Origin of the sequence: Halobacteriovorax sp. RT-2-6, from assembly GCF_047085025.1 — a bacterium.
GTDB lineage: Bacteria > Bdellovibrionota > Bacteriovoracia > Bacteriovoracales > Bacteriovoracaceae > Halobacteriovorax_A.
Genome location: NZ_JBKIYH010000002.1, coordinates 1,033,923 through 1,091,593, shown reverse-complemented (window position 1 = coordinate 1,091,593; position 57,671 = coordinate 1,033,923). Strand labels below are relative to the sequence as shown.

The 57,671-nt window shown below is 35.2% G+C and carries 50 protein-coding genes (2 of these 50 cut by a window edge); 27 read left to right on the top strand and 23 right to left on the bottom strand.

All coding sequences use genetic code 11. The features are described from left to right. The 10 genes from uppS to ACMAYS_RS13710 form a co-directional block, all read left to right on the top strand. Positions 1-562: the 3' portion of a polyprenyl diphosphate synthase gene (gene uppS, locus ACMAYS_RS13755; protein WP_103217989.1), read on the top strand. Its footprint begins 191 nt before the window's first position; only the last 562 of its 753 coding nucleotides appear in the window; its start codon lies off the left edge, out of view; it ends in the stop codon at positions 560-562. A gap of 11 nt (positions 563-573) precedes the next feature. Further along, positions 574-1,392: a phosphatidate cytidylyltransferase gene (locus tag ACMAYS_RS13750; protein ID WP_103217582.1), complete on the top strand. Its 819-nt coding sequence runs from the start codon at positions 574-576 to the stop codon at positions 1,390-1,392. 8 nt (positions 1,393-1,400) lie between these two features. Next, positions 1,401-2,951 carry an RIP metalloprotease RseP gene (rseP, locus tag ACMAYS_RS13745; RefSeq protein WP_103217583.1) on the top strand — a complete coding sequence of 517 codons (1,551 nt, stop codon included), beginning with the start codon at positions 1,401-1,403 and terminating at the stop codon, positions 2,949-2,951. Next, the gene (locus ACMAYS_RS13740; protein ID WP_412463467.1) at positions 2,951-3,547 is read left to right on the top strand and encodes a hypothetical protein; all 597 of its coding nucleotides are present in this window, start codon (positions 2,951-2,953) and stop codon (positions 3,545-3,547) included. The genes rseP and ACMAYS_RS13740 overlap by 1 nt, the downstream gene beginning before the upstream one ends. Positions 3,548-3,724: 177 nt before the next feature. Further along, positions 3,725-4,171, top strand: coding sequence for a hypothetical protein (locus ACMAYS_RS13735; RefSeq protein ID WP_412463466.1), 447 nt, complete (start codon positions 3,725-3,727; stop codon positions 4,169-4,171). 11 nt (positions 4,172-4,182) lie between these two features. Beyond that, positions 4,183-4,944, top strand: coding sequence for a CDP-diacylglycerol--serine O-phosphatidyltransferase (pssA, locus tag ACMAYS_RS13730; protein ID WP_103217586.1), 762 nt, complete (start codon positions 4,183-4,185; stop codon positions 4,942-4,944). After that, positions 4,925-5,899, top strand: a complete 975-nt coding sequence (locus ACMAYS_RS13725; protein ID WP_412463465.1) for a hypothetical protein — start codon at positions 4,925-4,927, stop codon at positions 5,897-5,899. Before pssA ends, ACMAYS_RS13725 begins: the two co-directional genes overlap by 20 nt. After that, complete coding sequence (gene truA / locus ACMAYS_RS13720; protein WP_412463464.1) at positions 5,886-6,650, top strand: tRNA pseudouridine(38-40) synthase TruA; 765 nt, start codon at positions 5,886-5,888, stop codon at positions 6,648-6,650. Before ACMAYS_RS13725 ends, truA begins: the two co-directional genes overlap by 14 nt. A gap of 103 nt (positions 6,651-6,753) precedes the next feature. Next, positions 6,754-8,034, top strand: a complete 1,281-nt coding sequence (gene tig, locus ACMAYS_RS13715; protein WP_103217589.1) for a trigger factor — start codon at positions 6,754-6,756, stop codon at positions 8,032-8,034. 94 nt (positions 8,035-8,128) lie between these two features. After that, on the top strand, positions 8,129-8,875 hold the full coding sequence (locus ACMAYS_RS13710) for a hypothetical protein (protein ID WP_392993632.1): 747 nt from the start codon (positions 8,129-8,131) through the stop codon (positions 8,873-8,875). 31 nt (positions 8,876-8,906) lie between these two features. Here the strand turns inward: ACMAYS_RS13710 and ACMAYS_RS13705 are convergent, their stop codons facing one another. The 5 genes from ACMAYS_RS13705 to hisC all read right to left on the bottom strand — a co-directional run bounded on the left by ACMAYS_RS13705 (position 8,907) and on the right by hisC (position 13,572). Continuing rightward, positions 8,907-9,566, bottom strand: a complete 660-nt coding sequence (locus ACMAYS_RS13705; protein WP_103217591.1) for a hypothetical protein — start codon at positions 9,564-9,566, stop codon at positions 8,907-8,909. A 133-nt stretch (positions 9,567-9,699) separates the two neighbouring features. Continuing rightward, positions 9,700-10,329, bottom strand: a complete 630-nt coding sequence (locus tag ACMAYS_RS13700; RefSeq protein ID WP_392993628.1) for a flavin reductase family protein — start codon at positions 10,327-10,329, stop codon at positions 9,700-9,702. A 2-nt stretch (positions 10,330-10,331) separates the two neighbouring features. After that, entirely contained in the window at positions 10,332-11,438 is a 1,107-nt protein-coding gene (locus ACMAYS_RS13695) for a homogentisate 1,2-dioxygenase (protein ID WP_392993625.1), read from the bottom strand. Beyond that, on the bottom strand, positions 11,438-12,442 hold the full coding sequence (locus ACMAYS_RS13690; RefSeq protein ID WP_103217593.1) for a fumarylacetoacetate hydrolase family protein: 1,005 nt from the start codon (positions 12,440-12,442) through the stop codon (positions 11,438-11,440). Before ACMAYS_RS13690 ends, ACMAYS_RS13695 begins: the two co-directional genes overlap by 1 nt. Beyond that, a complete protein-coding gene (hisC, locus tag ACMAYS_RS13685) occupies positions 12,439-13,572 on the bottom strand; it encodes a histidinol-phosphate transaminase (RefSeq protein WP_103217594.1) in 1,134 nt (377 codons plus the stop codon). Before hisC ends, ACMAYS_RS13690 begins: the two co-directional genes overlap by 4 nt. A gap of 126 nt (positions 13,573-13,698) precedes the next feature. Here hisC and ACMAYS_RS13680 point away from each other — a divergent pair, with 126 nt between their 5' ends. The 4 genes from ACMAYS_RS13680 to ACMAYS_RS13665 are packed head-to-tail and all read left to right on the top strand — an operon-like array spanning position 13,699 to position 16,351. Then, positions 13,699-14,103 (top strand): DUF309 domain-containing protein, encoded by a 405-nt coding sequence (locus ACMAYS_RS13680; RefSeq protein ID WP_103217595.1) that lies wholly within the window; start codon positions 13,699-13,701, stop codon positions 14,101-14,103. Between the two features lie 11 nt (positions 14,104-14,114). Beyond that, complete coding sequence (locus tag ACMAYS_RS13675) at positions 14,115-14,855, top strand: EI24 domain-containing protein (RefSeq protein ID WP_103217596.1); 741 nt, start codon at positions 14,115-14,117, stop codon at positions 14,853-14,855. Further along, positions 14,830-15,762 carry a hypothetical protein gene (locus ACMAYS_RS13670; protein ID WP_412463463.1) on the top strand — a complete coding sequence of 311 codons (933 nt, stop codon included), beginning with the start codon at positions 14,830-14,832 and terminating at the stop codon, positions 15,760-15,762. The genes ACMAYS_RS13675 and ACMAYS_RS13670 overlap by 26 nt, the downstream gene beginning before the upstream one ends. Positions 15,763-15,814: 52 nt before the next feature. Next, positions 15,815-16,351, top strand: coding sequence for a GNAT family N-acetyltransferase (locus ACMAYS_RS13665; protein ID WP_103217598.1), 537 nt, complete (start codon positions 15,815-15,817; stop codon positions 16,349-16,351). Positions 16,352-16,379: 28 nt separating this feature from the next. Here ACMAYS_RS13665 and ACMAYS_RS13660 read toward each other — a convergent pair whose 3' ends face one another. The 5 genes from ACMAYS_RS13660 to ACMAYS_RS13640 form a co-directional block, all read right to left on the bottom strand. Beyond that, the gene (locus ACMAYS_RS13660) at positions 16,380-19,046 is read right to left on the bottom strand and encodes a valine--tRNA ligase (protein WP_412463462.1); all 2,667 of its coding nucleotides are present in this window, start codon (positions 19,044-19,046) and stop codon (positions 16,380-16,382) included. A 121-nt stretch (positions 19,047-19,167) separates the two neighbouring features. Further along, positions 19,168-19,923, bottom strand: a complete 756-nt coding sequence (locus tag ACMAYS_RS13655) for a hypothetical protein (protein ID WP_412463461.1) — start codon at positions 19,921-19,923, stop codon at positions 19,168-19,170. Beyond that, positions 19,920-20,972 carry a hypothetical protein gene (locus ACMAYS_RS13650; RefSeq protein ID WP_103217601.1) on the bottom strand — a complete coding sequence of 351 codons (1,053 nt, stop codon included), beginning with the start codon at positions 20,970-20,972 and terminating at the stop codon, positions 19,920-19,922. The genes ACMAYS_RS13655 and ACMAYS_RS13650 overlap by 4 nt, the downstream gene beginning before the upstream one ends. Continuing rightward, positions 20,959-22,920, bottom strand: coding sequence for a hypothetical protein (locus ACMAYS_RS13645; protein ID WP_412463460.1), 1,962 nt, complete (start codon positions 22,918-22,920; stop codon positions 20,959-20,961). The genes ACMAYS_RS13650 and ACMAYS_RS13645 overlap by 14 nt, the downstream gene beginning before the upstream one ends. Next, positions 22,880-24,910 carry a heterodisulfide reductase-related iron-sulfur binding cluster gene (locus ACMAYS_RS13640; RefSeq protein ID WP_412463459.1) on the bottom strand — a complete coding sequence of 677 codons (2,031 nt, stop codon included), beginning with the start codon at positions 24,908-24,910 and terminating at the stop codon, positions 22,880-22,882. Before ACMAYS_RS13640 ends, ACMAYS_RS13645 begins: the two co-directional genes overlap by 41 nt. Positions 24,911-25,171: 261 nt before the next feature. On the opposite strand from ACMAYS_RS13640, the gene ACMAYS_RS13635 reads away from it, so the two are divergent. Then, positions 25,172-26,008, top strand: coding sequence for a hypothetical protein (locus ACMAYS_RS13635; RefSeq protein ID WP_146037826.1), 837 nt, complete (start codon positions 25,172-25,174; stop codon positions 26,006-26,008). On the opposite strand, the gene ACMAYS_RS13630 is transcribed toward ACMAYS_RS13635, so the two are convergent. Continuing rightward, positions 26,005-26,853: an Hsp33 family molecular chaperone HslO gene (locus ACMAYS_RS13630; RefSeq protein WP_392993608.1), complete on the bottom strand. Its 849-nt coding sequence runs from the start codon at positions 26,851-26,853 to the stop codon at positions 26,005-26,007. The two genes, ACMAYS_RS13635 and ACMAYS_RS13630, sit on opposite strands and share 4 nt — an antisense overlap. 73 nt (positions 26,854-26,926) lie before the next feature. Between ACMAYS_RS13630 and ACMAYS_RS13625 the strand changes: the two genes are divergently transcribed. The 10 genes from ACMAYS_RS13625 to ACMAYS_RS13580 all read left to right on the top strand — a co-directional run bounded on the left by ACMAYS_RS13625 (position 26,927) and on the right by ACMAYS_RS13580 (position 42,700). Next, on the top strand, positions 26,927-29,233 hold the full coding sequence (locus ACMAYS_RS13625; RefSeq protein WP_412463458.1) for a PD-(D/E)XK nuclease family protein: 2,307 nt from the start codon (positions 26,927-26,929) through the stop codon (positions 29,231-29,233). Continuing rightward, entirely contained in the window at positions 29,233-32,430 is a 3,198-nt protein-coding gene (locus ACMAYS_RS13620) for a UvrD-helicase domain-containing protein (protein WP_103217607.1), read from the top strand. The genes ACMAYS_RS13625 and ACMAYS_RS13620 overlap by 1 nt, the downstream gene beginning before the upstream one ends. A 77-nt stretch (positions 32,431-32,507) precedes the next feature. Next, positions 32,508-33,221: an outer membrane beta-barrel domain-containing protein gene (locus ACMAYS_RS13615; protein WP_392993602.1), complete on the top strand. Its 714-nt coding sequence runs from the start codon at positions 32,508-32,510 to the stop codon at positions 33,219-33,221. Positions 33,222-33,232: 11 nt separating this feature from the next. Beyond that, positions 33,233-34,627 (top strand): hypothetical protein, encoded by a 1,395-nt coding sequence (locus tag ACMAYS_RS13610; RefSeq protein WP_103217609.1) that lies wholly within the window; start codon positions 33,233-33,235, stop codon positions 34,625-34,627. Beyond that, positions 34,624-37,452 carry a tetratricopeptide repeat protein gene (locus ACMAYS_RS13605; RefSeq protein WP_412463457.1) on the top strand — a complete coding sequence of 943 codons (2,829 nt, stop codon included), beginning with the start codon at positions 34,624-34,626 and terminating at the stop codon, positions 37,450-37,452. The genes ACMAYS_RS13610 and ACMAYS_RS13605 overlap by 4 nt, the downstream gene beginning before the upstream one ends. After that, the gene (locus ACMAYS_RS13600; protein ID WP_392993596.1) at positions 37,452-38,339 is read left to right on the top strand and encodes a hypothetical protein; all 888 of its coding nucleotides are present in this window, start codon (positions 37,452-37,454) and stop codon (positions 38,337-38,339) included. Before ACMAYS_RS13605 ends, ACMAYS_RS13600 begins: the two co-directional genes overlap by 1 nt. Beyond that, on the top strand, positions 38,339-38,599 hold the full coding sequence (locus ACMAYS_RS13595; protein WP_103217612.1) for a hypothetical protein: 261 nt from the start codon (positions 38,339-38,341) through the stop codon (positions 38,597-38,599). Before ACMAYS_RS13600 ends, ACMAYS_RS13595 begins: the two co-directional genes overlap by 1 nt. 8 nt (positions 38,600-38,607) lie before the next feature. Then, positions 38,608-40,494, top strand: a complete 1,887-nt coding sequence (locus ACMAYS_RS13590) for an AgmX/PglI C-terminal domain-containing protein (RefSeq protein ID WP_103217613.1) — start codon at positions 38,608-38,610, stop codon at positions 40,492-40,494. Positions 40,495-40,653: 159 nt separating this feature from the next. Further along, positions 40,654-41,415: an outer membrane lipoprotein-sorting protein gene (locus tag ACMAYS_RS13585; protein ID WP_158246844.1), complete on the top strand. Its 762-nt coding sequence runs from the start codon at positions 40,654-40,656 to the stop codon at positions 41,413-41,415. Between the two features lies 1 nt (position 41,416). Further along, positions 41,417-42,700 carry a hypothetical protein gene (locus ACMAYS_RS13580; RefSeq protein ID WP_392993591.1) on the top strand — a complete coding sequence of 428 codons (1,284 nt, stop codon included), beginning with the start codon at positions 41,417-41,419 and terminating at the stop codon, positions 42,698-42,700. A gap of 39 nt (positions 42,701-42,739) precedes the next feature. Here ACMAYS_RS13580 and ACMAYS_RS13575 read toward each other — a convergent pair whose 3' ends face one another. The 5 genes from ACMAYS_RS13575 to trxA form a co-directional block, all read right to left on the bottom strand. Then, complete coding sequence (locus ACMAYS_RS13575; protein WP_103217616.1) at positions 42,740-43,249, bottom strand: biopolymer transporter ExbD; 510 nt, start codon at positions 43,247-43,249, stop codon at positions 42,740-42,742. A 21-nt stretch (positions 43,250-43,270) separates the two neighbouring features. Continuing rightward, the gene (locus ACMAYS_RS13570; protein ID WP_103217617.1) at positions 43,271-43,798 is read right to left on the bottom strand and encodes an ExbD/TolR family protein; all 528 of its coding nucleotides are present in this window, start codon (positions 43,796-43,798) and stop codon (positions 43,271-43,273) included. A gap of 2 nt (positions 43,799-43,800) precedes the next feature. After that, a complete protein-coding gene (locus ACMAYS_RS13565; RefSeq protein WP_103217618.1) occupies positions 43,801-44,451 on the bottom strand; it encodes a MotA/TolQ/ExbB proton channel family protein in 651 nt (216 codons plus the stop codon). 111 nt (positions 44,452-44,562) lie between these two features. Beyond that, positions 44,563-45,144 carry a D-sedoheptulose 7-phosphate isomerase gene (gene gmhA / locus ACMAYS_RS13560; RefSeq protein ID WP_103217619.1) on the bottom strand — a complete coding sequence of 194 codons (582 nt, stop codon included), beginning with the start codon at positions 45,142-45,144 and terminating at the stop codon, positions 44,563-44,565. A gap of 45 nt (positions 45,145-45,189) precedes the next feature. Further along, on the bottom strand, positions 45,190-45,513 hold the full coding sequence (gene trxA / locus ACMAYS_RS13555) for a thioredoxin (RefSeq protein ID WP_103217620.1): 324 nt from the start codon (positions 45,511-45,513) through the stop codon (positions 45,190-45,192). Between the two features lie 196 nt (positions 45,514-45,709). Between trxA and ACMAYS_RS13550 the strand changes: the two genes are divergently transcribed. Next, entirely contained in the window at positions 45,710-46,207 is a 498-nt protein-coding gene (locus ACMAYS_RS13550; protein ID WP_103217621.1) for an RDD family protein, read from the top strand. Here ACMAYS_RS13550 and ACMAYS_RS13545 read toward each other — a convergent pair. Continuing rightward, positions 46,204-46,671, bottom strand: a complete 468-nt coding sequence (locus ACMAYS_RS13545) for a GAF domain-containing protein (protein ID WP_392993586.1) — start codon at positions 46,669-46,671, stop codon at positions 46,204-46,206. The genes ACMAYS_RS13550 and ACMAYS_RS13545 overlap by 4 nt on opposite strands. Before the next feature lie 73 nt (positions 46,672-46,744). Between ACMAYS_RS13545 and polA the strand changes: the two genes are divergently transcribed. After that, positions 46,745-49,399, top strand: coding sequence for a DNA polymerase I (polA, locus tag ACMAYS_RS13540; protein WP_412463456.1), 2,655 nt, complete (start codon positions 46,745-46,747; stop codon positions 49,397-49,399). A 1-nt stretch (position 49,400) separates the two neighbouring features. Here polA and ACMAYS_RS13535 read toward each other — a convergent pair whose 3' ends face one another. The 6 genes from ACMAYS_RS13535 to ACMAYS_RS13510 all read right to left on the bottom strand — a co-directional run. Beyond that, complete coding sequence (locus ACMAYS_RS13535; RefSeq protein ID WP_412463455.1) at positions 49,401-49,697, bottom strand: hypothetical protein; 297 nt, start codon at positions 49,695-49,697, stop codon at positions 49,401-49,403. 179 nt (positions 49,698-49,876) lie between these two features. After that, positions 49,877-52,507, bottom strand: coding sequence for a hypothetical protein (locus ACMAYS_RS13530; RefSeq protein WP_412463454.1), 2,631 nt, complete (start codon positions 52,505-52,507; stop codon positions 49,877-49,879). A 56-nt stretch (positions 52,508-52,563) separates the two neighbouring features. Further along, entirely contained in the window at positions 52,564-53,091 is a 528-nt protein-coding gene (locus ACMAYS_RS13525; RefSeq protein ID WP_103217626.1) for a hypothetical protein, read from the bottom strand. 26 nt (positions 53,092-53,117) lie between these two features. Beyond that, positions 53,118-54,608, bottom strand: coding sequence for a hypothetical protein (locus tag ACMAYS_RS13520; protein ID WP_392993577.1), 1,491 nt, complete (start codon positions 54,606-54,608; stop codon positions 53,118-53,120). 222 nt (positions 54,609-54,830) lie between these two features. Then, the gene (locus ACMAYS_RS13515) at positions 54,831-55,964 is read right to left on the bottom strand and encodes a hypothetical protein (RefSeq protein ID WP_103217628.1); all 1,134 of its coding nucleotides are present in this window, start codon (positions 55,962-55,964) and stop codon (positions 54,831-54,833) included. Between the two features lie 147 nt (positions 55,965-56,111). Continuing rightward, positions 56,112-57,671 carry the 3' portion of a chloride channel protein gene (locus tag ACMAYS_RS13510; protein WP_103217629.1) on the bottom strand. The gene runs 177 nt beyond the window's last position, so 1,560 of the gene's 1,737 nt are visible here — the last part of the coding sequence; its start codon lies off the right edge, out of view; its stop codon occupies positions 56,112-56,114.

Below are 57,671 nucleotides of genomic sequence, written 5' to 3'. Positions count from 1 at the left end.
TTGGGGCCGCCCACCTTCTGAAATTAGAACTCTTTTTCTTCTTTTAAAGAAGTTCCTTATTAAAGAAAGAACGAGAGTTTTAAAAAATAATATTAAATTTAATATTATTGGTGATATTTCAAAACTTCCTAAAGATACAATTGAAATTATTAATCGACTAAAAGAAGAGTCGAAAGATAATACAGGATTAAAATTAACTTTTGCTTTTGGCTATGGTGGACGTGCAGAAATTATAAGTGCGGTAAATAAGCTAATTGCTGAAGATATTGAAGTGACTGAGGAGAATATCTCTCAAGCTCTTCATGCCCCTGAGTTAGGTGATGTCGACCTAATGATTAGAACTGGGGGAGATCAAAGAATCTCAAACTTTCTATTATGGCAGATTGCATATGGTGAGCTGTATTTTACAGAAACAATGTGGCCAAATTTCACAAGTAAAGAATTTGAAAATATTATTTATGAAGTTGAAAAACGTGAAAGACGTTTTGGACAAGTTTCTGAGACTGAATCGCTTGCTGCTTCTAAAAATAAGATTAGAAAGAATATTAGATTAATAAATTAAACGGATTTAAAATGACAAATACTCAAAAAAGAGTCCTATCTGCCATTGTAATGATAGGTATCGTCGCATTAGCATATTCTATTGGAGTCATTGGTATTGAAGCATTACTTATCGTTGTAAGTGCTGCTTGCTTTTATGAATTTGCTAAAAACTTTCTGTCCCTTAAAGTTACAGGGATTTTCACACTGATTAATTTTGTTTTCTTACTTGGAATCCAATTCTGGGCGATGAACAATCCTCATGTTTTTGAAGGTTTTTTAATTCCTTCTATTGGCTGTCTTTTAAATCTTGTTCTAATTGGTTACTTGTTCGTTTCTCCTATGGAGTCGATGAATTTTGTTAATTTACTTAAACGAGTTACTATCTTGAGTATGGTGATGTTTTTGATCCCATTTCTTAATCTTCATTCACTTCTTAATCGAAGCAACTGGCAAGCTCTTGTAATTATTCTATTAGTTTTTAACTTTGGGATGGATACGGGCGCATGGTTCTTTGGTAAGAACTTCGGAAAAACGAAATTGTGGGCGGCCGTAAGCCCTAATAAAACAGTTGAGGGCCTAATTGGAGGTGCTGCAACATCAGGATTATTAGGAACTTTAGTTTGGTATTATTTAATAGGCGATTTTGCGGTAAAATATATACTGATCTTTTTTATTTTAGGTATTTTGAGTCAGGTCGGGGATTTGATTCAGTCTAAATTGAAAAGACAAATAGGTGTAAAGGATAGCTCGAATTTAATTCCTGGACACGGAGGAGTTTACGATCGAATCGATAGTCTTCTTTTTGTCATTCCGTTTTACACACTATTGTTGAGTTATAAAATTTTATAAGGGTTAGTATGTTAGAGAAAATAGTTATATTTATTTTATTTTTAGGGCCACTAGTATTTTTTCATGAATTAGGACACTTCTTATTTGCCAGACTTTTTGGAGTAAGAGTTGAAGTTTTTTCAATTGGCTTTGGTCCAAAATTATTTAGATGGAAAAAAGGTGATACAGAGTACGCAATCTCACTAATTCCACTTGGTGGTTACGTTAAGATGTTTGGGGATGACCCATTCAATAAAGATGGTATCTCTGAAGAAGAAAAGAAGTTCTCTTTTATTCATAAGAAGAAATGGCAAAGATTTTGGATCGTATTCGGTGGTCCACTTGCTAACTTCATCCTTGCTTTCTTTATTTTCTTTGCCCTTTTCCTGACAGGAGAAAAAGTTCCAGAAATTAAAATTGGAAATGTAGCGAAAGAAACTCGCTTTTATAAATTAGGTTTTAGAAGTGGTGATATTGTAAATAAAGTAAACGAGCATCTAGTTACTTCTCCTAGCGATATCGTTCTGGAGAGTGATGGGCATATTAGCTCACTAACAGTTGTTCGCCTTGGGAAGAAAGAAGTTGTGAAGGTTGATATGAAACCTGAGCAATTTTTTGAAGAGATGGTTAATTATCCACCTTTCTTACTACTTCCTATCGTCAAATCAGCAGATGGAAATCTGTTTATTGTTTCAAAAGGGAAGGGGCCAAATATTGATTACAGCCTAGAGGAATTAGCAGTTGAGGGTGGTCACTTAGATATTTATCCGATTAAGTCTATTGATAATGAAACTAGTCAGCCAATTTTCGATAAAGATGCTAAACCTGTTACTCACTTAGATGTAACAAATGGTCTTAAGCATGCCCTATTTACTAATAACTATTTCCCAATGGACTTAGTTGTTAAAAGTGTTCAAATGAAGTCTCCTGCAGATAAGGCAGGTCTTTTGGCCGGTGATATTATCACTACGGTCAATGGAAAAGAGGTTAATTCATTTGATGAACTTAGAGGTGAGATTCAGGAAAACGAAGGTCAAGCTTCACTAAAAGTTATCAGAAAAGGTGAGATTAAAGAATTTAATATCACACCTGATGTTAGAACTGAAAATGGAGTGACTGTTAAGCTAATCGGTGTTTACAGCAACGGTATTTATGCTGCCGGGAAGTATGTTACAACTGAACCGATGAATTTCTTTAAGGCAATTCCAAGAAGCTTTTATCGTACTTGGGATGGAGTTGTTAAAACATTTGAAGGCTTTAAAAAGCTAATCACGGCAGAGGTTTCTCTAAAGAATATTGGTGGGCCACTTACAATTGGAAAAGTTGCTTCTGATTCTTTTAATACTTCAATCTCTTATTTTTTCCAGTTGATGGCGCTGATCTCTATCAACCTTGGTGTTATTAATCTTTTCCCAATTCCAGTATTAGATGGTGGGCATATTGTTTTTCTTATTTTAGAAGCGATTAACGGTGGACCACTTTCAAGAAGAAAGTTAGAAATTGCTCAGCAATTTGGACTCTCGATCTTATTACTATTAATGATTGGTGCATTATTTAACGATTTTACGCGATTCTTCTAATGATTTACTTATTTATAGATACATCACATCTTCTGCACTTTGGAATTCTTGATGAGAACTTCTCTTGGATAGAAGATGTTGTTGTTGAAACTAAGAAGACCTCTGAGGTTCTTCATGAAAATATTCACGCTCTACTTTCAAAGAACGGTTTTGATATAAGTCATATTAAAGGTCTTATCTCAATTGCTGGCCCAGGATCTTATACTGGAATGAGGGTCGGGGAAGGCCTTGCTCAAATTTTTGAGTTAGATGATATTGAAGTTTACTCTTTTTACAGTTCAGATATTCCAAGTATTCTTGGAGAGAATTCAACTCATTGGATGTTCCCTGCTTTTAAAAAAGAGTATTATATTCGTACAAATGATAATGAAAAGCTTCTGACACAAGAAGAATTTGAAGCGTTTTGCTCGGGTATTGTGGATAAGTCGCTTTTATATACTCATGGAGAAAATGAGCTTTCTGATCGCTGCGAAGGGGATACAAGAGAAGTTCTTCGTAAGAATCCTGCCTCAATCTTTGCTAAAGTTGTAAGTGAGAAAATGAGACAGAGGCCATACTATTTTCGACCTCTTCACGTCGAATTTAAAAAGTCTTAGTATGACATGTCAGTTGAATATTGATAAATTATTAAAGTGAAAATATTTTATCTATCAAAGTCCACAATCAACTTTATTATAGTAGTAGCATTTCTATTATTACTATTATTCGGCTTTTATTTATTCTTATTTTTCTTTGTTATTGTAGGATTATTTCTTTTCTTATTTAGAAGAAAATTGAGCTCATTCAAAGAAGACCAAGTTACAACTCGTGGCTCTATCTATGCGCCTGTAACAGGAAAGGTTATTGGTATTGATAAAATTTCTAATGACGTTTCAGAGTTATCAATAAGAATGGGACTATTGAGTGGATATGGGATATATTTACCAATTTCAGCGAGAGTAAATAACGTGATCTTCAAAGATAAAGACTTTGGAACAAAAGTTACGTTAGAAGACTCTAATGAGAGAAAGATTAGATTGTATTTTATAAATTCATTTTTTAAACGTGACCCAGAGTTAATTGTACTACCGGGAGACCTAGGAAGAAGGCAAGTTGATATTGGCTTTTATCCATTTGGTGCTACCGTCAAGATGCAAGTTGAAAACTCTGAACTCCTCGTGGCCGTTAATGAAAAGGTTAGGGGTGGAGAAACGATAGTAGGTCGCTACTTAGAAGAATAAAAGGAATTCAAATGACTAGATATGACGGACAACCACATAAACTAACTTTTTTCTTACCTAATATATTTACTGCTTTAAATATGGGCTGCGGTTTCGCATCAATTATCATGGCCATGAAGGGAATGTTTTATCCTGCATGTATGATTCTACTATTAGGTGCAATTTTTGATAGTGTTGATGGGAGAGTTGCACGTTTGACTGGTACTCAGTCTCAATTTGGTGAACAATTTGATTCAATTAGTGATGTCATCTCTTTTGGGATGGCGCCGGCTTTAATTATCTATTTTAAGTTCTTTCAAAACTTAGGTCGTCCGGGAATGGTGATTTCATTCTTATATCTACTTTGTGGTGCTCTAAGACTTGCAAGATTTAATGCTAATATTAATAAGGTTCCATCTAATTATTTCCAAGGTCTTCCAATTCCAGGAGGAGCGCTTGCGATTATTGGATTTATAATGGTAACGCTGGAGTTTAACTTTGGTGAGTATCAAAGTTATTACGCTGCTGCATATGTAATTTTCTATTCCCTACTAATGATCTCAAATATTCCGTTTAATTCGTTTAAAAACTCGGATTACGTAAGAAAAAATCGCCGCAAGGTCCTTGCATTAATTCTTCTCATTCTAGTATTAATCCTTATTTACGAGCAACTAATGATTTTTGTGCTGATTACTGCCTATGTTGTTGGATGTTTAGTGTATAATATTTTTAATAAGGATACTAAAGTTGAACTATTCGACTGGGAAGAAAAAGATGAAGAAAGCGAGTCTTAAAAAACTCTTAATTTGTACATTATTAGTTGTTAGTGGGAAGAGTTTCTCTGTTGATTTTAATCAACCTCTACCTGGTGAGTTAGACTCATCAACTTCTCCTTATGAAAATGATAACGGTACAAGTGAAGAAGAGGATAAGAACTCATTTCCAAATGTATTTGGTTCAACACCTCAGCAGTATACTGAAGAAGAGCTAAAAAATGCAGTAATGAACTCGCAAGATAAAGAGTGGCTAAAAACAGCTACTGATGAAGGTTCAATTCTGATAGACCCAAGTCCGAATTCATATGTTGAGTATAAAACAGAAGACTTATTAAGAGATATGTATCAGAAAGCTGATACTCAAATTGGCTTTACGTATATCTACGATACTTTTGACTACGCTGATAGCACGGGAACTTTTGAGTCGACTTTCCAAAGTGATGACTCCGCGGCTGACTCTGTTCAAGCTGGTTACTTAACATTTAACTATAGAAAATATTTTCAACGAAATATTGTCTCTACTTTCTTTCAAGGAAATCTTGGAGTTTCATTCAACTCTGGAAAAGGAAAGTTTGGAGACGGCTCTCTTTCTCGTACAACGTTTAACCTATGGCTATTTCCAATTGATTTAAACCTTGGGGCAAAATTAAATTTTGGAAAGAAAGTATCAATAACAGCACAAGGTGGAGCTGTGGTTGCTCCAATATGGCAAAACAGAGATGACCGTGAGCAAGGCGATGATGATAAAGATATTCGCCAAGTAGGTTATGGTTATAATGCTTCTGCTTCAATTGATTTTTCAATTTATAATATCTTCCCAAACTTTGGAATGGATCTTAAAAAGTTCAGTGATGTTAGTGATATGAGCATTAGCCTCATGGCCAAAACCATGGATATTTCAGGATTTAAAAGAGAAGACTTTAGCGTAAGTGGAATGTCTTTTGGGATAGGTTTCAACTTTGAGTATCTATAAAGTTACTTTTTCATACGATGGAACTAATTACTTTGGTTGGCAAAAACAAATTGGCCAACAAAGTATTCAAGGTGAGATCGAAAGAGTTTTAAAGCAAATTTCAAAATCGGATGAGTTACAAGTTGTAGGTTGCGGAAGAACAGATACAGGTGTTCACGCTGTCTATCAAGTTACTCGTATAACTCTTGCTATTGATATTGATCCAAAAGCTTTAATGCGTGCATTAAATAGTCAGTTACCAGAGGAAATTAGAGTTATTGACTCCGAGTTTGCCCCTGAAGATTTTCAACCAGTATTCAATTCAAAGAGTAAGACATATCGCTATGTATTTTCTCTTAAAAGAGAATCAAATCCGTTTTTGAAAAACTATGTGACCTATCTAGGAAAGCAACTGAGCCTCGATAAGTTAAATGAAGCTTGCCAGCTTTTTATTGGTGAGCATAACTTCGAAGGCTTTTCCACAAAAGGTACTCCCGTAAAGTCGACAATTAGAAGAGTGACTAGTTGCGCAATACAAGAGAGTCAAATGAGCTATGGTCCAGGCTTACAAGAAGATGTCCTGATCTTAGAAATCACAGGTAATGGGTTTCTAAAGCAGATGGTTCGTCTGATCGTTTCAAGTATTTGGTCGTACGCTCAAGGCAAGATTTCAAAAGAAGTTATTGTGAAACAATTGACTGAGCCAAGTACTGAAAAGGTCGCTCCGACCGCACCTCCACAGGGCCTATTTTTGGTTAAGGTTGAGTATTAGGCCAATTGAAACCCCTTATATTCATTGACTTTTTGCCATATTCTAGCTAATTTCGGCTATTCATAATGTTAATATTGTCGCATAGCGAAGTGAGGATTTATTCATGACTTATAAAGTAGAACAAGTTAATGACTGCACAAAAAAATTATCTTTTTCATTCGAAAACTTAGATCTAACTGAACAAATTACTGTTGCTCTTAAAGAGAAACAAAAATCAGTTTCAATCAAAGGTTTCAGAAAAGGTAAAGCGCCAATCGCTATGGTTGAGAAACTATACCGTCCACAGGTTGAAGGAGATGCTCTAAATCGTTTCGTTCAAAAGGAATTATTTGAAGCAATTAATAAAGAAGATCTTAAAGTAGTTGGATACCCTAACTTTGAAAATATGGATTACAAAGATGGAAAGTCTGTATCATTTGATGCAGTAGTTGAAATCTTCCCAACTGTTGAGCTTAAAGATTACTCAAAGCTTTCTTTCACAAAAGATGCTGTTGAAGTAACTGAAGAAGATGTTGAAAAAGTACGTAAGAACTACCTAGCTCCAAGAGCAGAAATGGTAGAAGCTGCTGAAGGTACAGCACTAGCTAATGGACTATTCGCAGTTATGAACTTCGAAGGTGAAAAAGCTGATGGTGAAAAACCAGAAAATATGAAAGGTGAAGAGTACCTTCTAGAGATCGGTTCTGGACAATTTATTCCAGGTTTCGAAGATCAAATGGTTGGTATGAAAGCAGGTGAAAAGAAAACTTTAGAAGTTACTTTTCCATCTGAGTACCACGTAGAAGAGCTTAAAGAAGCAAATGTTAAGTTCCACGTTGAACTTCTAGAAATTAAAGAAAGAAAACTTCCAGATTTTACTGACGAAGTAGCTAAAGAATTAGGATTTGAATCAGTTGAAGATTTCAAAGTAAAAACAAAAGAAAACCTAACTAAGCAAAATGAAAGACAAGCAGCTGAAAAGTTAAACCAAGAAATTCTTGAAAAACTAATCTCTGAAAATAGCTTTGATGTTCCAACTACTATGGTTGCTCAACAAAAAGAACACCTAAAGAACGACCTTGCTAACAACCTTAAGCAACAAGGTTTCACTGAAGATATGCTAGGTGAGTACTTTGAGAAGTGGGCAGGTGACTTAGATGAAAAAGCTCTTTTCCAAGTTAAGTCTGGTCTAATCCTTGATCACCTTGCAAGCAAGTTTGAAGTTGAATCAACAGATGCTGACTTTGATGCAAAAATCGAAGAAAGTGCAAGCCTTTCAGGTCTAACTGCTGACCAAGTAAAAGAATTCTACACAAGAGATGAGCGTATGAAAGCAAACCTTATGTATGCTATCCGTGAAGAAAAAACTTTTGCAAAACTTCACTCAGAATTAAAAATTAAATAATACCTTTGGGCCCGCTTTTAGCGGGCCTTTTAGTTCCGTCTTCAAATTTTTATAAATTCTAATATAATTAATCATATTTATTATAGGAGAGTTTATGAAATATCTTAGTTTCTTATTTGTTTTATCTACCTTAGTAAGTTGTGCTCAACTTGATTACAATATTCCAACTTCTCGTATGGATGGACCTGAGACAACAGGAGGACTAGGACAATTTGATGTCGCAATAGGGGTCGCTAGTGGTTATGATGTTGATCTAGCAGAAGGCTATGATTTTATAATTAGCGGAACAACAACTGATGAGTCTGTAAGTGGACCTGAGCCATTACTTACCTTCAAAGGGAATGTTGGACTCTTGCCAAGACTAGATATTGGCCTACAAACTTATCCTGATACTTCTGACCTATTAAAAGTAAAATATCAATTTATTGGTGGAGATAGAAAGACAGTTGGTTTAAAGATGTCTGTGCAAGGAGAGTTTGGTTTTGGTTATCATGAAGATGGATCTTTAAATACTGATTCAACGGTATATACAACAGATCTAAAGGCCAAGTCTCTAGGAGCTTCGTTAAATATTGGTTACCGTGTGAATCCATCGATGCTATTTTACTTAAATACAGTATTTATGGAATATAAAGTTGATGGAGTTCTTAAAGATGGTGCGACGGTTTCTTATGATGGACAACAGTCTCCAGAAGTTATCTTAGTTCTCCCTGGAGTACGATTTGATTTCGATAGTGCGTATGTTCAAGTGGAGACAGGCTATTCATTTTTAAACTCTTCTTATGAAGATAGAAATTCTGATGATTTCACATATGGTCTAAGTTTAGGTTATACGTTTTAAATAAAGAAAAAGCCGCTGAGAGCGGCTTTTTTTATTCTTGAATTTCATTCATTTCATATATTACGTCGTATTTCTTACCAGTAAAATCTGTCTTCACAATATTTTCACCTTCACAGAAAAAATTTGATGCAGATGCCTTGTATCTTTTCTTTGTATTTGCATCCATTGCATTTAAAGCTAGGTCTACTTTACGACATTCCTTATTTCCTACAATTACTTTTGATACACTTTCAATGTCCATATAGCTTGAACAATAGTAATCAAGGTGAGGAGCGTCTTTTTCAGAAGTTGTGCTGTTAAATCTAATACTATCTAAGTTAGATACACCTCTCATAAGAGTGCGACCAAACTTACTAATATCTTCATTTTTATCGTGGAACTGTTTATAGTCACCTTCAATAACATTAGAATAGAATTTTCCAGTAGCATAACCAGCTTTAATAAACTTTTTACCACTTTTGATTTGCTCTTGTTTTGCAACTCTTAGCATTTCAAAACATTTGTTAAAACTATATCTTTCAGCTTCTTTTACAGAGCCACTCCCTCCACCGCTTAAGATAGACGCCAGTCCATTTCTTAAGTTATTTGACTGAGATGGTGATAGGTTTAAATTCGCAGTTAGGTTATCAAATAGATCTGCTTGGGCCGTAGCGCTTGTCAGTAAAATAGCTGTAAGTAGTAGTCGTTTCATAGGTATTCCTCTTCTCATTTAAAGTGTGATCACAGGAATATTAACGAAAAATGCTGCTCAAATGGTCAAATTTGGAAAATTTACTAGGGGTGTATAGATAATACTCAAGCCCATAAGGGCTTGAAATTATTAGTTATTTTTGGATTTGTGCCTTCATTAGGCGCTCGATTTGTACTCTGTGATCACAGACGATCCAGTCATTTCCAGCACCTCTACCCATTGGAGCATACTTGTCTTGGTCTATACGGCCTTGATCTAGAAGTTCGTCTTCAACATGAACTCTAACGACTTCACCTGTTACAAATGTTCCAGTTCCTGGCACATCACCGTAGCTTAAAGTATCTCTGAGTTTACATTCAAAATGGATTGGAGATTCTTTCATTCTCTTTGGTGTAACAACTTCAGAATCTAACTCTGTCAGCTTTGCGAAATCAAATTCAGATTCACCATGAGGTAGTTCAGTTGAACATAGATTTACTTTTTCATAATTATGTTGAGTTACAAAATTTACGACAAATTCTTTTTGACGAAGAATATTTTTAAGAGTGTCTTTTTGTTCCCCATCGCTTGAACGAATCATTGGAGTGAAGCCTATGATCATTGGATTTGCACTTACCACAGTAAAGAATGAGAAAGGTGCAATATTACTTGATCCATCTTCATTTACAGTTGAAACAACTGCAATCGGTCTTGGAACGACTGATCCTATTAGTAGTTTGTAGTTATCTTTAAAGTCTTGGTTTGTTGTATCAAAAATTGCCATAATTACATCCAGCTTTTCCAGTAGTCTTTGTTTTCATTTTCTTCAAACCATTTAGTTGGTTTTAAAGGATAGCGAGTATCAACCATAACAGCATACTCATCAGTATATAGTTTATCTTCACCAGCTTGAAAGGCCTTTGGGTGTGGCCCATGGTGAACACCTTGAGGGTGGAATGTTAAAGCACCTGCATCGATATTATCGCGAGAGAAGAAGTTTCCTTGGTGATAGAAAAGTACTTCGTCAAAATCAATATTTGAATGATAGAAAGGAACTTTTAAAACTTTATGTTTCTTATCCTCAAGAGGTCTTTCAACAAATGAGCAAACAACAAAGTTCTTTGCTACGAACGTTGTGTGTCCCGATGGAGGAACATGGTAGCGATGACTCATAATAGGGCAGATATCATAAATAGAAATCTTCCATGGGTAGACAGATCCCTTCCATCCTTTTGCAGTAAGTGGGTTAAATGGATAGGTGATTGTTGTAATCTCTCCAAGCCTTTTTACTCTAACTTTATACTCCGGCCAATCTTGATCAGAGCCCAGAGCTGCTTCTGGAGTGAACTTTGCTGTTTGGTCATAGAGAGCGTTAGGGCCTAGAAGTCCACGAGATGGTTCTTCAAATTCAGATCGAGATTCAACTTGAAAGAACTTGGCAGCTTGAGAGATTTTAATTGTATATGTTGTTCCACGAGGGATGACAATATAGTCACCTTTAACAAATGGAACATAACCATAGATTGTTTCAAAAGTACCGCTACCTTCGTGAACAAAGTAGAGCTCATCAAAGTCGGCATTTCTTAAGAAATAATCAAGTGACTTTGTTAAATGGCCAAGACTTAGTTCACAATCATTATTTGTTAGGATTGCACGAAAATCATCTTGTAGGTCTTTATGACTAAAAAGTGAAGGAAGATTTTTTGGTTTTAAATCACCCGAAATATCAGTCCAGTTAACTGGAGGTTGAGTATGATAGAGTTGACTTACACGACCAAAGAAACCATTACGTCCGTGTTCTTCTTCGTATAAACCTTCTGGAATATCAACATGAGCTTGCTTTGTGTATACACCACTTGCTTTAAAGCTTTCCATTTTATTATCCGTTGCCATTACTTAGTACCTCTTTTTGGTCCTATTTTATTAGTTAGCTTTCCAATACCTTCAACTTCAAGAGTGATTTCATCACCTGGTTTTAGCCAGCGATCGATCTCTAGACCACAACCAGTACCAACTGTTCCTGAACCGAAAAGATCCCCTGATAATACCCATTCATCTTGAGAGACGTGAGCTATCATTTGTGCCCAAGTATAGTGAGAATCACCAGAAAAACCTTCTGACCATTTTTCACCATTTACAGTTGCAGTCATTTTAAGATTTGGTTCTTTAAAATCAAACTCATCAAATGTTGTAATAACTGGTCCAATTACTGAACAGAAGTCTTTTCCTTTTGCAGGGCCTAGACGTACGGCCATTTCTTTCTTTTGAATATCACGAGCTGAAATATCATTTAGAATTGTGAATCCAAAAATGTGATCTTTTGCATCTTCTTCGCGAATATTGATACCATCTTTAGCAATGACCATTCCTAGCTCTAATTCGTAATCAAGAATGTTAGTGTAATGTGGCCATAAGACTTCTTGGTTGTGTCCAATAAATCCATGAGTCGGTCCTTTATAGTATGCAGGAATTTCATACCATGCTTCAGGAATTGCCTCGTTTCTTTTTTTGAATCCAGCCGCTACATGTTTTTCATGTGCATAGAAGTCGCGATAGTTAGGGATTTTATCTATTGGTGTTTTTAAATTAATTTCATCAGACTTAAATGCAATTGGAGTCCCATCTTTAAGAGTTAGATCTCCAACTTTTTCTAAGAATAAATATAGTCCGTAACATTCACCAAGAAAGTCGATAGGATCATCTTTTGTTTGAAGAATTTGTAAAAGGGAAGGAGGGCAAGTGTGATTTGCTCTTTGCCAAAAGTTAAAATATCCTTCTCTTTCATAGTCACATGCCCAAACGTTATTTGGATCAATAACTAGTCCATTATCTAATAAAATACCTAGTCTTGGTTCTGGACGATGAGTTCCATGATTTACATATTGGCAGATTTTCATGCTAAATCCTTTCTGAATCTTTTATTATATGCAGGAAGAATACGATCGAAAGCTTCATAGAAGTGATACATTTCATCCTTTGTTCCTATACTAATACGTACATATTCAGGCATTTCATTTGCAACTAGCTTTCTAATGATAACGCCTTCGTTTAAAAGTTCCTCAAACATGAAGTCACTAGCTTCACTACTTCCTGTTTTAAATGTAACAAAGTTTGTTACAGATTTAATTGGATTGAAGTCTCTATTAGTTAAGTATTCCATTAGTTCGTCATAACGCTTTCGATTATTTCTAAGCGTACGTTCAAGATGTGGACGATCTTCGAGAGCTCCAACGGCACCAAGTTGTCCGATAAGATTTGGCTCAAATGGAAGTTTTACTTTTGTTAAGTATCCAATAAGTTCCGGATGTCCAAAGCCATATCCAACTCGAATACCAGATAGGCCATAAGCTTTAGAAAAAGTTCTAAGAGTTAGAACATTATCATAGCGATAGTTCATAGAATCTGGATAATCATCTTGTTCTTGGGCAAATTCAAAATATGCTTCATCTAGAATAACAAGAACGTGAGAAGGAACGTACTTCATAAGGTAGTCGAACTCTTCTTTTGTAATATATGTACCTGTTGGATTATTTGGATTTGCAATATAGATAACTTTTGTCTTCTCAGTAATGTTATCTGCAAGAGCTTTTACATCAAAGCGATAATCTTTAGTAAGAGGAACTTTGTTAAGCTTTGCTCCAACACTTCGAGCTAGAATATAGAAACCAATGAACGTGTTGTCACAAGTTAAGACCTCATCTTCAGGCTTAAGAAATGCACGAGCAATATATGCCATGATTCCTTCAGATCCATTTCCTAAGATAATATTCTCAAGTTTAAGATCATACATTTCAGCTAGCTTAGACTTTAGTGCATAAGCATGCATATCTGGATAGCGATGTAGGTCCCAAAGACCACGAGTCATTTCACGAATTGCAAAAGGTGATGGCCCTAGTGGGTTTTCATTTGAAGCTAGTTTTGAAACTTTTGTCAGTCCCTTTTCTCTAACTACTTCATCAATTGGTTTACCGGCCTGGTATACTTGTAGCTTTTTTAAGTACTCTGGTACGAGATCTTTATGATGCATCACTCTTCCTGTTTCATATTTTAGTTAAATTAAATTTGAGAAATTCTATCGTTTTTATGGCCGATTGAATAGTTTTGGTCGTTGCATCATGTATATAGGGCCGAGATGAATTAGACTTACTGTATTATGAGTAATTATCACTTTGGACAATTTACAACTGAACACCTCGAGCTTATTCAAGAGGGACTTAACTTATTTAATACTGGTCATTACTGGATGTGTCATGAGGTTGTCGAAGACCTGTGGATGGATGCAATGGGAGACAATGCGCGTTATGTGTATTGGGTTGTTATTCAACTGGCCACTGCACTATATCATCATGAGGATGACAATCTTAATGGAGCAAGTGGGATGGTCAATAAGGCCAAAGGTAAAATTGACTTCATTGAAAAAAATCATGTGGAGTCGGATATAATGGATAGATACTTAGACTGGCAAAATTTAAAAAGTATTGTGAAGGCCATTCCGCAAAAGCCTACTTTAAATGACTTTTCAAAGTTAAAAACTTTTAAATTTCCAGTTCAAAATTAAATGGAGTAGTAATGATTGGAAAGCTTCCATATTTCTTTTTTCGTTCAATGAATATCTTAAAGGCAGATAAGAAAATTATTTTAATTGCACTTTGTCCGGTTCTAATTGGTTTCATCCTTTATTACTCTTTGGGACATTATGCCTTTAGCGAAGTTTCCGCTTGGGGGCATGGATATATAAATGAAAAGTACCCTGAGCAGGGTTGGGTGAGCACTGTATTTTCAGGAGTTCTCATTATTCTTTTAGGAGTAATTATTAACTGGACGTTCTTTATCGTTGTCTCAGTCATTGCTTCACCTTTTAATGATATGCTCAGTTCAAGAGTTGAGATGATTTATAAGCTTCAAAAAGAGAGCACTGATACTTTTACGCAAACGATGAAACGACTACCAAGTATTCTTATGAATGAATTAAAGAAGATTGGTGTTATTGTCGTTTTATCAATTATCAACATTGGTATAGGCTTCTTTTTTCCTCCAATCACATTTGTATTAGGGGGATTAATTCTCGCTATTTCATTTATTGATTATTCATGGTCAAGAAATAACCTAACTTTTGCAGAATGTGTTGGTGATATTAAGTCAGGCTTTCTACCTTATTTACTAGGTGGAGTTGGTTTTATGATTCTTATATCAATACCTTTACTAAACTTATTCTTTCTTCCTTTAGCTGTTGTGTTCTTCACAGTTATCTATTGTGAACTAAGAGTTAAGGAGATAGCTTCAAGTGAAGAAGTTCCTACTAAGGGTTAAGGGAGATGAAGCAGAAATAGCTTCAATCCTTCCTGTTGTAAATGCCATTATTAATGAGCACGAGGACAATCAAGTTGCAATTGTTTACACAGATGCAACTCAGATTGATGACTTCTGGTTACCTGAAAGGTGTTGGGCCTACTCAATTTCAAAGAAAGAAACTGAATCAATGTTTGCAGCACATAAGTTTGCAGCAAATTTACATGAAGTTTTTAATACTGATTACTATATTGATTATGTGAATGATATGTACTCTGCTGTTCTTGGCTTGGCCTTTAGGGCCAATGTAAAGATTGGTTTACAAGGTGGACCAAAGAGCTTTTTTTATCAAGTATCACTACCTGAATATAGCGGTGAATATTTAGATGAAAAGAAAATGAGTGCATTAAGGGCGGTAGAAGGAAACTTTAAGAATGCTAATATCGACCACGCTTTCACACATCAGAGAATTTCAAATATATTTATCTGTTATCCACATAAGTATGATGTTGAATTTGTTGAAAGAATGAATTTTCTTGCTGAATGTTTACCAACTTTAAAGCTTCATGGTTATATTCCAAGTGAATCAGTGGAAGGTTATGATGGGGTTAAGGTAAGTAAAAGAATTAGTTTATTTAGTGAATCACCAAATATACTTCGTCGTCGAATTGATGAATTTGATGCAGTTATAACCAAATCACTAGCAACAGCGCAAATGAGCCGTAACCGAGGACAATTGGCCTTACTCGTTGGAGACGAAGAGCTTACAATACCTGAATGGAAGCACATGCCGGAGACAATTGGTCGCCTATGTTTTAGTGGTTCTACATTACTCTCTTATGGTATCAGTGAGTTAATTCAACTTAAAACTTTTCCGGATTTAGAAGACTATATAGTTAATTATCAGTCACTTAGACTTGTTCCATAGACGTAAAAATGCCTTATTTGCGAGGCCGCTCGATTGTTGCTAAAATAAATCTATGGTGGCCGCAAAAGATCTTACATTTGCACCTTTTGAAATCGTTTCAGTAGAAGTGGAAGATATAAAGTCGTTGGCCCGAATCTATGTGGATTGTTTTTGGGAAAATTACAAAGGCATTCTGTCTAAAGACTATCTCTATTCATTAAAGTATTCTGATATACAACAAAATTGGGAAAGAAAAATTCCTCGTCGTCCAACAGAAGGGGGAACATTTGTTTTCCATGCTCCTGATGGAGATGTTGTTGGCTTTATTGATTACGGACCTGCTCGTGAGCATGAACATGGTATCCCTGGTGAAATCTATGATTTTTATATTTTAAAGAAATATCAAAAAGCAGGAATGGGGCAAAAGCTATTTGATGCTGTCTTAAAAGATTTTAAAAATCGTGGCTACGATTGTTTCTATTTGTGTACTTTTAAAAACAATCCCTCAAAAGGTTTCTTTATAAAAAATGGTGGCAAGGTTTTAAAGGAGTCTCCATTTGAGTTTAATGGAGAGATTTACCAAGAAGAATATTTTTACTTTGATCTATAAAAAAAGGCCCTCGTCGAGGGCCTTCTTATTATGCTTTGAATTGTTCGATTTGTTCTTTAAGTGAATTTAGCTTCTCTTCAAACTCACTTGCTTTTTGTCTTACCTCAACAACAACTTCTTCTGGTGCATTGGCCATGAATTTTTCGTTATTAAGTTTCTTACCAATTTTTTCAAATTCTTTTTGAGTCTTATCAAAGTCTTTTTCAAGACGTTTGATTTGAGCATCAAGATCAATGACTCCATCAAGTTTTAAAAAGATATCAGTGTGAGTCGTTGCCTTCATAATGCACTTTTTAGGATTATCACTAGACTTAGCTGCTATTGTTACATCTTTTGCACGAGCAAGATCTTGCATTCCTGCCATATTGTCGGCAAAGTACGAAGATGCTTCTTCATCATCAGTTAAAAGTGCAACTTCAACTTCATCTTTAGGTTTGATATTGACTGATTGTCTTAGGAAGCGAATTCCTGAAACAACTTCAATAAACTTATTCATCTTAACTTGTTCACTAGGGTAGTTAAGAGCTGCATCGTATTCAGGATATTCAGCTGAGATTAGTAGATCTTCGCTATCTTCTTTTAAATAACCCCAAAGCTCTTCTGTAATGAAAGGAGTAATTGGGTGTAGAAGAGCAGTAATTTTTCTAAAACAGTATTTAAGAACAGTCGCTCTTTGAACTTTGGCAGCTTCGTCTTCACCGTTAAGTGTGTTTTTTGAAAGTTCGATAAACCAAGAACAGAATTTGTCGTATACGAATGAGTACACTTCAGAACAAGCGTCATCGTAGCGGAAAGCATCGAGAGACTCATTAACAATTTTAGTCGTATCGTTAAGCTCTGATAGAATCCATTTTTCTTGATCATCAAGATTTGTAGGAAGATCTTTTTCAGCAAGCTCTAAGAATGGTGAGATGAAACGGAAAGCATTCCAAATCTTATTAATGAAGTTTCTGTAACCAGCGATTCTTTCAGGGTCTAGGTTGATAGCACGGTTATAACCTGAACCAGCAGCTAGAGTAAAACGGAATGCGTCTGCACCATATTGCTCTACCATCTCTAGAGGATCAATACCGTTACCAAGAGACTTACTCATCTTACGACCGAGCTTATCTCTAACGATTGCGTGAATATAAACCTTATCGAATGGAACTTGGTTAGAGAATTTAGTTCCCATCATCATCATTCTAGCAACCCAGAAGAAGATAATATCGAAACCTGTAATTAGAACAGAAGTCGGGTAGAACTTATCAAATCCTCTCTGCTCCATTCTTTCCTTATTTGGCCAACCTAGTGTCGACATTGGCCATAGTCCCGATGAGAACCAAGTATCAAGAACGTCAGGGTCTTGAGTGTATTCTTTTGCACTACACTTTGGACATGCATCTGGCTCTAGAGCTTCATCGGCCCATTGGTGATCACAAGTTGTACAAGTAAATACTGGAATTCTGTGTCCCCATAGAAGTTGACGAGATACACACCAGTTCTTTGGTTCACGTAACCACGAGAAGTAAGTATTCTCCCATCCCTTCGGGTAGAAACGAGTTGTATCATCTTCTACTTTTGCAACGGCTTCTGCCGCCATATCTGTAACGTTTACGAACCATTGTTTAGAGATCATTGGCTCAATAACAACACCAGATCTTTCACCGTGACCAACTTGGTGCACATGTTTTTCTTCTTTTACAAATAGTTCTAGTTCTTTTAATTTTTCAATAACACCCTTACGAGCTTTCTTACAAGGAAGTCCTTGCCACTCAAGACCGTGCTCATTAAGAGTACCGTCTAGGTTTAGGATATTAATGATTTCAAGATTGTGTCTCTTTCCAATTTCAAAGTCATTGAAGTCGTGCCCTGGAGTAACTTTAAGACAACCTGTTCCTTTTTCAATATCAACGTGCTCGTCACCAACGATTGGTACTTCACGGTTACATAGTGGAACGATTGCTTTCTTACCTATAAGGTGAGCAAATCTTTCATCATTTGGATTAACAGCAACGGCCGTATCTCCAAGTAGTGTTTCAGGTCTTGTTGTTGCAACTTCTAATTTAATATCACTATCTTTAACAGAGTAGAGGATGTGATAGAAGGCACCGCTAACTTCTTTGTGATCAACTTCTGCATCAGAAATAGCTGATTGAAGTTTTGGGTCCCAGTTAACAATATAGTCTGATTGATAAATTAGACCTTCATTATAAAGAGTTACGAAAGCGCGTCGTACGGCTTCGTTCGCTTCTGGATCCATTGTAAACATTGAGTAATCCCAGTCACAACTTGCACCCATAACTCTTTGTTGGTTAGCGATAACGCCACCGTATTGCTCTTTCCACTCCCAGATCTTCTTTAAGAAGTCTTCACGAGAGTAGTCGTGCTTAGTTTTCTTTTCTTCATTCCAAATTAGCTCCTCAACTTTTGATTGAGTTGCAATACCTGCGTGATCCATACCTGGAAGGAAAAGAGTCTCATAACCTTTCATTCTTTTAAAACGAATTAGGGCATCTTGAGTAGTGATATCAAGAGCGTGACCTGCGTGAAGAATTCCTGTGACGTTTGGAGGTGGCATGATGACGCAAAAAGACTCACCAGTCTTTCCTGCTTTAGGAGCAAAGTATTTCTCATTTTCCCATTTTTGGTACCACTTCTTCTCTACATCATTTGAGCTATATGTCTTAGGTAGCTCATCGAAATTTCTTGTCACAATTTCTTCCTTTTTTCGATTTAACTAATTGAAATTATATATCATAGGATACACGTTATTTCTTTTAAAAATAGATGGGTAAATAGTTGAAATCCCCAAAAAGTACACGTCAACTTTAAGCTTATTCCCAGTTTTCGACAGGCTCAGGAAGCTCTTGCGGGGCCTTGTAATCGGGGTCTTTGTCGGGCGCGTTATTGAAGAGAAGTTGATCAACTTGTCTTCTGGCCTTAATGAGATCAATGTCATTTATTGAAATATAAGAGATATCATTTTCTTTCTTATGTGAAGAGGCAGTTATGCTTAAGTTACGATTTAGTGAGTTTAAGATTTCTAGGTTTGTGTCTAGTAAAGTCGCGTTACGAAGAGAGCTAGGTTTTCTTAAAGTATCTATCCAGTATTGAAGATAACTAATACGATTCATAAACTCTTTTAGTTCAGGAGAGATCTTTACATCACGATTTTTTATATAGTTGTTGTATTCTCTTAAATTTCTATTTGTTAATAACTCACCAATATCTTTTAAAATTTTATTTGAAATATATTTTGAAAATGGAAGTGTTGTTTCTATCGACTTTATATTTTGATCGATTTCGTTATAAAGTTTTTGAGAAATATTGATATGCTCATACTTCTTGCTAAGTCTCGTATTCAATATTGAATTTAATATGATTAATTCGATAAAATCATTATCAATAGGTGAAGTAAGATTTTTACTAAATTCGACAATATATTCTTGATTGATTTTGCTATTGATATAAAGCTCTACTACTAAGTCTTTAAGTACTGGGCTTAGACTAGGTGAAAACTTAAGTTCTTGCTCAGTAGGAGCAGTGGCAAAAATAGTAAATGTGAACAAAAGGGTGATTAGGTATTTCATAGTTTCGACTTTATCTCTTTATCAATACTAAATTTACCTTCCTTATTTCTTAGAAGATAAATTTTGTCTTTGTATGGGACGAGGATCGATTTATTATGTAGAACGATATTTGAAACATAATTCAAGTCTGTTCTTTGTCTTAATTTTTTATCTTCTAAATTGTAAGAAACGATTTCTCTTTGGTTAAAGAGATTCGAATTTTCGCTTTTTAAAGTTAGGATAAAGAATAACTCATTTTGCTGAATATTGAGATTGTATCCTGGTCCACTTTGAAGATTGATAAGGGGAGAGCGTTTCGTAAAATCAACTCGACCTTTTTCAATCTCAACGAGATCAATATATGGATTTTCGCCAAGAGATGATTCTAGAATGAAGACTTTCGAATCAGAGCTTTCTAAGCTTATAATTTTATCTGTTTTATCATATTGATGAAGGAGGTATTTCTTTTTAGAGCGATTATTGTAAATATTTATATTACTCTTAAGTTCTCGGTCCTTATCTGTGTAATAAATAAGACTATCATCAAAAATTTCTACTTCACTTAGGTGTAGAATATCCTTTGTCACTAGGGGGATCGAAAAACGATCAAGATTATTCTTTAGATTTACAATTTCTATAAAGAGACTTCCTTCATCCTCTCTAGTGTACGAAATATAATTACTCTTAGAGTGAAATTTAGGAAAGCTCCCTTTTCCAACAAAGTCGAGCTGATTCTTTTTAATATTATAAAAATAAATTTCGGCTTCTGTAATATAAGAGAAATCTTTAAAGTGGTTTTCTTTAACACTTATAATATAAAGTTCTTCGTTTGCTTTGATAACATCAAACTCGCTATCAGTTTTTTTCTCCAAAACGGTATTTGCGCGATTCTTTGCGGAGTATGCGATAGCATTCTTTCCCTTTAGATAGAATGTAATACCGTTCAAGTCATCATACTTTAAGTTATGAACATTTTGTCTTGTTGTTAGCTCTAGTAGAGCTGTTTTAGAAAGAACACTCGTTGCTAATAAAGAAGAAATTATAAGCTTATTTATTTTAGTAAAGGCCATATAACTCCCAATTCTTTAAAGGACTTAAAGTAGAGTAGCGTGATAGTGCGGTAAAAGCATTTGCCCATAAAACAGATCGTGGTGAGCTAATGTCATCGAGTGCACTTCTAAAGCTTAGGTAGGTATTGTTATTAATTTCTTTATAACCATCAATAATAAATGGCATAGGTGTACAAATACCAATTTTTCTAAGTTGGTAATGAGAAGGATAGATATCTTCAGCACACCCTTGGCCGTGGATAATTCCATTCTTCTTATTATCTAAAAAGAATTTTAATGACGTTAGTGAATTAATCTCTTGTTCTTTAATATTTAGAACAGAGAGAATTCGTGAATGAATGTCAGCATCAGAAGAGTTGTACTTCGTTTTAAAGTAATCGAATGAGAGTGATCCTTCACTCCATATCTCTAGTGCTTTACGGTTATCAATCATTACATTGTACTTACAACTCTGAGAACGGCATGCTAATTCTTGAGGAACAACCCAGCAACCAGCTTTATATTTTAAGCGAAGAGGATTAAATTGTTTTTTCGACACTTGCTCGCACTTTATTCTACTCGTGACAATTTTCGTTTGAAAAAGAGCATTGGCAACAACCATGTTTAAAGCATTGTAATTCTCTTTTGAATTACCTGGAATGAAAGGTAAGCATTTCTTCCCATCGTTAGAATTGTAACAAATACTAAGTGGCCACTTTTCTTCTTCTCCTGACTCTAGATAAAGTCCATAGATCTTTTCATAAGATGGGAAAACACAGTCTTTACTCTTTAGGTCGTTGGTCGCGAAATGTTTGATAACTCGCGCACCATTGATGATGGCGTAGTTTCCAATATTCCTTGGGCAATCATTGTAATTATTTTTTAGGCGCGAAATTTTTAAAGTTTCAGAAATTTCGTTACAACTAGGCATAGGATAGAGAACTGTGCCTGTCGCTGGACCTTGAGTCATGCATCGGCTAGGTTCATTTCTTAAGAGCGAGATACACTTCAAATAATCTAGTTCTTCCATTTTATCTTCAGGTGTTGTTTTACCCAAAATATTTCGACATCGAACTTCAATATGATCTGGCGATTTTTGTTTATTAATAATTAAAGACCAAAAGTCTTGCTTGGAATAATTTTTACAAAATAGTTCTTCACGACTTAGATTACTGCAAAAGTTTTTGAAGTATAAAATATCACGATCATTAATTTCATCAGTATATGTCTTAGATTGACGCCTTAGAGAATTGATATAACTTCTCTCAGAAATACTCAGTGAATTATCTCTCAATCTTTCACCAAGTTTACCTGCTAGCTCTATGGTGTAAGGAACGCTACAGATATGATCAATATTAATATTACTCTTTAGGTCTTTGTATTGATCGAGGCATTGCGTTTGATTACGAGGAAATTTTGGAGTCAACTTTGTGAATGTATCTTTTAAGAGACCTTTTTCAAAGAGGCGAGACTGCTTGAATGATAGGCGACAATTACTCTTGTAGTAATGAGCAAGAAAGGCATCAATAGGAACTAGGGCCGTTGATGTCGAACTATCTGATGTTACACTCGCTTCAACATTAAGAAGTGGTTGGTTGTTAATTCTAATAAGACGATTTTTTAGGAGTGTATATATTGAACACTTATCAACATGAAATAATTCTTTATAGTCTTGTTCACTATAGAGAAGGATTGCATTTAACTGTCTCTTAGATAACTCGATTTTTTCTTCATCTTTGAAATTTTGTCTAAACGAAACTTTATCGCTTGGCGGATTTAGAATCTTGTCGTTAATTTCACTCTGAAAAGTTTTTAACTTTTCTTCAAATGTTTCTAATAAACTAGTTTGATTTTCTTGAGTGTTTTGGGCGAGTATTTGATTTTGAAAAAAGCTAGGCCCAGCTAGAACTGAGCCTAGTATAATTGATTTAATCGATAGTTTTTGCAAGGATTGAAGCAACGTCTTCAATCTCAAGGTTTTCAGTACCTGTTTTTTCGCTAATTCCACCCTTAAAGTTTATCATACAGAAAGAGCAGGCCGTAGCTAATTTATCAACTTTCTTTTCACCTACATGCTCAAGGCGTCCAGCAGCTAAATCAGTACCAGCTTCAACTTCGTACCACATATTACCACCACCCATTCCGCAGCATAGGGCAGTATCTTCTTTCTTATCCATTTCTTTGATCTCAACACCTGCTGCCTTTAGGATTTCTCTTGGAGCATTGTATTCACCGTGGTGGCGACCAAGGTAACATGGATCATGGAAAGTAAGATTTTCTTCAACTTTCTTTTCTGGTTTTAGTTTCCCAGAACGTAGTAGGTCAGCAAGAAGTTCAGTGTGGTGAACTGTAGTAAAGTCACCATCATCAAATTTAGCGTATTCCTTACCAATCGTATGTAGACAGTGTGGACAGTGAGTTACAACTTTATCAAAGTCGTATTGTCTCATATTTGCAATATTTTCAATCGCAATTTCAAAGAATGAGTACTCATCACCAAAGCGTCTGATTGGGTCACCATTACATTTTTCAGTTTTCCCCATAACAGCAAATGAAACACCTGCTTTCTTTAGAAGCTTAACTGTATCTTGAACAACCTTTTGGTTAGAAGCATCGTATGAACCAGCACAACCAACATAGTAAAGGTAATCAACTTTTTTACCAGCTTCGATTACTGGAACATCAAGACCGTCTGCCCATTTGAAACGATCATCTTGAGAGATTCCCCAAGGGTTTCCGTTGATTTGTACTTTTTGAACTGCCGTTGCAGCGTCAGCTGGAATCTCTCCAAGTGTAAGAGTTTTGTATCTCTTTGCACCCATGATGATATCCACGTGCTCAATATTTGCTGGACACTCTTCCATACAAGCACCACAAGTAGTACATGAGTCTAGTTCAATTGATGAGTATATTGAGTTTTCCCAGAAGTCAGCGTCAGTTTCACCTTTTGCTGCCGTTTCAAAAGCAAGATCACGTGCTTTTGTAATAATCTTTTTAGGATCCAGAGGTCTTTCTGCAAGGTTAGCAGGACATACTTGCGTACAACGTCCACACTCAACACAAGCTAGAAGGTCTAGTTTATTTTTAAGACTAAGTTCTGAAATTTTCCCAAGTCCGAAAGTCTCAGCAGTTTCATCTTCAAAGTTCATTGGCTCAAGTACGGCACCACGTCTTGGCGTAGTAACTAGGGCAGCAAATGGAAGTACAAAGATGTGAGAGAATTTAGTTGTTCCACATGCAGCTACAAATAGCATTGTATTTGCCATGTGAACCATCCACATTGCACGATATGAATATGCCCAAACCTGTTCTGAAAGAGGAATCTTAGTAAAGATTGAAGCTAGCGCCCAACCAACTGGTGACCACGTTGCTTCTCCAACAGGCATACCTGTACCCATGATTCTTACACCTTCAATTAGGTATCCAAGAACAACAAGGCAGATAAGCATAGCGTACATAAATAATTCTTGCTTTGGTCTCGTTGCTTGAAGGTAAGAAGGTCTATCAATATATCTTCTTTTGTAAGCAAGGCCAATACCTGCAAGAACCATTAATCCGGCCATGTCGGCCAGGAAAGAGATTACGATATAAACAGGTCCTTTGTAGATTTTAAAAGGAGTGTCAGCGTGAATTGCAACAAGGTCTGTAGCAATCCATAGAATAACAAATCCCCAAAAGATTAGACCGTGGAAAAGAGCTACGTTTCTAAAACGTGGTACTTTACCAGTAAGAAGCATTGTTTTGAAGAATGATCCCCAGTTTAACTTCTCTGGTAAAAGGTCCTTTAGGCCCTTGATAGCATCAATACCTTTTTTTCCAGTGATAAATTGAATTTTTTGATACAGACCTTTGAACATAACAAAGACTGCTGCAAAAAATAGAATGTACATGACAACCTTAAACGAGAATGGAATATTCCAAAAAATTTCTCGCGTGGCGGCATCAAGAGTTTGATTCATTTCTTCCCTCGCTTACTTTTTAAACGTGAATATTAATTTTAATAATTTCAATCCTATATATATGATAATATATCATAAGAATCCCTATTTAATGAGTCGGAAATTATGATGTACGATAAAAAAAACTTAATATTTTTATTACTTCTCGGAATATTTTTTTCATGTTCAAGAGTTAATACTATTAACTTAAAAAAACATTCGTTTAATAACTATCCTCAAAACCTAATTTTTATTCAGATACCTGGCCTAAGTGAAGAGCATATGGGCTATTTGCACTTTAAGAACTTAAATTATACAGCAAAGACTGAGCTCGAAAATTATGCGTGTTTCGGTAAAATGTGGTCGTATAATATGATGACGATTACTCCAAGTGTTGAGGATCAATTACTAGCGCAGATTAACGGTTACGGTTTGGCTAACCAAACATGTGAAAAATATCAAAGAAAGTCTCTTTGGGATGTATTTGTAAACTCGGGCTATAGTAACTCTGTTATCTATCGCGGTGAATCTCCTAACTTAGCTGCTATTAATAAGTGTAATGCTAATTTTTACCAAAATACTCGATTATTTATCTCAGGTGGAAAGGCCGTAAAAGAAAGCAAGGCATTTCACTTTCAAAAGTCGAGTGATTATAAAGTTGGTGAAATTTATAGTGATCAATCATGTCGTGGACAAAAGTGTTTTTCGAATACGATGAATCTATTTGAGCATGTCTTTGATTCAATGAATGATTCTAATCGTAGGTTTGTTAATATCGTAGACTACGACCTTTATAAAATTTTGAAAAAGCAGGATGCAAAAGAATTTGCAAAGTATATGTCTTACCTTAATAATTTCCTGACCCAAGTAAGAAAGAAAGTAAGCTCGACAAACGATTACTTAATCGTTGTAAGTTCTGTTTCACCTAAGGCCATCGATTGGCGTAAAGTTAATAGTAAGTGGAAATCAATTTCAATAGCTTCTAATAAAGATTCTCAACTGATGGCCCCAGTTTGGGCAGATGGTGCACTTGCGGAAAATTTTTGTGGAATTTACTTAGAGTCTGATTTGAACAGCCGCTTCTTCTGGAGATCAGAAGAAACGACTCTGCCATTTTAGTGAAGGCTAAGAATACTTGAAACTTCTTCTTTTGTGATTAAATAGGCTGTTTTGCAGTAATCACATTTTGTTTCAATTGAAGCATCGTTGTGGAATACATCTGCAAATCCACTTGAGCGAACGACGCCTGCTACACCTGTAACCATGCGGTCGCGAGAGCAGTTACATTTGAATTTAATTTCTGTCGACTTTAAGAAATCAAAATCAAGTCCTTCAAATGCTTTTTGAATTTCGCTTTCTTCATTTAGAGCTTGTTTGAAAATATTATGAAAGCTTGTTTCATTTTGTTTGATATAGTCTTTCAGGCTCAACGACTCGACAATCTCTTCTTTATCTACATTGACTTCAGGAAGCTTCGTTACAAGCATTACCTGGTCACTATCATCGCTAATGATAATTTTTGATTTCATTTGATATGATTTATCAAAAAAGTCATTCATAATTTCTTTAATTGAGCGGTTCTCAACATTGATAATACTCGAATAAGGAGTCTTGCTATATGGAAATTGCTTTACCGTTCTAAGCTTTCCTGTAATTTTTTCTGGTATTGTTGGGAGCTCTTCTGGGAAGATTAGTGTTCTAAAAAAACCAGACTGATTCATTTCTAACTTGTAGCGAAAGTAAGGAGAGTCTGAATCAATAAAGATTCCCATATTTTCTTGAGGCTTTAGAAAATTAATTAGAGGTAGTATTGAAAGTGTGCAATCTCTAAAAAATCCAAAACCTTGATTATTGACACTGTGAATAAGTGCAAGATCATGAATAACTTTTTGACCTTCTAGAAAAGAAATTGCGAAGGTTTTCTCTTTATTAATGAAGTTGAATAGACGGCTTTCTTTAATCACAGTAAAATTCTCCTTGTAGGCGCTTTATATATCGTTTTTTGCATAAAGTGTCATTTAAAAAGGGTAATGTTGCGTGTTAAATCTTTATTTATATAAAAATCATTTTGATGAGTTATTTGAAGAAAATGAAAATATAAAAAGCTGGCAAATAGTCTGTCCGTCTCCCCAGCGTTCAGATTTATATCGTGATTATATTATTCGCAAAGGCCATGCTAGAAATACTGAGACAATTACAGTTGCAAAGTTCTTATCTGATCACCTGAATTTAGATGATGAGCAAAAAAAGCTATCTAAGTCTGAACTTATGGTAGACCTTTGGACTTTTTGGAAGTCTTCGGTAAATGATGATTATGAAAAGTTTCATTTTTGTTTTGAGCTCTTTACTGAAGTACGTTCATTTGATCTAAGTGGTTCATTAATTGAAGAATTAAGTCAGCTGGCCACTCTTGAAAAAGACTGTATCGCTGGACTGATGAGATTTCACACTTATTTAGAAACATATAATATTGTTGATGAACAAAAGTCTTACCAATTAGTTAGTGAAAGTTTTAGACCACAAGAAGACGTTGGTTATATTTTTATTGGCTTTGATCACTTAAATGCAAATCAAATTGATATGCTCAAAGGGATGGGAGAGAAGGCCAGTGTTTATATTCCTTTTGAAAAATCTATTTTCAACCAATGTGATAATAAAATCTTTTGGCCTAACTGGGTAGAGTTAGAGCAGATAAAAGAAGCACATGAGATCGAAAGCATATCTTGTGATTATATTTCTATTCCTTCTGGAAGAAGTGCTGAGTATTTAAGTGATCTAATTTCTGGTGAAAAACAAATTTTAAGTTTTTCGAATGGACTTGACCTGACTCAAGTAAACTCGATTCTACTCGCACAAAAAAGGTTTAAGACAGACTTTGCACTATTCTTTACAAGTGTTGATCAGTTAATTTCTAAAGTACAAGAACAGTTAAACTTGAATAAAGGTCATTTAAGTGCAGATGAATTAGTTTTGTTCTTAGATAAGCTTGCTCTTACTAATATGAACGAGAAGAGCTTTATGCTTTTAAAAACTATTTTAGCATTTAAGAAAGAAGTTATAAGCTTTAGTGAGAAAGCTACGGTAAACGAAAATATTTATAATTCTGATTTAAAACTATTGAAAGAAGTCCTAGGTCTTAACCTCCCAAGAACATCAGTCGTTAACATTTCGATGAAAGATACTGGTGTGATTGGAACAAGAGATAACTTATTCACTAGTGAACGTGCAGATAATCAATATCTATATATTTCGAAGGACGATTTGGGAGCGCTAAGCTCTTCTCAAAGGTTCTCAAATGATGTTCTCGTTATTTTTAGTGCATTTGGTCCATTACAAAGTAAAAACTTAGATATTATTATTTTAAGAAACCAACTTCGACGCTTTATTCTGGGAGGCGGAAACCTAATTTTAGAAGAAGGACTAACGCATGGGAGCTCAATTGCTGAAAATCTTTTTGAAGGTGTTGAATTAAATCCAACCCATGCCCAAGCAAGTGAACGTAAAAGCTTTGGAACTATTTATAGTCAAAAAGCAGCTATACCTGAAAAATTATCACCATCATTTATTCAAACATATATTGATTGTCCGAAGAAGTGGCATTTAAAATACGCTCAAGGTGTCGACCTCGATGTTTCTTCTTCTGCCTTTATTGATCGACGTTATATTGGGACAATTAATCACAGTGTGATTGAATCTTACCTTGAGCTTCATAATCAGTATGATCGCGGAATTCTAAAAGAGCTTATTGCAAATACCTTTAAGCGATTTATCGATGAGAAGTCTCTACTACCTGAAAAGATCGATATTGAAAGCCTGAAACTTTCAGTAGAATCCTACTGTAGTGGCATTATTTATAAACTTCTTGAAATTAAGAATGAATCAAGTGTTGAATTCTTTTTCGAAAGAGATATTTCAAAAGTTAATGAAAAATATAAAGGGTCTATCGACTTAATTATCAAAGATGGTGATGATTATTATATTTACGATTTTAAAACATCTGGCGGGGCCGTTCCTACTAAAACTGATATAAATGATTTTCGAAAAATTCAACTTCTTGCTTATTATGAAGCATGGGGTGTCGAGCATAATCTAAAAGGTGGTGGCTACCTTTGCCTTGAAAACTTGAAAGATTCAATCTTTGTTGGTGAAGAAAAGTTTTTTAATGAATTTCACTCTAGAACAAATAAAATAGAAAGTTATAAAAAAGAAGAGTTTAATGAGTTTATGAATGAAACGATGGTTTCAATGAGAAGTGCACAGTCGTGGCCGGCAGCACCACTAAACTCAGGAATATGTACCTTCTGTGTTGCAAATCCAATTTGTGCAAAGGGTGGGGATAAGTAATGGCCATTCAACTTAATTCAGAACAAGAAAAAGCAGTAATGCATAATGGTGGAGTCCTACTAAATGCTGGAGCTGGTTCAGGTAAGACTAGAGTTATCATTGAGCACTTAGCTTATTTAATCGAAAAAAAGTACGATGCTCTTTTTGAGTCTGCACATCCTGATATTCTAGGGCAATTAAAGTCATATCTTTCTAAAATTGTAGTAATGACATTTACGAAGGAAGCTGCTGGTGAGTTACAATCTCGTATGTTTGATCGCTTTTCAAAAGTCGAAGATGTTACAAAGAAGAAAATTATTGATGAGGCCCTTGAATCACTTGGTATTTCTACGATTCACAGTTTTTGCCTTAAGTTGATTAAACGAGGTTATATTTTTGGTGCTCCAGCGAACCTCGATATTGTTGATCGTTTCAAAATTAATGTGAAAATTGAAGAGTTAACAAAGCAATGGTTCTCTCGAAATCTGAATAATCAGAAAATAGAAATATTTTTAAAGAATATTGACGCTCTAATTAGCTCGATGCAATTTGTGTTTGCAAGTCCTGAGCTTAGGTTTGAGTGGTCAAGTATTGATGTTAATGACGTCTCTTTTGATGAAGGCGAATACTTCGATAATATATTGAGCTTACTTGGCTGTAATGAAGTCTTTAATAATCATTACTCTAGTAATACTTACTCCGATGAACATAGTAAAAAAGCATGGTGGAAGCACTTAAGCGCATCAGAGTCTTTTTTCTTATCAAAGAATTATAGTTGGAATAATATAAAACGTTTTTGTGAGATTTATAAATCAAATAAACCGCGAAAGGCCAAAGGAATCCCTTTGGAAGTTGGAGAGTTAATTGATCAATGTAACTCTCTACTAAAGTTTTATGATAAAGAATCTGAAAACTATGATGCCTTTTTTGAGAATGAAGGGATATATCTAGAATGGTTAACTTTATACAAAGAACTGTTTAATTATATAGAAGAGTATTACTACAATTATCCAGGAATCGACTTCTCTGATATTGAATACCTAACTCTAAAGTCGTTAGAAGAAAGTGAAGAATCACGTAGGCTTTGTCAGGAGAATTTCGATTATATTATTGTCGATGAATATCAAGATACTTCTCCTGGGCAGTATCAAATTATTAAGCATGTTATCGGTGAGAATTTCAATCGATTAATGTGCGTAGGTGATCGCAAGCAAGCTATCTATGGATTTAGAGGTGGAGAAATTGCGGTATTTAATCAAACTGAAAAGGTAATTCCTCAAAACCTTTACATGTCCAATAATTATCGCTCAGAGGAAGCTGTTGTAAATTTTAACAACCAATTCTTTGAAACAATATTTGGATTAGGCGAAAAATATCAAGGGCACGATCAGTATAGTGTAAAAGTTGATTACCAAAACTTTCCAGATGTTAAAGAATCCGGTCTTGGTATCGTTAAAGGTCATAAAGTTAATCTCGAAATCGAGTTAGAGAAAAAATCTTCAACAACTTATGACAATATCGAAGCAGGTGCTATTTGTGATCTAATTAAAAAGAAGCAAGATACAAATCCCGATGAAGAGATTTGTATTCTTTATCGAACACTTGCACCTTCAAAGCAATTAATTTCAAACTTGATGGCAAGTTCTATTCCATTTGTTGCCCAAGTAAAGATTCCTTACGGGGAAGATCCTCTCGTTATTATATTTAAGGCCTTTGTTAACTTCTTAATTGAAGGAGTTAAGGAAGGGGCCGACGAAAAGAGACTTCATGCAATTGCTCGATACTACAACTTTATAATTGAAGGAGTATGTAGCCATTACTATGACTCATATCAAAGTGTTGATGTAACAAGTCTTATGAAAATGAAAGATACTTATATTAATAGTAATATTGAGTATGCCTTCTGGTCGTTTGTATTTGATTTAGGCTTATCAAGTTCTGCCTATAAGAATAATTCTGAAAAAATAAATGGAATTATTGGTGGTGCTAAAGGTGATATTGATCAAATTTATAAAATCCTAAAATCTTTAGAGAAGGACTCGTATAGTGCTAGCTTCTCTTATCTTTCACAACCAAAAGTTAGAATTATGACGACTCACGCTTCAAAGGGGCTTGAATTCGATACGATAATTCTTGGTGGTATTCATACTAACGGCCGTACAGTTGTGGATAAGTCTAAGTTTGGTGCGCTTCCAGGAGCTTTATCTTGGAGTGCAGATATAAATAGTAAGAAATTAAACTCATCTCCAAATCTAATTCTAGAGAAGCTAATAAAAAAACAAAAAGAATTCTCTGAGTCAAAGAGACTTTTCTATGTAGCCTGTACAAGGGCCGTGGAAAACATCGAATACTTTGATATAAGTATCAATGGCGAAGATGTAAAACATTCTGACAATAGCTGGATTGTGCCACTTCGAAATTATCAAATGAAGTCAGTAGAGATTGAAAGTTTTGATCTTAAATACGAATTGGAAGAAGCAATACGTCCACCTATATATTTTCTCGATCCATTAGGAGTTAAGAATATTGATAACTCTGTAGACATTGGTCTCATCTCTGAACTTTCAGTTACAAAACTATCTGAGTTGGCTTTATGTTCAAGAAAATTCTATTTAAACCAAGTCTTAAAACTTGAGGATGATTTAAAAGAATTCTCAAAAGAAAAAGAAATCGCACTGCCTCACGTTCAAGGTGTTTCTGATGTTGATCGTGGTAACCGTCTTCACTTCTTAGTTGAAAATCTTATTAAAGGTAGAGATTTAAAATTTAATAATACAGAAGAGGTTGAAATTGTCGGATGGGTAGGGGATACAATTAAAAAGTCTTCACATGACAAAATTTTAAGTGAGCATCAAATAAAATTCTCTTTTTTTGGTCAAATGATTACAGGGATTATCGATGGATTGCTTTATCAAAATGGTCAGGTAGTAGAAATTTGGGACTTCAAGTCAGGACTCATTGATGATGATAAGCTGCGCTCATATTTCTTTCAATTAAAAACCTATGCTTATGGTCTACTATTAGTTGGCGAACAAGTTACTGAAAAAATTAAGTTAAAGGTACTAGCTCTTGATCAAAAACGTGTCATTGAAGAAGAAATTTCAATGGCCGAGCTTGAAGCAAACCTATTTGAAACGTGGAGAACTCTTACTGATTTAGTCGGGAAAAGAATAACTCACTGTTCATCATGTACGTATGGAAATTTATGCCACCAATAAGCGACTTAAATTGTAGTTAACATCTTATGTTAAAATAATCTCTGTAAATCCAACTATTTGAAAGGCAGGACGCTAAAATGATTAGGATGATCTTTGTATTATTTTTAACTTTTATGACGATTAAGACTTTCGCCGCAGAAAGTGATCTCTACAATTTTTCATGGCTTGATAAAGATAAAGAAATTTATGTACTTCAAAACCGTAAGTTTAAAAAACAACAACGCTTCTATGTAAGTGGTGGCTTTGGTAAAACACTATCTGGTGCGTTTGTTGATTCAACTTCTATGCAGTTAAGAGGTGGTTACTTTTTTACTGAAGAACTTGGTGCTGAATTTATCTATGCTTCTAATTCAGGTGAAGAGAATGATACAGCCGCTTCTGTTAGAAACAGTAATGGTGGTGGAAGTGGTTCAATTCCATTTAGAAGAATTGTAAACGACTATATTGGTGTTATGGCAACATGGGCGCCTTTTTATTCGAAAATTAATACATTCAATTCAATTCTCTATGTTGACTGGATCTTTGGTCTAGGTTTAGCAAAACTTAATGAAACAAATAATGGCCCTGAAGTTAGAGCAGGTTCTCCAAACCCTGGTTTAACAATAGATGAGTCACACACTGGTCTTATGTGGGATGTTTCAACTAAATTTTATATTAATCAATCTTGGAGTATTAGAGCAGATATTAACGGAATTCTTTATCAAGCTGCACCAGCAAGAGAGTCTGGTTCTGAGAGTGATCAATTATATTCAAATATTGATCTAACTTTCTCTGTTCAGTTTGACTTATAAAGGAAGCTATTGTGTTTAAGAAAGCGCTTATAACATTTCTAATATTGAGTCAGGCATACGCACTTGAGTCAATTTGGACTGATTTAACAAAATCAAAAAATCGTATATCTCGCTATCCGAATATTATTAAAGAGCTTATAGATAAAGAGATGTACCATACGGCCGTTCCTTATGTGAAAGAGTATTTAGTTACGTATAAGGGAAGGACGAATAAGAATTTTGAATATCTATTTGAACAAGTTGTTTCAAAGGTAGGAGATAGACAATTTATTCTGTTGCCTGAGAATTATCTTCAAAATATTGATTCTCCAACTCTTAAATATTTACTCGCTAAAAAGCAGTTAAAGAGAAGAAAGTATAAAGAAGCTCTTCAAACCTTAAATGGAACTATTCCGGCATCACATCCTGTAAAGCCATTTGCACTTCACTTAGAAGGTGTTGCATTTACTATGCTTAGAAGTTTTAAGGCCGCAGTTGGATCATTTGAGAACTGTGTTGATCAGTCGACTAGTAGTAGTGACGAAGTACGTGCAAGACAATTACAAATTAATCAGGACTACTGTCTTGCTGGTATTGCAAGAGTGAAGTATGAACAAAAGAAATTAGATGAGTCTGAACTTGCTTTTATTGATGTAGATAAAAGATCTTATATTTGGCCTGAGCTACTAATCGAAGAGGCTTGGAATAGTTATTACAAAGGTGACTATAATAGAACACTTGGGAAACTTGTGACATATAAGGCACCGGTTCTAAATTATATAGTTAATCCAGAAGTTAATGTTCTAAAAGCACTTAGTTATTTTAAGCTATGCTTATATGATGATATGTCTAATATCATTGATGATCACTATAAAGAATTCGATAAATCAAAACAAGTAATCGATCAAATGCTTGCTAAGAAGCATTCTTTAGAATGGTATTTTAAATTCATTAATAGCTATGTTGATGGAAAAAAATACTATGATCCACTAACAAATAAGCTACTTGAGAATGTAAGAAAAGACCCAGCTTTTTTACAACTGTATCAAAGTTATAAAGATGGCCTTCGTGAAATTAAGACAATAAAAACAGTTAGAAATAGAAGATTAAGAAAGATTTTAGCTATTAATTTAAAAGACTCTTTATTTCTTCAACAAAAACTAATTGGATCTTATGTTAAGAAGGTTTTTAAGCTTAATTCTGCACAATTAGAAAAGTCATTTATTGGTTTAAGTTATTTAAGACTTGAAGCACTGAATGCAAGAAAAGCACGTTTATATAGTGGTATTACAGATACCGGAGCAAGAGGTGATATTAAGTACCTGAAAAGAAACTCGAAGCAATACTTTTGGTCGTTCAATGGTGAGTTTTGGGCCGATGAGTTAGGTGACTATGTATTCGCTCTTCGATCGGAGTGTCAAAAATGATTAAGGTTTTATTATTTGCAACTCTTATAAGTTTTAACTCTTTTGGTATTAAGCTTAATACTAAAAGAGATCGTATTGTTTCAGTAATCGATATGGAGCTTAAAGAGCTTGTGCGTATGAAACGATACACAAAGAACGATACAATGCTTGATTTGCGTATGGCCGAGCTTAATTTAGAGAAAGGGCGAATTATTCGTGAACAAGAAAATGAAAATTTCTTTAACTTAGATATAAAAGACAAGAAGCGTATTGATCGAAAGAAGTTTTTTGCTGAATCTAGCGCATACTATGATAGAGCTCAAAAAATTGGATTGTCGATACTTAATAAGAAACCAAACGCTAAGGCACGCTCTCATATCTATTATATCCTTGCTTATAATGAATTAGAAAATGTTCAAATGGATAGAGCAAAGTCTCTTTTCGTGAAGTCTGTAAAATCAGCGCCAAAAAATGATTTAATCGGAGTTAAGTCTCGTCTTGCACTAGGTGATATCTATTATCGAGAAGGTGATTTCAGTAAATCTAAGAGGTATTACGATACTGTAATTTATAAGATTAAAGATGATAAGTGGTACACTAAGTATCTTTACAATCTTGCTTGGTCTAACTTTAGAGTTGGAAATAAGAATACTGCAATTAAGCAAATGAAGGAAGTTCATAGTCTGTCGAAAAGTCCTAAATATATCGACAAGAAGGATATGGCCGGACGTGATGTTGGTTACTTCTATGCTGATAAAGGCGATACTAAGAAGGCCCTACAATTCTACCAAAATGAAAAGGGAACACCTGAAAAGAATTTTTTCGATATGGGAATGTTTCTTCTTGATAAACAGAAGTATTCTCAAGCTGCAGGAATGTTCAGATCTGCATTTAATGGAAAGAGTGAAGAGTACAAAGCTAAGGCACTTGTTCAACTATTACAAATCTATGATAAGTACAACAATAATAAGAATTTTCTTGTTTATGCGCGAACAATTACTAAAACAAAGCTTAATCCAGAGCAAAAGAAAGAGGCGCTGTTTTATGTAACAAAACGTGCTGCTCATCTTCAAAAAGAATTAGGATTGTCTCATAATAAGAAGCGTCCAAAAATTATGAAGTTTAAAGGACGTATTGCTGCTGAATTATACTTTATTTCACAAGAAGTTGATCCTAGCTTAGGAGAGAGAGCTCTGTTCTATGCTGGTGAGTCTTACTATGCAGCTTCTGAATATGATCAAGCACTCTTTATGTACGATAAGGTTATCTCTTCTGATAAAACTGATAATGTATACTTTAAGAGATCATTAGCAGGTATGATTGTCGTACTAAATGACAAAAGAACTTCAGCTGGAATTAGAAAAAAATATTTTGAGAAAGTATTCTCAACGTATATCAAGCATGAAGATTCAAAGCTTAAGAAGAATAAAGCTGTTGAGAAGCTATTCTCTTACTATGTCGATGAAGAGAAAGATGCTAAAAAAGCACAGAATCTGTTTTTTGTTTATGCTAAAGAGAATCCAAGAGCAATTTCAAAAAATGAGGCAATGATTGGACGTATTGTCGACCTTCATAAATCACAAAAGAATAAGTCTGAGTTAATGGGTTTTGTTGGCGAACTTAAGTCTACTGGAATACCGCTAAGAAGAGGGTTTATCACTCATTTGAATAAAATTATTCTTGTCGCTCAATTTTCGGATATTCAAAAGGCAAATCAAAAAGGTGATAAGGTTACGGCCTTGAAGGGTTACCTGTTCATCTATAAAGATAAAGAAAGTACGCCTGAAGCTAAAAGGAATGCAGCATACAATATTGCTGTTCTTTTCTATGAGTCAGGTAATATTGATTTAATGACTAAGTGGCTTGATCGTGCAATTGAAGAAATGCTAATTTCTGAAATTACGAAATTTTATGAATCGTTCAATAGTATTATTAGTGAGTTGTTCCTAAGACAAAGAGTCGATCATGGAATGGCCCTTACTCAAAAACTACTGTCAAAAACTTGTTCTTTAAATGATAAGAGTAAAGAAGGTTTATTAAAGAACTATATAGTAATGGGGCTTGCAACCAATAAAGATAGTGCTGCAGTGAGCTTTGTGGATTCACAATCTAAGTGTCGTTTTAAAAATACAACACTATTATCTTCTTACGAACAAATATTTGATTACTATATCGACACTAAACTGCTGGATAAGGCGGATGCCATTTATCGTCAACGTCTAAGTGCCTACACGACAAACCTTTACAAGAAGTCTGAGTACGTAGGGAAGCTGTCAAAGTTATCAAGAACGCAAAAGAACACTTCACGTTATGCAGGTGAGTTATCTTATATTTATAATAAAGTTAAAAAGAAGAAAGATCTTGCAATCGAAACTATTGATGAAGTTGCTCTTATGGAAGTTGATAAACTTGAGAATGACGTGAATAACTTCAATTCAATTGGACTAAGCTTTCCTGAAAATAAATTTAATAATACGATGAAGCTCAAGTTTAATCGTCTAGATCGTATTCAGGGAAAAGTTGCTCGTATCGTAGCGATGGGCTCAGGAGAGGCAATGGTTAAGAGTTATTCACTTTTAATTAATTCGTTTGATCGCTTCTCTACAGATGTCGGTTCATTCTCTCCTGAGGGCAAGTCTCCAGAATATATAAAGTCGTTTAAGGCGAGTATGGCCAATGTTTCGGCCAATCTTGCAACTAAATCAAGACAGCTTAAAAGAGAGCTAGATAATTTAATCAATAAGAATGACGTCTTAACAGTTAACTTTGGAACACTATCTAGACAAGGCTTAGGGCTACCTTCGATGTCTGGAGCCGTTCTAATGGATAAGAGGGGGAATCGTTAATGAAGTACTTAGCTATTCTTTCAATGCTATTTATGGTGTCTTGTGCATCTTCTAAAAAAGGTTCAACTCAACAGTTAGAAGATGGTGAGCAAATTGAAAATCTTACGAATGCAGACTTTAAACCAAAGAGTCAGATTCGTTATAATGCAGAAGCTGATTATCATCTCATTAATGATCTGGTTGATGACGTTCTAGAAGATGAGTCACTTGATAAGGTTGATTTAAATAAACTTGAAGAAATCGATTCAAAGAAGACTGGGCTTGTTGGTCTTTGCTATATGGGGAATACGAAGGAAGGTCTATCTCAGCTAGATGCAATGTACGAAAAGTATAAGGCCAATCCTTCATATTGGAATCAGCAGGGGATTTGCTCATACAAGTCTGGAAATAAGAGACTTGCAAAAGTTTACTTTAACAAGGCCGTAGCACTTGATGATAAATATATACCAGCGATCAATAATATCGGCGTTGTCTATATTGATGAAGATAAAGATGCAAAGGCAATTGCGGCTTTTAAGCAAGTACTTATTCTGAAGAAGAATAATAAAACAGCAATGTTTAATCTTGCAAATATCTATATCAGATATGGCCTATACTCAAAATCAACTTCACTGTTGAAGCGACTTTATTCTGTTAATAAGAATGATCGTGATGTTATTAACTCATTAGTTTATTCATATCTTTTTGATGCTAAGCCAAAGTATGCTTATACAATTCTTAAAGAAATGAATTCTGATTATATTGATATCCCAAGTCTAAAGATCGCTCTTTACTATTCTTTAAAACAACTAAAGAGTGATCACGCTGTCACAATACAAAGTGACTTAGACACTACCGATATGAATGCTAAAGACAAGGCCTTCTATCAGCAAGTTAGGAAGATGTAATGATGAAAGTTTTATTATCAACGATGTTACTTTTATTTACGACACAAACATTTGCACAAAAGTCTGTAAAAGAAAAAGTAGTTTATAAGTATAAGAAGTTTGAACAGTTTAATCTTGAAGAGATTAGCGTTGATGGTGAGCTTGGGGCACCAGGAGAGATTACGGTCTCAAATCGTTATCTGCGTCAGTTCAAAAATAAATTACCTTCAAAACCAAACTTTCATTTAGAAATGATGAAAGGTTTGGATCGTATACGCTAGGAGTAGAAGTGGATCAAGGAAGATCATTTTATTTAAAGGGTAAAAAAGATATTCGTCTACCTCAAAAGAATCGTATCATCTTAGGAGCAAGTGACTCTTGTGATGTTCGTATGAGAGGTGCCGGTATCGATGATATTCATTGTCTTATTGAATTTTCAGACAAAGTATCGATCTATAGTATGTCTTCTTCTAAGCCGGTATTAGTTAATGGACAAGAAGTTGTTACGATGGAACTAAAGGGTGGTGAATCAATTACAATTGGTAATTACTCATTTACTTTTGATTCGTCATCAAAACTTCCTCCTCAACAACTAATTCACCCTCAGGAAGTTGTTAAGAACTTACCAAAGCAACCTAAGTTTAATGATGAGCGCATACGTAAGGATGAAGAGTATCAGGTAAATTACCCTCTAAGTATTGATGATAACGTAAAGTTTTCAGAATATATCTTTGAAGAGCCAGATGAAATTTATCCAATCTTTAAATATAGTATTGATAAGGAAGCGGCCGAAGTTATTATCTTATTTAATGGGAAGATTGTTTCTCTTGATTATATTCCACATAAAGATGGAAAGTTTTATTTAGTTGGTGCTAACGCTCGTGGAAATGATATAGAGTTTCCATATCTAGGTAAGAAAGACAAAGTCGAACTTTTAGATATTAGAAAGAATGATGTCGCAGTTGGGAAGATTCCTGGTTTTGAACATCGTACTTTTCTAAATAATAAAAACGCGAAGAGCTCATTACGTCGTGATGATATTCACATTTTCGAAAAAGATAACTTAAAGGTTTTTATTAGGGGTACTGAAGCTCCTCCAATTGTAAAAACGGCACCTATATTTAGACGTGATAAAGAATTAAGAAAATATCTCATCTTCTGTTTATTATTCTTCATTGTTTTTGCAGCAGGAATGATGAACTTTAAAGTCGATAAAGAAATTGAAAAAGAGAAAGTTCCAGAACGTATTGCCAAGATTCTTTACCGTCCAAAACAGCTTCGTGTAACAAAGAAGAAGAATGTTGTTAAGAATGAAGTAAAAAAAGAAGTTGAAAAGAAGGCGCCAATTAAGGAAGCGGTTTCAAACGTTGAAAAACCTCAAAAAGTAACGAAGAGTAAAGGTGATCCTAAGCAAAAGTCGACATCAACTCCAAAGAAAGGAACTCCTCGTAAAGGAAAACCAAATAATAAGGCAGTTGTAAGAGAGACTAAGAAGAAAGCTTCTAAACCAGCTCGTACAACGAATAAGCAAACAACTGTTAAAAAACTTGCTACAAATAGAAAGAGTCGTGGAAAAGTAGATGTATACAAGTCGACATCATTTACTTCTTCAATGAACTCCCTAATGGCCAAAGGTGGTGCGCTAAATTCATTTAAGGCCGGTACTGGTTCAAGTGAAAGTTTTGCAGATGATAATTCTGCACTATCAACTGGAGACTCTGCTCAAATTCAAAAAGCTGATGTAAAGGCCGAAGTTGGATCTTTAAGTAGTAAGACGAGTGGTAAACTTTCATCTTCATTTGGTACAGATGGACTTGTTCAAAAGAAACAAGTTTATATAGCAGGTGTTCCTTACCGTGAAGTTATTTTAGGTTCAATGGATCGTAATGACATTATGAGAATTCTGATGGAGAACGTTCCTCAGTTTAGATACTGTTACCAAAAAGAGCTTGATGTTCAACAAAAAGGTATCTCAGGTGTACTTGGTATGGAGTTTGTCATCGGTGCATCAGGTAACGTAACAAAAGCAAGTGTCGCTAAAGCAGATAAAGGCGTTCCTATAAGTGTTAAGAATTGTGTTGTTAATCATTTGAAAACAATACAATTCCCACGCCCAAAAGGTGGGGCCGAAGTTGGTGTTCACGTACCACTTAATTTAAATTCAAGCGCTTACTAAATTCATCACAAATCACTAACGCCCCTCGTTGTAAAATAAGGGGCATAATTTCAATAATTTAATGAATCCATTGTCATTATCACCAGTAAATGTTCAATCATTGTGTTGTGAATGCTACTATCTGATGGGAAAACATACCGAAAAAACACGAGGTTTCTAATGAAGATTGTTAAACTTTTATTAATGTTATTAACACTTTCTGTATTTGCTAATGATAAAGGCCTAGAGATTGCCAAAAAAATGGATCAGGCAAACAAAGGCTATATTGGTGATACATCAACGATGGAGCTTGTTTTAGTTGATTCAAGTGGTGTTGAAATTGTCCGCGAAATGCTTGGTGCTTCTGGCGAATTCAATGGTGTTGATAAGAGCTTAATGGAATTTAAAAAACCATTAGACGTTAAAGGAACGAAACTACTTACTTGGACTTGGAAAGATGAAAGAGATGATGACCAATGGTTATACCTTCCATCTTTAAAAAGAGTTAAGAAGATTAACTCTCGATCTAAAGGTAGCTCTTTCATGGGTTCTGAATTCTCATTTGAAGATATCGGTGGTCAAACAATTGAAAAATACAATTACAAGTACCTTAAAGACGAAAAAGTTGGTGGTCAAAAGGTATGGGTTGTTGAAAGAGTGGCAAAGGCCAAAAGTTCTTATTCAAAAGTCGTACTTTACGTCTCTCAAAAGTACCTAGCTCCTGTTAAGTCGGAATACTATAACAAAAGAAATGAACATATTAAGACTTCTTCTATGGAAGATTTTAAATCTTACACTGTTGGTAAGAGAAAGATGTGGCGTGCAAATAAAATTGTTATGTTAAATCTGAACAACAAAAAACAGTCGATATTCAAATGGAAGAATAGAGTTATTGGTAAGGCCGTTAATGAAGGCGATCTTACTAAGAGGAAGTTAAAGTAAATTGAAAACGCTAATATACGGATTAATTACAGGTGCACTAACTCTATCAAGCTTACACACATTAGCTGATGGAAGAGGTGAAGTTTCGTTAAACTTTAGAGGCTATGTCGAAGATGCTACAACTCTTTTAGGAGAAGACCAGCCTAATGAATTGGCTTTCGTTAAAGTTGCCCTTGAAGACAGGGGTGATTGGAGTGGCTGGGAATATAATCTATCTCTAATTGGCCGTGCAGACGAAAAGTATCAAGATAATAGCTACGTTGATTTTAATGAGTTTAATATTGGACGTAGTTTTGGAAACTGGCAGGCTTCTGTTGGGCAGCATATGTTTATGTGGTCGCGACTTGAGGCATACCATGTTGTTGATGTCATCAACTCTCGTATTAATGATGGAAATATTGAGCGTTTTGAAAAGTTAGGTGAAACTTCTGTTGTATTAAGTCATTATACTAGTATTGGAACAATGAAGTTTATCTATATGCCTTATTTTAAGGAAGCATTCTATCCAGATTCTAAAATGCGAATCTTTGACGGGCTTAGTCCGCAAAAGCAAAATATTGTAAAAGGTAATACGATTACAAATTCCGATGAAGACAATCAATTTGATCAATTTGCTGTTTACTATGCTCATCAGTTTGGTGATTTAGATTTAACAGTATTCGCTATTGATCATATTGATCGTACAAGACCTATCTTTGCAGCAGCTTCTGTACCTGATCTTCTTGCTGGTAATATTAACGCTTACTATCTTGATGTCGTTGACTATGGTACTGCTGCTACTTACTTTTGGGGTGAGCAGACTTTTAAGTTTGAGTATCTCTACTCTGATTTTAACGTCGATGATTCGGTTTCTATTCTTGATTATACTGGTGGGCAAAGAGAAATCTTTAATTATCAATTAGCATCTATTGGCCATGAGTATACATATAATTACGATAACAATTGGAGTTCAGGTTTTTATACTGAATATCAACGTGTTCTAGGTGTAGGAAAAGATAAGAGAAGCCAAGCTCAAATTTTCCAGAATGATCTTTTCATTGGTCATCGTCTTGCTCTTAACGACGCATACTCTAATGAATTTATGTTGGGTCTTTATATCGATCTTGAAAGAGCAGGGGAGACACTTTACTACCTAAGCTATGAGCGCCGTCTAAATAATGCATGGAAGATGAAGTTGAACTTTCGTGGTGTAACTATTGGTGATGATGCAAAAGCTGACAATCGTGGACTCTATGTTCTTGATGGGGATGACGAGTTCGGAGTTACGTTAACAAGATTTTTCTAATTTGAATAAAAAAAGGCTCCGAATGGAGCTTTTTTTATTCTACTCTTGTCCTAAAACAACGAATTTATACTGTTGAAACCCTGCCTCAGCAGCAGTGTGCATAAGCTTCTTAACATAATTATACTTAAGAGATTTATCGATTACTAAATTAACAATACCAGAGAATTTCTTAGCATTTGGAGTTGATTTAGCAATATTTTCAATCTCTGTTCTCTTCGCAACTAGCTCGTTATATAGAGGAAGAATAAGTCGTCCGCCTTGTGAGTAGAGTTGCCCTTTATATGTCTCTGTATTATGAACTTCTTTATCATCAACCCAAATGATTTTAGGAGATACCTGAACCACAACACCTTGCTCATTAATTGACTTCGATACCGAGTTCGGAATAGTAATATCTTTTGGGATATTTAAGATCACGCCAGTAGTGTCATAACTTCTAATTAAGAAAACAAGCAGGATAACAAGAATATCAAGAAGGGAAGTGATATCAATATCAAATGGTTCCTTCTTTCTTCTGATTCCTCTATTTCTAATTGAACGATTTCTCATAATAAACCTGATTCTTTATTTCTACGATTGTGTATCGCCAAAAATAATATTGTTAAATAGCTCAAGAACTTTTACATCCTGACCATCTCTCTTTGTCCAAACCTCTGGATCTGTTTTCTTGATATCACGAACAGCATCCATAATCTTAATGAGCTCTTCATAAGAGATATTCGCATTTGGAATAAAGATAACTTCTTTCTCATCCACATATTGCTTCTTAAGATCAATTAACTTTTCTCTTAGCTTAAATAGGTCGTATTCACCATCAGCTGTTTTTCCTGCTGAGAATATTCTCCTCTCATTTGGTCCTGAGTGAAGGCTGATATTACTCGCATTGATTTTAAGCGTAAGATCAAGTCTTTCTTTTTGTTGTTTTGGTGGAGTAGAGTTTGAGATAATTGGAACATCAGATCCAATTTCATAAATTCTAACGAAGTTTGCTGACATTAAAAGAAAGAAGATAAAGATGAAGACCGAATCTAAAATTGGAATTAGATTCAGTCTCTCAACTTTCTTATTCTTATATTTTCGACTCGGTTTTCTATACATAACTACTTACTTTCTTCTGTATTTAAAATATCCATTAACTTAACTGAATACTCATCAATCTCATTGATGATTTTCTCTGACTTAGAACTTAAGAATGCATGAATGATCATAATCGTGATGGCCACAAGTAGACCTAGGAAAGTCGTGTTCATCGCTTGTGAAATACCTTTTGCAAGTAGTTCTGCTTTTTGAGTTGGATCAGCAGCAGCAACGGCAGCAAATGAAGCGATTAGACCTTGGATCGTACCTAGTAGACCAAATAGTGTTGAGATATTTGCAATTAGTTGTAGGTAGTTAAGTCTTAATTCTACTTTTGGAATAATTTCAAGAGCAGTTGCATCGATTGCATTTTGAATTTGCTCTGGCTTAGCAGAAGCTCTTTCGAGACCACTTCTTAAAACCTTAGGTAGAGCAGCACTTGATCCAGAACATACACGTGAAGCACCTTCAACATCATTTGCCATAATATAGCGACGAAGTTCATTCATAAATGAAGCTCCATCAACATCAAATTTAAAGCTTAACTTAAAGAATCTTTCTAATCCAATAGCTAGACCTACTGCCCAGATAAAGAGAATGATCCACATGAAGATCCCACCGTTTTGAAAAAAAGCAGCGATCGTGTTTACCGATGATACAGCTGTGCCTTCCATTTATAGCTCCTTAAAATTATGTACTAACTTAAGAATATTTTAACTCATATTCGCGTCAAGCACTTGATTTTAAAGACTTGGAATAAACTGCCGATTCTTATTCGTAATTCTTTAGTAATTTTGAGGGAAAACTTGTCGCTCAATTCCCTCTATGAACGTATGAATAATTTTAATATGCATTTCTTGAATACGATCAGAAAGATCAGCTTCAATAACGATAGGGAAGTCCACAAGCTCCTTCATCTTTCCACCGCCTTTTCCAAGAAGACCGACTACTTTCATCCCTTTTTCATGAGCTGATTTTACGGCCTCAAGACAATTTGGAGAATTACCTGAAGTTGAGATGGCAAGAAGGACATCTCCCTTGTGTCCATGGGCCTCAACATATTTTGAAAAGATATATTCAAAACCGTAGTCATTGGCCACACATGTGATATGAGAAGAATCCGCGATAGCAATAGCTGGCATTGCTGGGCGGTCTTTACGAAAGCGTCCTGTTAGCTCTTCTGCAAAATGCATAGCATCGCACATTGAACCACCATTTCCACAGCTAATAACACGCCCTCCATTTTTTATGGCCACAACCATTTCATTGATCGCTTTCTCCATAGTGGTGAAGTTTTCTTCGTTCGCGATAAATTTCGTTAGAGTTTCTTGTGCGTGATTAAATGCGTGGGAAATGTAATTAGACATAAATTCCTTCTCAAAAAAGAAAAGCCTCTATCGTAGAGGCTTTTATTACATAAGTTCTTCTAAAGACTTCTTAATTTCTTCTTTTGTTTGAACACCAACTAGAGTCTTAGTTGCTTGACCGTCTTTAAAGAAGATCATTGTTGGGATCCCTCTAATTCCGTATTGTTGAGCAAGCTCTCCGTTGTCATCAACGTTTACTTTTAAGATTGTTGCAGTTTCACCAATTTCTGATGCTACTTCGTCAAGTACTGGTCCAAGTGTTTTACAAGGTCCACACCATTCTGCCCAGAAATCAACTAGAACAGGCTTAGCGCTTTTTAGTACATCAGATTCAAAATTTGTTACGTCAGTTTTACCAACAGTACTCATATAATTATCCTCCAGAGCGTATGTGCTCTCTTTAGTCTCAGTATAAAGTTATATATTAAAATCCTATTTTTGGCTATTAATCAAAGTCTATTGACCGATAGACAAATTAACCATTTCTTTACTTAATATCCATTGTTTGGACTAGGTGCAAAAAATGCCTTGTTTTCTAATAAAATTCATAGGATAAGATAGTTGTATGGATAGAAAGTACCTCTTAAAATCGGCCATTAAAGTCGCTCGTTATTCACGCATCCTTGCTAAGGCAATTGACCTTTTTATTGTCGTCGTCTTATCACTATTTTTGTATCCGATTGGTATCCTTTTATCGATAGTCTATTTAACATTTGCTGATTCAATTCAAAATGGACAGTCAGTAGGGAAGAAATTTATTGGCTTTAGAGTTATCTCTTTAGTTGATGGAACGCCTTGCTCTCTAAAACAAAGTTTCATTAGAAATCTACCTTTTATTATTCCACTCGTTTTTGCCATCATTCCTGTGGCCGGTTGGTTTATGGCAGTTATCGTTGGTCTACCTATTGTTGGGATTGAATTATACCTTCTTTATAAGCTTGATTCTGGACATAGGCTAGGTGATGTTATGGCAGATACAACTGTCATGGCCAATGACGACACAATGCTTGCTATCAAAAAGCGCAAAACTAATTGGTTTGAAGATCAAGGCACGCAGGCTTAAGCAAAGACAGTATTGATAATTTCTTCTAAATTACTTTTATCAACTTCGTCAAAGCTTGCAAGTGAATCACTATCAACATCAAGAACTGCAATTAACTTTTCATTTTCGAAAACTGGTACAACTATTTCGGACTGACTCTTTGGGTCACAAGTAATGTGGTTTGCAATAGAGTGAACATCTTCAACAATTTGTGTTTCCAGTGTATGGGCGGCCGTTCCGCAAACACCTTTACCAAAAGGGATTCGAAGACAGCCAAGAGTTCCTTGATATGGACCGACAACAAGTTCTTTTTCTTTAACAGGGTCAACCATATAGAACCCGCACCAGTAATAATGAGGGAATGCTTGTTTTAAAACACAAGAAATGGTGGCCATTTTGGCAATAGTGCTGCTTTCTCCTTCACAAATAGCAAAGATATCTCTTTTTACTCTTTGATAAGTTTCGGTTTTTTGCGCATTGTCCATAACCAATTCTCCACATTAATCATTAACAGATTCAACATAATTGGCTAGATTTATAGCATAAATTGGAGATTATATGTCAAAGAAAAGATTAATCGTCGTCGACGTCAGTAACTTTATATTCCGTGCATTTTTTGCAATTCGCTCAATGAACGCCCCAGATGGTACACCTGTAAACGCAACATATGGTGTACTTTCAATGTTATTAAAAATTATGGCAAATTATAGGCCAACACATATGCTTCTTGCTCGTGATACATCGGGCGGATCTTTTAGAAATGAACTTTACGATCAGTACAAGGCCAATCGTTCAGAACCACCTGAAGAACTTGTTCCACAATTTGCTCTTATTAAAGAACTTATCGATAAGATGGGGCTTTTAAATGTTGCGAATGAAACATATGAAGCCGACGACATTATCGGCTCAACTGTTGTTCAATGGAAAAATGACTTTGATGAAATCTTAATTGCTTCAGGTGATAAGGACCTTATGCAATTTGTCGGCGACAATATCAAGATGCTCGATACGATGAAAGACGTTATCTACGATGAGAAGGGTGTCTTTGAAAAGATGGGCGTTCGTCCAGATCAAATCGTTGATTACTTATCAATGGTTGGAGATACATCGGATAATATTCCTGGAATGCGTGGGATTGGTGCAAAGGGAGCAGCAAAACTACTTGCAGAGCACGGAACACTTGAGAAGTGTTTTGAAGTGTCAGATACGTTTAAAGGTAAAAAATTAATTACAGCTTTTACTGAGCACGTTGAAGATGCAAAGCTTTCAAAAGAGTTAATTAAAATCGTTACTGATATAGATTTAGAATGTAAATCAGAAGATTCTGAAGTTAAATTTTATCCATCAGAAGAACTTCTAACTTTCCTAAAAGATCTTGGTATGAATTCAATGATCAAGAGAATGGAAGACCTTAAGTATCAACTTTCAATTGCTGATGGCGAGGAAGGGGAAGAAGAAATCGCATCTCCTTTCGAACATAAAGTGGTTACTCTTGATGAGTTAAAAGTACTTATAAAGGATCAAACTGCACTTGCTGTACAAACAGAATTTGATAGCGATGATATTCATGCACGAAACTTAATCGCAATAAGTGTTTCTTTCGATGATAACAACTCATATTTCTTAGAAGTAAATGAAGCTAATGAAAAAGAAGTTATCGAACTCATTTGGGGTGATGATAAAAGAGAAGTATATAGCGAACATTCAAAGAGAGATTATTCACATATTCTACGTCGCGGCCTAGTGTTTAAGGCCCACAACTTTGATATTACTCAGGCTCACTATAACGTAAGTCCTAGTATGAGACATAATATTGAAGTGATCGCTTCAAATGTAAACGTTAAAGTATCTGAGCTAGATAAGAAAACGCCATTTATTACTTCACTTGAAAATAATGAAGCTAAGGCTTCTTATACAGGACTTCGCTCAATTGCTATTTTTAGATTAGCTTCTCAGTTAAAAGAAGAGCTTAAAGAAAAAGAATTAGTAAGCGTTTACGAAGATATTGATAATAAACTTATCCCAATCTTAGCTGAAATGGAATTTGAGGGCGTGCACTTAAATAAAGAATATCTTTATGAAATGGCCGAAGAACTTCAAGTGTCTTTAGAGAAGATTCAAAAGAAGGTTGATTCTTATTCAATGAATGACACAATCAATTTAAATTCACCAAAACAAGTTGGAGAGTTTTTATTTAATGAATTATCGTTTCCTGTTGTTAAGAAAACAAAGACAGGATATTCAACAGACTCTTCAGTACTAGAAGAACTTGATGCTAAAAATATCAATGAAGTCCCTGGACTTATCCTTCAGTATCGTGAGTTAGGAAAAATTCTTTCTACATATGTGAAGGCCCTTCCTGAAATTGTTAATAAGAAAACTGGAAAAGTTCACACTAGCTTTAACCAGCACGTTGCTCAAACGGGACGTCTTTCAAGTGTGAATCCAAACCTACAAAATATTCCAATTCGTTCAGAAACGGGACGTCTTGTTAGAAAGGCATTCATTGCTACACCTGGTAATTTACTTCTTGCAGCCGACTATTCTCAAGTAGAACTTAGAATTCTTGCTCACTATAGTGAAGATCCAACAATGATTAAGGCCTTTAACGAAGACAAGGATATTCACGCGCAAACAGCAAGTGAAATTAACGGCGTTGCTCTTTCTGATGTAACAAGTGATGAACGCTCAAAAGCTAAGGCCGTTAACTTTGGTCTAATGTATGGGCAGTCTTCATTTGGTTTAGCGTCGGCCCTCAAGATTTCTAGAAAGGATGCAAAAGCATATATTGAAAAATATTTTGAAAGATTCTCAAAAATTAAAGGCTTCTTAGATGGCCTAAAAGAAGACGCAGAGAAAACTGGTTATTCAATCACAATGTATGGCAGAAAGAGATTCCTTCCTGATATTCATTCTAATAATCGTACGATAAAAGCAAATGCTGAGAGAATGGCGATTAACTCACCAATTCAAGGGACAGCTGCTGATATCATTAAATGTGCAATGATTAATATCGATGCGGAAATGAAAAAACGTGGCCTAAATTCAAAGATGATTCTCCAGGTACACGATGAGCTTATTTTTGACGTACTTGAATCTGAGCTTGAAGAGATGAAGACACTCGTAAAAGAAGGAATGGAGAATGTTGTAGAACTTAAGGTTCCACTAAAAGTTGACCCGGCCTTTGGCGTAAACTGGTACGATCTAAAGTAAGTTAAAATAATTGCGCAGTATATATTTCCTCTCCACAGTAGATAAGCTCTGGGGAGGAAAATGTATCTGCATATCCTCTTTTGAAAAATATAATGGCATCATGCTTATTCGGGCATAAATCTTTGTAAAGTAATTTTTTGATTTCAGTAGAACGACTTGAGACTAGATCGTAGGGAGAGTTGTAGTTGATAGTAATATATTCTTCTGTATAGAGATAAGTAATAAATTCATCGAGAGGTAATTTCTTATCTGCATGAAGATAAGTTGTTATATTGTTAAAAATAAATGTAGAATTCACGGAGTCTGAAAAACACTCATCGCAAATCTCTTCTCGAAGAATATCAGAGTTTTGGCCATCTAGACATCCGATAGAATCACATTCTAAGTGTAACTCCTTTATAAAATCCGAAGTCCATACAATGTTAATGTTTAAGGCATAAGTACTTATGGTTGATACTAGAACTGATAATATTAATATTATTTTTCGCATGATGAAAATAACCTCGCAAAATTTTGCTCAACCCTAACGGTTAATTCATTTTTACATTCTCTAACTTTAAACTTGTAACCATTAACGACACGCTTTGAAGCAGTAATTGTGAAATTTTGGTCTAATACTTTTTCAACCGCCATTTTTTCATCCTGGTTACTTAAGCAATGATTACCATTTAGTAGACTTGATCGGCAGCTCTTAGGTATCTCACCAAAACGTTGATATGTAGTCTTTAGCTTATCTAAATCAAGCTCCCATCTACGAGGGATATTATCAAAGTCGGTCAGACCCTTGTATAAACTATATATTGCTCTTGCAACATAGAAGAAAGGGCCAAGCTTTGAATTAAAATAAGTTAGTGTATTTGATATCCCTTCAAAATTGATTCGACAAGCAGCACATGCAGCTCGACGACTAGGATCTTTTGAAGAAATATCTGAACCACTGTTGGCGATAATATCTCCGCCACTTCGATCAAAACAGGCGCCTACAGATATTCCTCTGAAATGATATAGGTTAGTAGGACTCTTTGTACTACCTGTAATTGATAGAGCACAAGGAACTCCGATAAGTGGGCCAAACTCAGTTATTAGTTCAACATTAACTTTTGTTTTTTCATAATCTTTATTAAATTCAATTTGCCCATCTTTAATCATCTTATTAAATGATGTTACATATCCTGGCGTTAAACTTACTCGCGTATACAGAACACCTGGAGTAAACCAACTCATAAGACCTTGGCCAATATCTGAAACAAATTGAGTCATAACTTGTTTCGTTTTAAAATATGGATCATATACCTTACACGAAACTCGATCAGCATAAGGGTTAAATAAATCTGCAGAAGCTTGAGAGAATTTTGCTTTCCAGAACAGATCTCCATAGTAACTAGCACGAGAAGTTTCAATAATATTGATAATTGATTTTCTTAAACAATGACTTATTGATCGACAGATAATATCGCCATTTTCATAAGTAATAAAATCTTGTGAAAGAGCATCACTTTCATAGTGCTTTTCAGGGAATGTCTCAAAAGTTTTTGCTGCACGTGTCTTGTCGATATACCACTGGTGAAAACCTTCATATTCTATATCAAATTCATTATTCCAAATATTTTTTTGATCAAGACTTTTGCAAAAGGCACGTGTTTCATCCATAAGGGACTTGTAATAATCGATAACTTCATCATAAGGTTTTTTTGAAAAGATAAGATCGAGATTGTCGATAAGATCTGTACCTTTAAGGCCTTCAATATGCTTCTTTGTGAAACTAAAGACATCATCTGAAATGACTGAGGCTTCTGCGCATAAGTAGTAAAGATCATTCTTGATCGTATTTCCATCGAGGTTACGAAAGTAAAATGCAAGTTGGTCTTGAACTTCTTCGGCCCTTAAACGATTCCTTACTAATGTGAAGAAAGTTAATGAGTCAATTAGTTTGTTTTTTACATAGTTCTTAGTTTGAGTTTGATTTTTAAATATATGCTCGATCCATTTGTCAGCATCGTCATATGATCCTATATCGAGAATATCTTTATTAACGCTAGCAAAAGGATCTTTGAGAAGATCGTTTTGTACTCCCTCTGAAATCGGGGCGAGGATATCGAGTTCAAGTGCATCTTTTTCAAAATTCTTACGAGAAAATTCTCTAAATGAGTTTTCTGCGAGTCTCTTATTATTACAAGCGGGAATCATATCACTCTTACATCCACTCGGTGAGAAGAGGATATAGTCTTGTGTATTTGAATTTCTGATGATTTGTTCGTATTTAGAATTCTCAACTTTCAAGTTCTTCATTGCCCATGCAAAATAGAGCTTCATTGAATTCCAGTAGTCAAAGCCAATATCTTTTTCCCAATATTTTTCTTTGATTCCTTTTATATCAAATTGATAGCCAGATACTTGAAGATTATCAATTTGATCGATATCCTCAAGGCGACAATCAGTTACCCTTTCGTCTAAGTCTAGCAGCTCTTGTGCGATTCGATTTAAGTCTTGAACCGAGGGTTTTTGACCAAAGAGATTGGCCTGTAGAGGACCGAATTTCTTTATTCTAATACACTTAAAAGTTTCATTATCATTGATATATTTTTTCTGAATATAGTTATTATCTTCAAAACTGTCATAGAGACGATGTTTTAACTTATGCGAGTTTGTCCATAGTACGTCCATATAATTATTAAGTTTCGGACACTCTAGTTTTCCATAGCACTCTTTCAATATTCGTTGATACTTAACTGGGATGTTATTTTCACTATCTAAGTAGGGGAGTAGAGGGAGTTCTTGATGAATAAGTTTTTGATGGATTTCATAGATAAGTCGAGTGACTTTATTTCGATAGTCTCTAATAAGCTCTTTTACAACTACCGTCTTATCCTGTCCCGTTCGATTTGCAAGTCGATAAGCAGCTTTTGCAGGAATAGTATTATTTAAAAAGATAAATATTGAAGTTGTTGGTTTTTTTGAATCAATTGCACAAGAGGCACGGTTGTTTAAGTCTATTGTTGTTAACGGTGTGATTAAATTATTTAATTCTTGATGTTGCCAATCATGCCATTTAATTTTTGCATGGGCCGTAAACGTAATTAAAAATAGAAATAAAAAACCTCTCATCATAGAGAGGTTTTATAATTTTGAATTAATCTTAACAATTAAAGAAAAGCTTAAGTTTTTTAGCTTCCGCTATTTCCATTACAGTTGCTTGATTTACCAATGATTGTTGTATAGAAAAGAATCATTGCTTCATCAGCAGGAGTGAAGCCACGGCGTGTATTACCATCTGTGTCAAGTAGGCCATACATATAACGGTTAATAGCAATATAAACAGACTTAGGTACTTTAATACGTTGAGTACACTTACCGTTGTAGTATCTAACATTAACTCCCCAGTATTCTCCGTTAATTTGTCCACCGTATCCTCCAGTGTAGATATTAACTCCACTTCCAGCTTGTTGATTCATGCCTTCGCCAATATTGAATCCAACTTCAAAACCAGCAAATTTGTTTTCAGTAGAAAAAAGAGTACATTCTCCTTTTCGACACGAAACTTTAATGTCTTGTTCTATTCTTAGTAGGATTTCTTCATTTGAAAATTTCTCAAATTCAAATTGGTCCTCTCCACTCCCAAACATATCGTCAACATCATTTGCGAAAGTCGTGCTTGTAAACATTAATAATAAAATCATCAGTAATTTTCTCATTGTTTCCCCTTTGCTAAATATAGCGACTAAAAATCAATATCCCCAAAATCATCATCACTGTCATCGTCCGTTGGGTCCTTCCCTGGAGGAGTACAAGTAAAATATGGTGCTTTGTATTCGTTTGTTGTCTTGTTATCTTGAACATTACTTATTTTTTGGTATTCAAGGACTTCTGAAAGCAGCTCTCCAGTCTTTTCATCTTTCGTTATCTTGAATTTTAATTTCAGTCTTAGCTTGTGATCTTTCATTAAGACACATGATCCCTCGATACAGTAGTCTGAAAAGTATGGTGGCCAAACTGGGTCGTCGAATACACGGCTAATTGAATTAACAGTATTCATTACACCTAAGTGGCTATTCCCAGTAAATTTAATCGTATCAAATACTGGATAAGTCGGTAGTGTCTTTAAAACTTCAACTTTTGCAAATGGTGAAATTTCACCAATTGTTCGTCCTTCTCTATTAATAGAAGGTATTGTTGTCGGTCTCAAAGTTAGGCGTGATTTAATACGGCCCTTGAACATCATAAAATTATATTCTTGATCATCGAGGATTACTTCTAGTTCATAATTCTTTCCAATCTCAAAATAATTAGAAGTAATTTGCGTACCAATTCCGTTTATTAGGCCTGTCCAGTTTGCTGGTGCGATACCTCCATCAAACCAAGAAGTTACATAGTGTTTTTTACCATTGCCAGCTAGCTGAGTAAGAACAAATTCTGCGGCTACTGGTTGCGTATAATTACAAGGTGCCGTACATAGCTTCCCTGGTTCGCACTTTTTCTCACATGTATTTCTTACAAATAGCGGTACTCCGAAGTAGGCACTGTTTTTAGCATCTGCTGAAGTTGTTAAGTATAGTTGTCCCAGTTGAATATCGTTTACAGGCCACTTTGTTGGAAACTTTGGCTCTTCCGGTGTAACTGTTTTATTTACCGTTAATAATCCTTCTGGTGATTGATTTACTCTTAATTTAAAATCATTAATATATTTTAGTTCAGTTGATCGTCCTGTTGCATCTCCTGAAACATAGACACCAATTGAAGCTAATATATCTTGAAGCTCAAATTCATTTTCTGTGTAAAAATCTTTTGTTAAACAAGCTTCGTTAATAATAGGTTTAATAATATAGGCAGAGTCAGTTTTTGGTTTGAAGAAACAGTAGTAACCTTGAAACCTAGCTGAGTTTTCATCAATTCTTGTTACTTTACAACCAGATTGTGATTTTGGGAAATCGATACCTGTTGCTGATACGTCATTCACTTCAAACTCTAAACAGCGATTCATAATTCGACGACGACCTAATAATCGTTGTTCTCTTTCATCTTTGGTTGTTCCATATGTATTTTCAAGATTTTCAATTCGGCAAAAATCTTTTGAACCATATGTAACACTATCGTTAATACTGTATGTTAGAAATTTATCTGTTAGAACGTAATTTTCTATACCAACTGTAATCATTGTATAGTGATTGTTTGTTGCCGCCGTCATACAGTTGGAAGCTAGTATGTTTGGCATATCATCTTTTTTTACCCCAGCCTCATCATAGATATACAGACCTTTACTGAGTGGAGAAATCGAAATGTTAATATTCTTTGGTGCCGATGCAATTAAGCAGGCAAGAGTATTAAATGTTAAAAATAATAGTATTAAGCCCCTGTAAATCATTTTTCCCCCGCACATCTCTTCACTTAGTAAAGGCAGGGTGGAAAACCACCCTGCAGTATTTAAAAATTGAGATTAGTATCCGTAGTCGTGATCGTGACCTTGGATGTTAGTGATAGCTGTATCAGTACAGATGTTTGCAGCTTGCATTTTCCATCTTCTGAATTTATCAACTGTTTTGTTTGCATATCTTGCATTCTCTTCGAATTCGTAACGAACAACACAACCTCTTAGGTCAGCTGCTGCATAACGCTTGAAGAATTCAACAACAGAGTTTGAAGATAGGTCGATTTGAGCAGAAGGGTTTCCTGATCCACCGTAAACTTGAACGAAGTCACCATCTTTGTCTTTACAGAAAATTCCTGATTTAACAGCAAGTTGAGCTGCTGATTGGTAACTTTCTTCTGACCAGATAACGTCATCTTCGTTTAGATCCCAGTCACCGTTAGTGTTAGAACCTGCGATGTCTGTTACTGTAACTTTTCTTTCGAATTTGTACAGTGGGTTGTCGATGCTACCAAATGACTCTGGCATACCTACTACATAGTCATCTCTGATTTCTTCAGGTACGATGAAATCAAATCTGTCTTCTGAAGACTCTGCTAGGTAGTCTGGTCTTTGACCGTAGTCAATTTGTGTTGCACGGAAACAGATATCAACAAAGTACTTCGCACCATACATTTCTGAACCTAGGTTGAATGATAGTTCTTTAAGTCTCTTGTTGAATTGCTCGTTGTAAGAAAGTAGGCTGTGGTAGTCATACTCACCAGCTGTTTTCTCAAGCGAGAAGCTGTGGTGAGAACGATCTCCGTGATCAGTCCATTTTGTGATTTTACCACGTACTGTATCTAGAGTATTTTCATTTCTTCCATCTAGATCACCAGCACATACGCAATCACAATTTGTTCCATCTGGTCCACAGTCTTGGCCACCGCCATTTGAGCCACCGTAACCGCCGTTACCACCTTCAGCGATAAGTCCTTCTAGGAAAGGATAACCACCATGGCCACCTCTTGATCCTGGATCACATGATCTTAAAGTTTTTGGGTTGTAGCAGAAAACACCTCTGTGCTTTTTGTGCTTTAAACCAGCGTTACATGGATAGATTGATGCTCCCGAAGAATAAACATCAAAGTCGAATTGAACTCTCGCCGCTTGCGTCGAGAAGGCTCCCATAAAAAGAGCCGAAGCTAGTAGTAATTTTTTCATTACCCTCTCCTTTTTAGTTAGGTTGTTAGACAAAAAATATTGATGACAAATTTGTAACAACCGATTTTTTGAAAGTCGAGAGGGGTCAAGGGTGGAAGGCCTGAATTTGTACTTAATTAACCGGCTTTTAAGAAAAGGTTAACTGATTTAATCATTTTCTTTCGATTCTGTGATTTGATAACCGAATTGTTTTACAATATCTTTCGGCGTAAGAATTCCAATGATTCTTTTTTCGTCAAGTCTCGAAACGACCGGTAGACGGGAGATTTGGAACCTTTTAAGTCTGTGAAGGGCAATGTATAAACTTTGATCTGGATATATTTTTATAATCTTTTTTTCGCAACAGTGTTCAATTTTTACATCACCGTTACCTTTAGCAAGTTGTACTTTAAGTTCTGAAGTCGACATCATTCCTAGAAGTCTTCCATTTTTTAAGACAGGAAAACCTTGAAGGTCTGGATTATATTTTTGAATATCTTTTAGTGTTTCACTTACTGTTAAAGTAGCACCGTATGTAACGATATCTTTTATCATTGCATCTTCTACATGTAACTGATCAAGCACTTCAAGGTCATCTCGTGTTGGTAAGTGTATACCATCTTGTGCTGAGATTTGTTCGTAGATAGATTCATTTTGTGTCGGTTTTGAAGAGAGCATATAGGCAATAATATTTGCAATCATTAGTGGCAAAATAATATTGTAGTCTCTTGTTAATTCAAACACGATTAAGATAGAAGTAAACGGAGCGCGAATAACTGTAACAAAGAAAGCTCCCATTCCTACTAGTGCATATGCACCCGTGTTCGTTGTAATCTCTGGAAAGAAAACACTTGCTAGTGAACCAATTAAACTTCCTAATGTTGCTCCCATTAAAAGTGTTGGCATGAAAAGACCACCTGAAATTCCTGCCGAATAACAAAGGGAAGTCGCAAGAAACTTCAAACAAAACATTAGAAATAAAACTTTTGGATCGAGTATTAGTGAAAGCAATGTATCTTCTAAAGTTCCATGTCCACTTCCAATGACACTTGAATGTACCTGAGTCATTAGTGCAATAATGAGAAAAACAATCATCATATAAGTAAGCTTATGACTCTTCATATGTTTTCGATTGAATTCTCTAAATGCTAAAACCGACTTCATCCAAAGAGGGCCAATAAAAGCACAGCTAATTCCAATTAATAAATAGAAAAGTAGTTCACGATGGTCGTGCATCTTATAGTAAAGCTGCTCAAACATATGATGTTGGCCAGTTAGCATCTGTCCAGTGATTGAGGCTACAACTGAAGAAATAACAATTGAACCAAGAACTTTTGCGTTGAGGTCACCAACAACTTCTTCTAATGTAAAAACCACTGCTGATATCGGAGTTGCAAATGCTGCTGCAATACCACCAGCTGCACCAACTGCAACAAGGGCCTTCACTCTCTTTTTAGAGATATGAAATGAGTAGCCAAGCCATGAGGCAACACCTGAGGCGATAGTAACTGTTGGACCTTCTCTTCCTAGAGAGACACCAGAGCCAAGAGCAAGCAGAGTTGTTACTGCTTTTGCAAATGTATCTTTTAAACTGATTCTTCCGTGATCAACGACTAAGGCCGCACGAACTTTTGGGATTCCCGAACCTTCAGAGAATGGAAATCTACGAGTCGTTAGCCAACCAGAAATAAAAAGGGCGATTCCACCAAGAATTACGGATTGCCATGT

Coding starts and splice junctions, on each gene's coding strand:
- ACMAYS_RS13750 (WP_103217582.1), top strand. CDS start 574: ATGACAAATACTCAAAAAAGAGTCCTATCTGCCATTGTAATGATAGGT.
- rseP (WP_103217583.1), top strand. CDS start 1,401: ATGTTAGAGAAAATAGTTATATTTATTTTATTTTTAGGGCCACTAGTA.
- ACMAYS_RS13740 (WP_412463467.1), top strand. CDS start 2,951: ATGATTTACTTATTTATAGATACATCACATCTTCTGCACTTTGGAATT.
- pssA (WP_103217586.1), top strand. CDS start 4,183: ATGACTAGATATGACGGACAACCACATAAACTAACTTTTTTCTTACCT.
- ACMAYS_RS13725 (WP_412463465.1), top strand. CDS start 4,925: ATGAAGAAAGCGAGTCTTAAAAAACTCTTAATTTGTACATTATTAGTT.
- tig (WP_103217589.1), top strand. CDS start 6,754: ATGACTTATAAAGTAGAACAAGTTAATGACTGCACAAAAAAATTATCT.
- ACMAYS_RS13710 (WP_392993632.1), top strand. CDS start 8,129: ATGAAATATCTTAGTTTCTTATTTGTTTTATCTACCTTAGTAAGTTGT.
- ACMAYS_RS13705 (WP_103217591.1), bottom strand. CDS start 9,566: ATGAAACGACTACTACTTACAGCTATTTTACTGACAAGCGCTACGGCC.
- ACMAYS_RS13700 (WP_392993628.1), bottom strand. CDS start 10,329: ATGGCAATTTTTGATACAACAAACCAAGACTTTAAAGATAACTACAAA.
- ACMAYS_RS13695 (WP_392993625.1), bottom strand. CDS start 11,438: ATGGCAACGGATAATAAAATGGAAAGCTTTAAAGCAAGTGGTGTATAC.
- ACMAYS_RS13690 (WP_103217593.1), bottom strand. CDS start 12,442: ATGAAAATCTGCCAATATGTAAATCATGGAACTCATCGTCCAGAACCA.
- hisC (WP_103217594.1), bottom strand. CDS start 13,572: ATGCATCATAAAGATCTCGTACCAGAGTACTTAAAAAAGCTACAAGTA.
- ACMAYS_RS13680 (WP_103217595.1), top strand. CDS start 13,699: ATGAGTAATTATCACTTTGGACAATTTACAACTGAACACCTCGAGCTT.
- ACMAYS_RS13675 (WP_103217596.1), top strand. CDS start 14,115: ATGATTGGAAAGCTTCCATATTTCTTTTTTCGTTCAATGAATATCTTA.
- ACMAYS_RS13665 (WP_103217598.1), top strand. CDS start 15,815: ATGGTGGCCGCAAAAGATCTTACATTTGCACCTTTTGAAATCGTTTCA.
- ACMAYS_RS13655 (WP_412463461.1), bottom strand. CDS start 19,923: ATGAAATACCTAATCACCCTTTTGTTCACATTTACTATTTTTGCCACT.
- ACMAYS_RS13650 (WP_103217601.1), bottom strand. CDS start 20,972: ATGGCCTTTACTAAAATAAATAAGCTTATAATTTCTTCTTTATTAGCA.
- ACMAYS_RS13640 (WP_412463459.1), bottom strand. CDS start 24,910: ATGAATCAAACTCTTGATGCCGCCACGCGAGAAATTTTTTGGAATATT.
- ACMAYS_RS13635 (WP_146037826.1), top strand. CDS start 25,172: ATGGGCTATTTGCACTTTAAGAACTTAAATTATACAGCAAAGACTGAG.
- ACMAYS_RS13620 (WP_103217607.1), top strand. CDS start 29,233: ATGGCCATTCAACTTAATTCAGAACAAGAAAAAGCAGTAATGCATAAT.
- ACMAYS_RS13615 (WP_392993602.1), top strand. CDS start 32,508: ATGATTAGGATGATCTTTGTATTATTTTTAACTTTTATGACGATTAAG.
- ACMAYS_RS13605 (WP_412463457.1), top strand. CDS start 34,624: ATGATTAAGGTTTTATTATTTGCAACTCTTATAAGTTTTAACTCTTTT.
- ACMAYS_RS13600 (WP_392993596.1), top strand. CDS start 37,452: ATGAAGTACTTAGCTATTCTTTCAATGCTATTTATGGTGTCTTGTGCA.
- ACMAYS_RS13595 (WP_103217612.1), top strand. CDS start 38,339: ATGATGAAAGTTTTATTATCAACGATGTTACTTTTATTTACGACACAA.
- ACMAYS_RS13585 (WP_158246844.1), top strand. CDS start 40,654: ATGAAGATTGTTAAACTTTTATTAATGTTATTAACACTTTCTGTATTT.
- ACMAYS_RS13575 (WP_103217616.1), bottom strand. CDS start 43,249: ATGAGAAATCGTTCAATTAGAAATAGAGGAATCAGAAGAAAGAAGGAA.
- ACMAYS_RS13570 (WP_103217617.1), bottom strand. CDS start 43,798: ATGTATAGAAAACCGAGTCGAAAATATAAGAATAAGAAAGTTGAGAGA.
- ACMAYS_RS13565 (WP_103217618.1), bottom strand. CDS start 44,451: ATGGAAGGCACAGCTGTATCATCGGTAAACACGATCGCTGCTTTTTTT.
- gmhA (WP_103217619.1), bottom strand. CDS start 45,144: ATGTCTAATTACATTTCCCACGCATTTAATCACGCACAAGAAACTCTA.
- trxA (WP_103217620.1), bottom strand. CDS start 45,513: ATGAGTACTGTTGGTAAAACTGACGTAACAAATTTTGAATCTGATGTA.
- ACMAYS_RS13550 (WP_103217621.1), top strand. CDS start 45,710: ATGGATAGAAAGTACCTCTTAAAATCGGCCATTAAAGTCGCTCGTTAT.
- ACMAYS_RS13545 (WP_392993586.1), bottom strand. CDS start 46,671: ATGGACAATGCGCAAAAAACCGAAACTTATCAAAGAGTAAAAAGAGAT.
- polA (WP_412463456.1), top strand. CDS start 46,745: ATGTCAAAGAAAAGATTAATCGTCGTCGACGTCAGTAACTTTATATTC.
- ACMAYS_RS13530 (WP_412463454.1), bottom strand. CDS start 52,507: ATGATGAGAGGTTTTTTATTTCTATTTTTAATTACGTTTACGGCCCAT.
- ACMAYS_RS13525 (WP_103217626.1), bottom strand. CDS start 53,091: ATGAGAAAATTACTGATGATTTTATTATTAATGTTTACAAGCACGACT.
- ACMAYS_RS13520 (WP_392993577.1), bottom strand. CDS start 54,608: ATGCCAAACATACTAGCTTCCAACTGTATGACGGCGGCAACAAACAAT.
- ACMAYS_RS13515 (WP_103217628.1), bottom strand. CDS start 55,964: ATGAAAAAATTACTACTAGCTTCGGCTCTTTTTATGGGAGCCTTCTCG.